Origin of the sequence: Micromonospora arida, from assembly GCF_042873195.1 — a bacterium.
GTDB classification, from domain to species: domain Bacteria; phylum Actinomycetota; class Actinomycetes; order Mycobacteriales; family Micromonosporaceae; genus Micromonospora; species Micromonospora arida.
On the sequence record NZ_JBIALC010000007.1, the window covers coordinates 55,222 to 111,250 of the forward strand.

A 56,029-nucleotide genomic window follows, 5' to 3' on the forward strand; every position below is an offset into this window, starting at 1 on the left:
GTGATCGAGACGGTCGGCGCGGCCACTTTCGACCACTCGCTGAAGTCGGCCGCGCCGATGGCCCGGATCGTGGTCTCCGGCGCGACCGCCGGGCACGAGCCGTCGGTCAACCTGCGCCGGGTCTTCGCCATGCAGCTGGAGATCCTGGGCACCTCGATGGGCACGCCCGGCGAGCTGTACGAACTGCTGGCATTCTGCTCCGACAACGAGGTGCGCCCGGTGGTGGACAGCGTCATCCCGTTCAGCCGGGTCGAGGACGCCTTCGCCCGACTGCACTCCGGCGACGCCTTCGGCAAGGTCGTCATCGACCACACCGCCTGACGCGCACCGCGCGGTGCATCGCCGCGCCGCGCGCTGCATCGCCGCGCCGCCCGGCGCGGCCTGGTTCCGCCGCAAGATCGCGCAACATCATGGAAATAGTGGCCTCCGCGTCGTCGGAGGCCACTATTTCCTGGTTACTGCACGATCTTGCGCGGCCGGCGCGGCCGGCGCGGCCGGCGCGGCCGGCGCGGCCGGCGCGGCCGGCGCGGCCGGCGCGGCCGGCGCGGGTGGGCCTCAGAGGTGGTCGTCGAAGGTGGCGATGTCGCCGCGCGTCGCGTCGGTGGGGATGCGCTTCTTGGCGTCCGCGTCGCCGTAGAGCGACCAGCGCAGGAACTCGACAGACGTGTCCGAGACGACCCGCAGCGTCGCGCCGTCGCTGAGCAGTGCCCGCCCGTGGTCGCCCTTGGGTAGGCTCAGCATCGCCTTCGGCCAGGGCACCTTGTCGTACGCGGCCCTGCCCGCCGCGTACTCGACCACCTCGTCCAACTCGCCGTGTACGAACAGTTGCGGTGCGGCCGCACCGGCGAACGCGGTGCCCACGCCGAGCGCCGTGCCGGCGAACACCACGCCCGCGTCCAGCCGTTCGTCCCGGCTGGCGGTGAACAGGCCGATGGTGGTCACCCCGCCCGCGGAGTGCCCGGCTGCGGCCACCCGCTCGCCGTCCAACCGGCCGCGCAACGCGTCGCCGGCCCTGCCGTCCAACGCCAGCACCTGGTCCAACGCGTACGAGACGTCGGCGGGCTGGTTGAGCACGTCGAGGACGTTGTTGTCCGCGCCCCGCGAGGTGTGCGGGAACGTCGGCGCGGCCACCACGAAACCCGCCGCCGCCCAGCGGGTCAGCAACGTGGCGTAGTCGTCCGGTCGCCCACCCAGGCCGTGACTGAACATCACCACCGGGAACCGGCCCTCCGCCACCGTCGCCGACCGCTTGGCCGCGCCGCCGGACTGCCCGGCCGCCGGGTACCAGAGCGTCGTCGGGAGCGCGCGGCCGTCCCGGTCCAGCTTGAGTTGGCGTACGCCGACCGCGAAGGCGCGCTCCGGGGCCTTGCCGGCGGGGACCTGCGGTGTCGGCGTGGCGGCGAGCGGTGGTTCGACGGGCGACTGCTGGCCCTCGGTCTTCCTGGCGTCCGCCGAGCAGCCGACCAGACCGGCCATGAGCACGGCACTGGCCAGCAGGGCGGGGGTGACGCGACGTGGCATGAAATCAATTGTGCCTTGCCCCACTGACGTGCCCGGTGGACTTCGACGCGGTGTGCCCGTCGACTCACCTAGCGCTGCGCGGCCGGTATCAGGCCGCAGCACGTTCGGCGAGCGGGCGTCGCCGTCGTGCGGTGTCGGTCAACGCAGGCACAGGGAAGGCGGCGTTGGGGTTGTACCGGTTCGTTCCGGGCGGAACGATCTCGTCGATCCGGTCGAGGGTCGCGTCGTCCAGGGTGAGCGAGGCGCCCTTGAGCAGGTCCTCCAGGTGCGGCATGGTTCGCGGTCCGATGATCGCCGAGCTGACGGCCGGATGGGCCACGGTGAAGGCGATGGCGAGCTGCGGGAGCGTGCAACCGATGCTCGCCGCGAGGTCGACGAGCTGTTCCACGATGTCGAGCTTGGCGGCGTTCTCGGCGATCGTGGGGTCGAACTGCGCAGGCCGGAGCACGGCCCGCCCGGTCGACAGGTCGATGGGCTGATCCCTGCGGTACCTGCCGCTGAGGAACCCGAAGGCGAGCGGGCTCCAGACCAGCACCCCCATGCCGTAGCGCTGGCAGACCGGGAGGGTCGACGCCTCGACGCCGCGGGCCAGGATCGAGTACGGCGGCTGCTCGGTGCGCAGGCGCCCGAGGCCACGACGCTCGGACACCTGGTGCGCCTCGACGATCTCCTCGGCCGGGAAGGTCGAGCAGCCGAAGGTGCGGATCTTCCCGTCGCGGACGAGGTCGGTGAGCACCGAGAGGGTCTCCTCGATGTCGGTCGAGGGGTCGGGACGGTGGATCTGGTAGAGGTCGATCCAGTCGGTGTTCAACCGCCGCAGGCTGCCCTCGACGGCCTTGAGGATCCACCGCCGCGAGTTGCCACCCTGGTTGGGGCCCTCGCCCATCGGAAAGTGCACCTTGGTGGCCAGCACGACGTCGTCCCGGCGCCCCCGCAGCGCCTTGCCCACGATCTCCTCGGACTCACCCCGGCCGTACATGTCGGCGGTGTCGACGATGTTGATGCCCTGGTCGAGGGCGGTGTGGATGATGCGGACGCAGTCGTCGTGGTCGGGGTTGCCGACGGCACCGAACATCATGGTCCCGAGGCAGTGGGTGCTGACCTCGATGCCGGTGCCGCCGAGCGTGCGATAGCGCATGCCGATGCTCCCTTGGGTGATTCAACAGTGATCAACTGGCACGCACCCTAGGAGCTTGAGTCGGCTCTAGGTCAACCCCTCGTTACCCTGCTCGGCATGGCTGAGGTCACCGCGAGTCTGAGCATCGGGCAGATCGCCGAACGGACCGGCTTGAGCGTGCACACCCTCCGCTTCTATGAGCAGGAGGGCCTCTTCGTCAGTCCCGTACGCCGGGGGCCGGGCGGGCGTCGCAGCTACACCCAGGACGACGTGGACTGGCTGACCGTCTGCATCATCCTCCGCGCCTCCGGCATGCCCCTGCCCGCGCTCCGCCGGTACACCGACCTTGTCCGGGAAGGCGCCGGCAACGAGGAGGAACGGCTCGCGCTCCTGCGCGAGCACCACGGTCGCGTCACCTCCCAGATCGACAGGCTCACCCAGAGCCTGGATCTGATCACCTTCAAGGTCGGGGTTTACGAGGATCTGCTTGAGCAGGACCGGCGCGCAGCCGGGCCAGGTCGTCGGCGTCCTTCGGGCGGCGGGGACGTTCCGGCATCCAGACCGGGTACATCTGCTTGAACTCGATCTGGGCCGCCACCGAGATGGTCGGCGCGGTGAGCGGGCCGATCCGGCCGGGTGGAGCGGCCAGCATCCCGGCCGGCAGCGGGGTGCCGGCCCAGGATCCGGCACCGACCGTCGGTCGGCCGGCGGCATCGCGACCCAGGTACGCGAAGCTGACCTCCACGTCGGCCGCGAACAGGTCGAGCTGCGACTCCACCGGCATCCGCGGGTCGGGAAGCCAACCCCGGGCCAGCAGCAGGTCGGCCAGCCGGTCGGCGTCGTCGCGCCAGCAGTACCAGTCGACGTCAACGTGCGGGCGGGTCACCGCGCCGAGCTGGAAGTCCATCGCCCAGCCGCCGCGCAGCCACACCGGGATGCCGCCCGCCCCGGTCACCGCGATGACCTCGGCGATGCTCGCCAACTGTCGGCGCGCAAGCTCGTCCACCGGGAGACCGTACCGGTGTCGGCCGGGTCAGTGGGCCGGGCGGGACTCGTAACGGGTCAGGGTGGGGGAGTGGGCGTCGGCGGGGAGGCGGGCACCGGCGGCCCGGTCGCCGTAGAGGGTCCAGCGCAGGAAGTCGGTGGTGGTGGCGAGGACCGGGGCGAAGCCCGGGTGGCCCGGCGTGAGGTACGCGCCGTGGTCCTGGCCGAGCAGGCTGAGGAACGCGGCCGGCCCTGGGGTGCGCGCGTACGCGGCCCGGCCGACAGTCACCGGCACCACCGGGTCGGCCGTGCCGTGCACGAAGAGCACCGGCGCGGCCGGCCCGGCGAAGCTGCCCGGCAGCCCACCGCCGGCGATCACGACACCGGCGCGTAGCCGGGCCGGGTGGCCCTCGCTGAACATGCCGGAGGTGGTGAAGCCGCCCGCCGAGTGCCCGGCGGCGGCGACCGAGGTCAGGTCGAGGTGTCCGGCGAGGGGATCGACCCGGCTCCGGTCGAGGTCGCCCAGATACCGGACCAGTCGCCAGGCGTCGGCCGGCTGGTTGCGTACGTCGGCCCGGGTGAAGTTCGCGGCACCCTGTCGGGTGTGCGGGTACGCGGGTGCGGCCACCACGAAACCGGCCGCCGCCCAGCGGGTGGTCAGGCCGGCGTGCAGCTCGGGGAGGCTGCCCAGCCCGTGGCTGTAGATCACCACCGGGAACCGCCCGGCCGCCACCTGATCGGTCGACGCCGGGTACCAGACAGTCACCGGCAGGGGGCGCGCCGAGCGCGGATCGAGGGTGAGCGTACGCACGCCGACGGCGTACGACCCCTCGGGCGCCCGACGCGCCGACACCGGCCCGGTGGCCCCGCCGGCCACGGCGCTGACCGGCGCACAACCGGCCAGCAGTGCTGTCACCAGTACGGCCATCAGCCGGCCCGCCCCCATCGTTCCACGGTAGGTGCCCGGGCGGGCGTAGCGGCCCCACCGTCCGGCTGGGGCACACCCGCCACCCGGTCGGGTCATCTCCGCCGGCCGGGTCCACCCATGGGACGCCGCCGGCCGGGGACGGTGCAGCGTGACCAGCTTCGCTAGGGTCACCGGCATGCCTGAGAACTACACGGACCCCAGCGGCAACACCGAGGCGTTCCGCGCCTTCAACCAGACGCCGGAGACTGCGGCGTCGACGGAGGCCCCGTCCCGCCTGCCGCTCATCATCGGTGCGGCAGTGGTCGTCGTGGTGCTGGTGGCACTCGTCGCCTGGCTGGCGACCGGCTGACCGAGTCGCCTGTGACCAAGTCGCCTGGCTGGCACCGGCACTGAACGGGTTTTACCGACTCGCGCGCACCCTCGGGCCTCCCGGGGGTGCGCGCCTCGAGTGGCGTCAGGCCGCCCCGACCACGTCCAGGGTCTGCCGGGCGATTTCCCGTTCCTCGTCGGTGCGGATCACGCAGACGCTCACCTCGGCGCCGTCGGGCGAGATCAACCGGTCACCTTCGCCGTCGTTGCGGGCGTCGTCCACGGTGATGCCGAGCCGGCCCAGCCCGGCCAGCGCGGCGGCCCGCACCGGCGCGGCGTGCTCGCCGACCCCGGCGGTGAAGGTGATCGCGTCGACCCGGCCGAGCAGCGCGTAGTACGCCCCGACGTAGCCGGTGATGCGCCGGCAGTACACGTCGAAGGCCAGCGCCGCCGCCCGGTCACCGGCGGCCCGGCGTTCGAGCACCTCGCGCATGTCGTTGACCCCGGTCAGCCCGAGCAGGCCGCTGCGGTGGTTGAGCAGGTCGTCGATGTCGTCCACCGACAGCCCGCCCTCGCGGCGCAGGTGGAAGATCACCGTCGGGTCCACATCGCCGCTGCGGGTGCCCATCACCAGCCCCTGCAACGGGGACATGCCCATCGAGGTGGCGACGCTGCGACCGTTCGCCACCGCGCAGGCGCTGGCTCCGTTGCCCAGGTGCAGGGTGATCGTGTTGACCTGCTCGTACGGGCGGCCGAGCAGCTCGGCCGTGCGCCGGGACACGTACGCGTGTGAGGTGCCGTGGAAGCCGTACCGGCGGATGTCGTACCGCTCGGCGGTGTCCCGGTCGATCGCGTACGTCGCGGCTGCCTCGGGCAGTGTGTGGTGGAACGCGGTGTCGAAGACGGCGACCTGCGGGACGTCCGGCAGCGCCGCGCGGGCCACCTCGATGCCGGCCAGGTTGGCCGGGTTGTGCAGAGGGGCGAGCGGCACCAGATCCTTGATCGCGGCCAGCACCGCGTCGTCGACCAGTACCGGTGCGCTGAACGTCCGGCCACCGTGCACCACCCGGTGTCCGACCGCCGCCAGCCCGGTCAGGTCCAGCCCGTCCAGGATCTGCCGGACCGCCTCGGTGTGGTCCGCCGGGCCGCCACCGGGCTCGCCGATCCGCTCGACGGTGCCGTGGTCGAGTGCCTGGTCACCGTCGTAGCGGCGCCACTTCACCGACGACGACCCGCAGTTGAGCACCAGCACCTGACTCACGACGCCTCCTCAGTGGCCGCCTGGATGGCGGTGATCGCCACCGTGTTGACGATGTCCGGCACCGTGGCGCCCCGCGACAGGTCGTTCACCGGCCGCCGCAGGCCCTGCATGACCGGGCCGACGGCGACCGCCCCGGCGGAGCGCTGCACCGCCTTGTACGTGTTGTTGCCGGTGTTCAGGTCCGGGAAGATGAAGACCGTGGCGTGCCCGGCGACGGTGCTGTCGGGCAGCTTCGTGGCCGCCACCGCCGGGTCGATCGCCGCGTCGTACTGGATGGGCCCCTCGACCAGCAGGTCGGGCCGGCGCTCCCGGACCAGCGCGGTGGCCGCGGCGACCTTTTCCACGTCGGCACCCGCGCCGGAGCTGCCGGTCGAGTACGACAGCATGGCCACCCGGGGTTCGATGCCGAACCGGGCGGCGGTGTCGGCCGACGAGATCGCGATGTCGGCGAGCTGGGCCGCGTCCGGGTCGCGGTTGACCGCGCAGTCGCCGTAGACCAGCACCCGGTCGGCGAGCAGCATGAAGAAGACGCTGGAGGCCACCGAGACGTCCGGCAGCGTACGGATGATCTCGAACGCCGGCCGGATGGTCGCGGCGGTGGTGTGCGTGGCGCCGGAGACCATGCCGTCGGCTCGGCCGGTGGCCACCATCAGTGTGCCGAAGTAGTTGGGCTGCGCCACGATGTCGTGCGCCAACTCGGCGGTGACGCCCCGGTGGGCGCGCAGCCGGGCGTACTCGGCGGCGAAGTCGTCGCGCCACTCGCTGGTGCCCGGGTCGACCACCTGCACGTCGCCGAGGTCGATGCCCAGCTCCCGGGTGCGCCGGGTGATGTCGTCCGGCCGGCCGAGCACCGTCAGCTCGGCCACCCCACGCCGTAGCAGGATCTCCGCCGCGCGCAGGATCCGCTCGTCGGTGCCCTCCGGCAACACCAGGTGCCGGGGCTTCGCGCGGGCACGGTCGATCAGCTCGTTCTCGAACATCAGTGGGGTGACCCGCGCCGACCGACTGACCCGCAGCCGACGGGCCAGGTCGTCGGTGTCCACACAGCGCTCGAACGCGCCGAGCGCGGCCTCCACCTTGCGGGGATTGGACGCGCTGGGCCGGCCCTCGATGTGACTGGACGCGGCCACCGTGTCGTAGCTGTCGAGACGCACGGAGAGCACCGCCAACCCGGTGTTGAGCCCCTCCACCAGCCGCATCACCCTGGGGTCGGGCTGCTCGCCGAGGGTGAGCACCAGCCCGGCCACCGACACCTGCCCGGCCACGTGCGCGGCGCTCGCGGCGACGAGCAGGTCGGCCCGGTCCCCAGGGGTGATCACCAGGGCGCCCTCGGTGAGGTGGCCCAGCAGCGTCGGCACGTGTGCCGCGCCGACCACGAAGTCCAGCACGTCGCGACCGAGCGCGGCGTCGTCCCCGGCCAGCAGGGTGGCGCCGAGCGCCGCCGCCACCTCGGCCACCGTCGGCGCGGACACGCTCGGCACCTCCGGGATGGCGTACGCGGGGACCGGCAGGTCGGGCAGCTTCATCGGCTCGGTCACCCGGTTGGCGATCACCGCGAGCACCGTCGCGCCGAGGTCGGCCAGATCGTGGTACGCCCCCCGCATCGCCGACGCGACCGCCGCCGGCTCCTGCCCGAAGCCGTCCACCACCGGCACCACCACGCTGCCGAACTCGGTGGCCAGCCGGGCGTTGAAGGCCAGTTCCCGGGGGTGGGCCGGGTCGCCCGGCTCGTCGAAGTCACTGCCCACCACGACCACCGCCGGGCACTGCCGCTCCACCGCCCGGTAGCGCTCGACGATGGCGGAGATGAGTTGCTCCCGTCGGCCGTCGGCGACCAGCGCCGAAGCCTCGGCGTAGCTCGCCCCGGCCAGTTCGGACAGCGGCACCTCGACCCGGTAGCGCTCGCTCAGCAGGGCGAGGATCGGGTCCTGGCCGGTGTCGGCCACCAACGGCCGGAACACGCCGATCTGTCCGACCTGGCGGGACAGCAACTCCGCCAACCCGAGGGCAATCGTCGACTTGCCCCCGCCGGACCCCACGCTCGTCAAATACACACTTCGGGCCACAGCCCCACCCTAGAAGATCGCGAGGCACCCCACCCGGGCCGTCCGACCCTGCCGGCCCGACCCCTCCCCGCAGGCCCGACCCCTCGCCCCGGTGATCATGGAGTTAGCGCCCGACACGCCGACGACACGCGCGGGTGACCTCATGATCAACGCGCTGGGGGTTAGGCGTCTTCGTCGTCGGGGTCGTCCAGGCGGGCCAGGTAGGTGGCCAGGCGCTCGATGGGGGTTTCGAAGTCGGGGTTGAGGTCGACGAAGTCGCGCAGGCGCTCGCCGAGCCACTCCAGGGTCACCTGCTCTTCGCCCCGGCGCTCGACCAGTTCCTCGATGCCACGGTCGGTGAAGTACATCGCGTACGTCCTCGTGCTCGGCCCGGCGCGGGCCGGGCGGGTGGTGGGTGGATGGTCAACCGGCCGGCGGGACCTACGGGAGCCGGGGCAGGACCGTGGTGAAACGGCCCTGCCCCGGTTTCCGTACTCAGGTCAGGTCACGGGCGAGGAAGAGCCGCCTCGATCAGCGCGTTCTGCTCGACCTCGTGGGTCTTGGCCGAGCCGACCGCCGGGGCCGCCGCGGCCGGGCGGGAGATCCGCCGCAGCCGAACGTCCGTGAGGTGCTCCAGCAGGTTGAGCGCGACGAACGACCAGCCACCCTGGTTGGCCGGCTCCTCCTGCACCCAGGCGAAGTCCTCGGCGTTCGGGAACTGCGCGAGAGCGGCCCGGATCTCCTCCACCGGCAGCGGGTACAGCTGCTCCAGCCGGAGGATCGCGGTGTCGGTGACGCCGCGCTCCTGCCGGGCCTGGAACAGGTCGTAGTAGACCTTGCCGGAGCAGAGCAGCACCCGCTTCACCGCCTCCGGCGCCGGGGCTGCCGTGTCGCGCAGCACCGGCTGGAAGGTGCCGGTGGTGAAGTCCTCCACCGACGAGACGCAGAGCTTGTGCCGCAGCAGCGACTTCGGCGTGAACACCACCAGCGGCTTGCGCTTGGGCGACAGGGCCTGGCGGCGCAGCAGGTGGAAGTAGTTCGCCGGGGTGGTCGGGATGGACACCCGCATGTTGTCCTCGGCGCACATCTGCAGGAACCGCTCAGGCCGGCCTGAGGTGTGGTCCGGGCCCTGACCCTCGTGGCCGTGCGGCAGCAGCAGGGTGATGGCGGAGCGCTGGCCCCACTTCACCTCACCGGACGAGATGAACTCGTCGATCACCGACTGGGCGCCGTTGACGAAGTCGCCGAACTGGGCCTCCCAGGCGACGAGGGCGTTGATGTTCTCCACCGAGTAGCCGTACTCGAAGCCCATCGCCGCGTACTCGCTGAGCAGCGAGTCGTGCACGAAGAACCGGGAGCGGTCGCCGTCGCCGGTGAGCGACTTCAGCGGCAGGTAGTCGTCGCCGGTGCGGGAGTCGACCACCGAGGCGTGCCGCTGGACGAACGTGCCGCGACGAGAGTCCTGCCCGGCGAGCCGGACGGTGACCCCGTCGTGCAGCAGCGCCCCGAGCGCGATGATCTCGCCGAAGCCCCAGTCGATGTTGCCCTCGACGGACATCTTGGCCCGCCGGTCCAGCAGCTGCTGGATCCGCTTGTGCGGGGTGAAGCCCTCCGGCAGGTTGATGTGCGCCTCGCCGATGGCCTTGACCACTGACGCATCGGTGGCGGTGTCGACCTGCGGCTCCGGCTCCTCCTCGCGGCGCGGCCGGTTGAGCTGGCGCGGTGCCGAGGCGGCGTCCCGGGTGGCCTTGAAGACCTTCTCCAGCTGCGCCTGGTAGTCGCGCAGCAACTCCTCCGCGTCCTCCACGGTGATGTCGCCGCGACCGATCAGCTCCTCGGTGTAGAGCTTGCGGACCGAGCGCTTCGAGTCAATGATCTTGTACATCTGGGGGTTGGACATCGACGGGTCGTCGCCCTCGTTGTGCCCGCGCCGGCGGTAGCAGACCATGTCGATCACGACGTCCTTGTTGAACGTCTGCCGGTATTCAAAGGCCAGCCGGGCCACCCGGACCACGGCCTCCGGGTCGTCGCCGTTGACGTGGAAGATCGGCGCCTGGATCATCCGGGCCACGTCGGTGCTGTAGAGGCTGGACCGGCTGTACTCCGGGGCGGTGGTGAAGCCGACCTGGTTGTTCACCACCACGTGCACGGTGCCGCCGGTGCGGTAGCCGCGCAGCTGCGACAGGTTGAGCGTCTCGGCGACCACGCCCTGCCCGGCGAAGGCGGCGTCACCGTGCACCGCCAGCGGCAGCACGGTGTAGCCCTCCAGCTTGAGGTCGATCCGGTCCTGCTTGGCCCGGACGATGCCCTCCAGCACCGGGTCGACGGCCTCCAGGTGCGACGGGTTGGCCACCACCGACACCTTGACCGCGTGCTCGCCGTCGGGGGTGGTGAACTTGCCGTTCTGACCCAGGTGGTACTTCACGTCGCCGGAGCCCTGCGTCGAGCGCGGGTCCAGGTGACCCTCGAACTCCGAGAAGATCTTCTCGTACGGCTTGCCGACGATGTTGGCCAGCACGTTGAGCCGACCCCGGTGGGCCATGCCGATGACGACCTCGTCCAGCCCGTTCTCGGCGGAGGACTCCAGCACCTCGCCGAGCAGCGGGATCAGCGACTCGCCGCCCTCCAGCGAGAAGCGCTTCTGGCCGACGTACTTCGTCTGCAGGAAGGTCTCGAACGCCTCGGCGGCGTTGAGCCGGTTGAGCACGTGCTTCTGCTCGTCGGCGGACGGCTTCTCGTACTTGCGCTCGATCCGTTCCTGGACCCAGCGCCGCTCCTCCGGGTCCTGGATGTGCATGTACTCGATGCCGACGCGGCGGCAGTACGAGTCGCGCAGCACGCCGAGGATCTCGCGCAGCTTCATCCGCTGCCGGCCGGCGAAGCCGTTGACCGGGAACTCGCGGTCCAGGTCCCACAGGGTGAGCCCGTGCTGGAGGACGTCCAGGTCGGGGTGCTTGCGGATCTTGAATTCCAGCGGGTCGGTGTCGGCCATCAGGTGACCGCGCACCCGGTACGCGTGGATCAGCTCGTGCACCCGGGCGGTTTTGTTGATCTGACCCTCGGAGTTGACCGCGACATCGCGCATCCAGCGCACCGGCTCGTACGGGATGCGCAGCGCGGTGAAGATCTCGTCGTAGAAGCCGTGCTCGCCCAGGATCAGCTCGTGCATCACCTTGAGGAACTCGCCGGACTGCGCGCCCTGGATGATCCGGTGGTCGTACGTGCTGGTCAGCGTGATGATCTTGCTGACCGCCAGCTCGGCCAGGGTGGCCTCGGACATCCCCTGGTAGGGGGCCGGGTATTCCATCGCGCCGACGCCGATGATCGCGCTCTGCCCCTGCATGAGCCGCGGCATCGAGTGCACCGTGCCGATGCCGCCCGGGTTGGTCAGCGAGATCGTGGTGCCGGAGTAGTCCTCCATGGTCAGCTCGTTGCGCCGCGCCCGTCGGACCACGTCCTCGTACGCCTGCCAGAACTGCCGGAAGTCCATCTCCTCGCAGCCCTTGATGGAGGGGACCACCAGGTTGCGGCTGCCGTCCGGCTTGGCGAGGTCGATCGCGATGCCGAGGTTGACGTGTGCCGGGCGGAGCACCGCCGGCTTGCCGTTGGCCTCGGTGAAGGAGTTGTTCATCTCGGGGTGCTGGACCAGCGCGCGCACCATGGCGTAGCCGACCAGGTGGGTGAAGCTGACCTTGCCGCCCCGCCCACGGGCGAGGTGGTTGTTGATCACGATGCGGTTGTCCACCAGCAGCTTCGCCGGGACCGCGCGGACGCTGGTCGCGGTGGGCACGCTCAGCGAGGCGTCCATGTTCTGGACGATCTTCGCCGCGACGCCCCGCAACGGCGTGGTCTGCGGGCCGTCGGCACTCGGCGCGGCGGCCTTGGCGGCTGGCTTTGCCGGAGCGGCCTTCTCCGGAGCGGCCTTCTCCGGCGCGCTCTTCCCCGGAGCGGCCTTCGGTGTGGCCGAAGCGGCGGGCTTGGCCGGCGCCGCCTGGGCGGCGGCCGGCTTGCTCGCGGTCGCCGGCTTGGCCGGGGCGCTCGGCTGGGCGACCGTGGCGGCTGCCTCCGGCTGACCGTCCGGCTCCGGGGCGGCAGCCGGCTTGTCCGACGATTCGGCGCCGCGCGGGGTGCCCGCGCCAGGTGCCGGTCGGTAGTCGGCGAAGAAGTCGTGCCAGGCCGAATCGACGCTCGATGGGTCGGCGAGGTAACGCTGGTACATCTCCTCGACGATCCACTCATTCGGGCCGAAACCCGCCAGTGGGTTCTCCTGCGAAGTCTGCTGGGTCGACACGGCCGGTAATCGCCTCTTTCACGCGGGTTTGTGTGGCACGCGGTGGGTCCGTCGCGCCCGATCAAGAGCACGGACTAGACGCCTCCCAGGCTACGCCGTACCGATCCCGCAGGCATTTCCGCCTCGGTCCCGTGGCCGGTTTCACAGAAGATGCCAGAAGTTCAGCAACGCCTGCGCGCACCGTGTCGAGCTGGTAACACCGGGGGCCGGACGCCGAGCGGCCGCCCGACCCCGGAACGGCAAGCTCGTCGCCGCCCCGGGGTCGCGGACGCCATCAGGCGATGTCGCGCCGCCGGGTGAGCAGAACTCCGGCAATTCCGCTGACCAGCGCGTAGCCGATCAGCACCAGAGCACCGACCCACCAGGACGGGGTGAACTCCGAGGTGCCCTCAGTGATCATGACCTGGGATGCCACAGCCGGCCAGATCACCTGCCACTTGAGCACCGCCTGGCTGTCGAGGAGGTTCGACAGGAGCAGGAAGAGCAGGCCCACCACCTGGGTGCCGATCAGATAGAGCACCGCCGCCGTGATCACCGCACCGAGCTGGTTGGTGATCAGCGTGCCGATGCCCACCCCGAGGATCGTCCAGATGGCGTAGGCCAGCAGATTGAACAGCAGCGCCCGCTGCACCGGCCACTCACCGAGCTGAGTGCCGTAGTCGTTCGCGGACAGGAAGATCGCGCCGGCGGCCAGGTCGATGAGCGTGGTCGCCAGCCAGAACATGAAGCCGAGCAGGCTGGCGGCGACGAGCTTGCTGACGATGACCGACGTCCGCCGGGGCGTCGTCAGGAACGTCGTGGTCGCGGTCTGGTGGAAGAACTCGTTGGTGACCATCAGGATGCCGATGAGCATCACGAACATCAGCCCGAGGTACTGGCCCGAGGTGTAGAGGTTCGCCGCCTGCGCCGGCGCGGTCGCCTGCTCGGGGCTGACACCGATGTTCTCGGCGTCACCGCCGAGCGCCGTGACGGCCAACCACGCGTTGATCGCGAACGCCAGGGCGATGGAGAGGAGCGCGCCGATAGCCAGCCACCACCAGGTGCTGGTGGTACGGATCTTGAGTAGCTCGGATCGGACCAGGTTCATCGGATGCCCGCCTTTCCGGCCGTCAGCTCCAGGAAGACCCGTTCCAGATCGGGCCGTTCGGTGGTCAGTTCGTGCAGCTCGACCCCGGCCGCGAGAGCGGACCGGCCGATCGTCGGGGCGTCCACCCCGCCGACCAGCAGCACACCCTGCTCGTCGGTCTCGACGGTCGCCGACTGCGCCTTCAGGGCGGCGGTCAACACCTCGGCCTGCGGGGTGCGGACCCGGACGCGGGCGCCCTGGGCCATCGACCCGAGCACCTGGTCGACCGGACCCTGCCGGACCAACTGGCCAGCCGCGATGATCACCACGTCGTCGGCGAGCAACTGCATCTCCGACAGCAGGTGGCTGGAGACCAGCACCGTACGACCCTCGTGGGCGAGGTTCTTGAGGAACCCACGCATCCAGCGGATGCCCTCCGGGTCCAGCCCGTTGGCCGGCTCGTCGAGGATCAGCACGCGGGGGTCACCGAGCATCGCGGCGGCGATGCCGAGCCGCTGTTTCATGCCCAGCGAGTAACCCTTGAACTTGCGCTTCGCCGCCGGGGTCAGCCCGACCAGGGCCAACGCCTCGTCGGCCCGCTGCTTGGGCAGCCCGGCCGCGGCGCAGATGACCCGCAGGTGGTTGATGCCGGTGCGGCCCTTGTGCGCGCTGGAAGCCTCCAGCACCGCCCCGACCTGCCGCAGCGGGGTGGCGAGGTCGGTGTACCGCTGGCCGCTGATGGTGGCCGTGCCGGCGGTCGGCGTGACCAGGTTGAGCAGCATGCGCAGAGTGGTGGTCTTGCCTGCGCCGTTCGGGCCGAGGAAGCCGGTCACCCGTCCCGGCGCCACTGTGAAGGACAGGTTGTTCACCGCCCGGACGTTCTTGTACTGCTTCGTCAGACCGGACACCACGATCTGACCGTCGCTGGTGGGGCTTCGCTGCCCGTCAGTCATCGTTCTCCTCCCGTGTGTGGCGTAGAGGTACGCCGTGGCACAGCGTGACGGCCCGTGGCAACAAGGTCAATCAGGCGCGGTCGGTACGTTTGCCTCCGTCGCGGGGTGGACGCGACTCATCCCTGCGGACTACGGCCCGGGTTCAGCGGGCGATCCAGGTTGCCCGAGCCGCGCCGAGCAACGACCCGTCCGGGCCGTACAGGCTTGTGTGCACGAGCGCCTTGCGCCCATCGACGCGCAGCAACGCCCCGGTCACCACACACTCGTCGCCCGGCCCGGGCAGCGCCGCGACCACGGCGGCGATCCGGCCCAGCAGGTACGGGCGACCCGGCGCGAGCACCGCCCAGCCACCGGGGCAGTCCAGCGCAGCCCAGACCGTGGCCGTGCTGACCTGTGCGGGCGCGCGGAAGGGCGCGGCGGTCCGGCCATCGGGCAGCCGGCCTGGGAAGATCCGCAGCCCGTCGGCCCGCAGCGGCCCGCAGACGTAACAGCTGGGGAACGGATGCTCGACCAGGCCGGGGTAGCGGGCCGCGGCGGCCACCGCCGTCTCCAGGTCGACCGGGGGTACGACGGCGTCGATCACCCCGGCCGGGCGCACCTCGGCCACCAGCTCGCCGGCCGGGTCCCGGACCTCGCCGTCGACCAGGGTCAGCTCGGTCTCCAGCGGTGGTGGCCGGCGCAGCGTCACCTCGACCGGCCCGCTCCCGCCCGCCTCGGCGGCGAAGATCCCCGCGCTCCAGCCGCCGTTGCCGGAACCGGCGGGCCCGTTGTAGCGGGTTTCGATGCGCATCGTCGACCTCCGGTGGTGCGTGCCAGCGTCGTCGCCGGTCTGTTCCGCAGCCTCGCATGACCGAGGTGGGAGCCATCTGCCGGCCGGCGTTCATCCGATCGACACCAGTGGTCCCCGTGGATGGCAACCCGGGCACCTAGACAGATCCCATGGCCGTTCTGCATGCCGCTGGCGCACCCCTGAAGACCAGCGGATACACCCTGCTGATCGCCGACGACCCCACCCAGGTCGCGGCCGCGCAACGCCTGCGCCACGAGGTGTTCGCCACCGAGCTCGGCGCCACCCTCCCCGGCGAGGCCGGGTTGGACGTCGACCCCTTCGACGCGTACTGCGACCACCTGATCGTCCGCGAGGACAGCACCGGCGAGGTGGTCGGCACGTACCGGCTGCTGCCGCCCGGGCGCACCACCCGGCGCTACGCCGAGGACGAGTTCGACCTGAGCCCGCTCGACCCGCTCCGCGACGACCTGGTCGAGGCGGGTCGGTCCTGCGTGCACCCGGGCCACCGCTCCGGCGCGGTGATCAACCTGATGTGGGCCGGCATCATCCGGTACCTGCACCTGCGCGGCTCCCGCTGGCTCGGCGGTTGCGCGTCGGTGCCGGTGGCTGACGGCGGGCGGACGGTGGCCGAGGTGTGGACCCAGGCCCGGGCCCGGCACCTGTCGCCGCCGCCGCTGCGGGTCCGCCCGTTGCGGCCCTGGTTCACAGAGGCGGCTGCCGCCGGCCCGGTCGCCGTCGCCCCGGCCGGGCGGGTGGCGGTTCCGCCGCTGCTGCGCGGCTACCTCCGGCTCGGCGCGTGGATCTGCGGCGAGCCGTCCTACGACAGCGACTTCGGGTGCGCGGACTTCTACGTCCTCTTCTCCCTGGACCGGATGAACCCGCGCTACCTGCGGCACTTCCTCGGCGGGGAGCAGCGGTGACCGCCGTGGCGCGCGACCTGTGGCGCCCCGCCTCGGGTTGCGACGACGACTGTCTGCCGACGGCCGGCGAGGTGCCCACGGTGCCGGTGGCCCGCCGGGTGCTCCGACTGGTCGCCGCGCTCGGCATGCTGCTGGCCGGGATCCCGGTGGTGGCGCTGCTGCCCGTGCTCCCCACTCGGGAACGGCAGGCGCTGGTCAGCGGCTGGGCACGGGCCACCGCGGGCGCCTTCGGCGTCCGCCTCGTGATTCGGGGTCGGTTGCCCCGGCGGCGCGCGCTGCTGGTCGCGAACCATGCCTCCTGGCTGGACATCCTCGCGGTGCTGGCGGTCGCGCCCACCCGGATGGTGGCGAAACGGGAGATCCGCTCCTGGCCGGTGGTCGGTCTGCTGGCCGCGGCGGCGGGCACGGTCTTCGTGGACCGCGCACGGCCGCTGGCGCTGCCGGGGACCGTCGCCCGGGTCGCCGACGCGCTGCGCGCCGGGCGGTCGGTGGCGGTCTTTCCGGAGGGTACGACGTGGTGTGCCGGCAACGGTGCCACCGACTGCCGCCCCGGGGGTGGTTTTCGGCCCGCGACGTTCCAGGCGGCCATCGACACGGGCAGCCCGGTGGTGCCGCTGCGGCTCACCTATCGCTGTGCGGCCACCGGGTCGACCACCACGGCGGCCGCCTTCCTCGGTGCGGACACCCTGCTGCGCTCGGTGGCACGGGTGGTCGCGGCGCGGGAGCTGGTGGTCTCGGTGACGATCGCCGCCGCGCTGCACCCGGCTCGTGACGCCGATCGGCGTTTGCTGGCCCGGGCCGCCGAGTCGGCCGTACACCTGGTGCCGACGGCGGGTGCCGTGGCGCGGGCCCGGCTGCGGCCGGTGCCGACGGTGACCCCGGCCGTTCCCGTGTCACCGCCCGCGACGGGCAGCGACCTGGATCTGGCTGCCTAGGGGAGGTACGCCCGCGCTCCTACGGTCCCCGCCGCCCGCCGCCCGCCGCCCCCGCCCGCCGCCCGCCGCCGCGCCCCAAGATCGTGCTCGATCCAGGTAGTAGTGGCCTCGGCGGCGCGGGATGCCACTACATCCAGGATCGAGGGCGATCTTGGGGCGCGGATGCGCGATACATCGCGACAGTCTTGTGGTGTCGCGATGTATCGCGTTACATTCTCCTTCTGTTCGGCGTGCCTCCCGCGCGTCGTCGAGAGGGGGACGCCATGGCCGGATGGACGGTCGAGAGCCCGCAACGGCTCACCCTGGACGCTCCGGTCGTCCGGCTGGACGTTCGACTGATCAGTGGGCGGCTCAACGTGGTCGCCACCGACGGGCCGACCCGGATCGACGTGACCCAGGTCGGCCGTCGGCCGGTCCTGATCGACCACACCGACGGTCGACTCAGCATCCGCCAGGAGCGCGGTCGGGGCTGGTCGGAGGTCCTGCGCTGGTTCCGGATGATCCACCGCTATCCCCGGGTGGACGTCTCCATCGCCGTGCCCGCCGACGTCCTCGCCGATCTGGGCCTGGTCGCGGGCTCGCTGGTCGCCTCCGGCCTGCGCCGGCAGACCACCGCCAACGTCGTCGCCGGCCAGATCACCCTGATGGGGCTGCGCGGCAGCACCTCCGCGAAGCTCACCTCGGGGCCGGTCGAGGCGCTCGGCGTCCGCGGCGACCTCACCCTGGAGACGGTCTCCGGGGAGGTGATCCTCGCCGACAGCGCCGCCGACCGGGTACGGGCACAGACCGTCTCCGGCGCCATCACCTGCGACCTGGACAACCCCCGGGGCAGCGAGATCCGGTTGACCACCATCTCGGGCAGCATCACCGTCCGGGTCCGCGCGGACAGCGACCTCGCCGTCCAGCTCAACACCGCTTCCGGCCGGATCACCAGCGGCTTTCCGCAGCTGCGCACCTCGACGTTCCCGCTGCCCAGCAGCGAGGGGGTGCTCGGCGCCGGCGAAGGTAAGCTCTGGGCTTCCGCGACCTCGGGGAGCATCGCCCTGCTCGCCCGGGCCGTCGACGACAATGCAGAGGAGCTGCCGTGACCGCCGTGTTCAGCCACGGGCGGCTCCGGCTCTACCTGCTCAAGCTCCTCGATGACGGCCCGAAGCACGGCTACGAGCTGATCCGCCTGCTGGAGGACCGCTTCCTCGGGCTGTACGCGCCCAGCGCCGGCACCATCTACCCCCGCCTGCAACGGCTGGAGGTCGAGGGACTGGTCAGCCACACCGCGGCCGGCGGCCGCAAGACGTACGACATCACCGACGCGGGCCGGGCGGAGCTGCGCCAGCGGGCCGGTGAGTTGACCGCGCTGGAAACGGACATCGCGGCCTCCGTGGCGGACCTCTCCAGCCTGGCCGGCGAGATCCGCAGCGAGGTACGCGGCTCGGCACGCGACCTCAAGCGGGAGCTGAGCGAGGCCACCCGGCAGACCCGGCGGGCCCGGTGGGAGGCGCCCGCGCCGCCGCCCCGCCCGGCGTCGACCGGAGGGCCGCAGACCGAGCTGCTCGACGAGTTGGACCAGCGGCTGGCCGCGTTCACCGCCGAGGTGGGCCGGCTGATGCGCGCCCGGCAGTTCAGCGACACCCAGTTGCGCACCGCGATCCGGCTGCTCGACGGTGCCCTCGACGGGCTGCGTCGCCTGCTGCGCTGACCGGCGTCGTCGGACGGCCGGCGACTCACAGCCTTTTTGCAGGAAGCGTCCAGCGCTGGCGCAGTGAAGTCACCGATGATGGGGGCATGCCCGCTACCCAGACCGAGGCGCGACTGCTCGTCGTCGAGGACGACCCCAACATCCTCGAACTGCTCTCCGCGAGCCTGCGGTTCGCGGGCTTCGACGTGGCCACCGCGACAAGTGGGAGCGCCGCGCTCAACGCCGCCAAGGACCACCGGCCCGACCTGGTGGTGCTCGACGTGATGCTCCCCGACCTCGACGGCTTCGAGGTCATCCGGATGCTCCGCGAGGGCGGCACGCGTACCCCGGTGGTGTTCCTGACCGCCCGCGACGCCACCGACGACAAGATCCGTGGGCTGACCCTGGGCGGCGACGACTACGTCACGAAGCCGTTCAGCCTGGAGGAGCTGACCGCCCGGATCCGCGCCGTGCTGCGCCGCACCACGACCGGCGAGCAGGCCCCGTCCCGGCTCACCTTCGCCGACCTGGAATTGGACGAGGAGACCCACGAGGTGCACCGTGCCGGCCAGCGGGTGCAGCTCTCGCCGACCGAGTTCAAGCTGCTGCGGTACCTGATGCTCAACGCCAACCGGGTGCTCTCCAAGGCGCAGATCCTCGACCACGTCTGGAACTACGACTTCCGGGGCGACGACAACATCGTCGAGTCCTACATCTCGTACCTGCGGCGCAAGGTCGACACCACCCAACCCCGGCTGATCCACACCCTGCGCGGCGTCGGCTACGTGCTGCGCAAGCCGGCGGCGTGAACGCGGTCCAGCAGGCGAAAGGGCGGGTCCGCAGCGTTCCGCTGCGGGTGAAGCTGGTCACCTCGGTGCTCGCGCTGGTCGCCGTCGCGCTTCTGGTGATCAGCTCGCTGACCGCGTACTTCCTCCGCAACTACCTGGAGGGCCAGGTCGACGGGCAGGTCCGGTCGACAGCCCAGGGCCTCGGCCAGCTGCTTCCGAAGCTGCGCAGCGGTGAGGTCGGCGCGATGCTGCCCAGCGACTACGTCGTCATCGTGGCCGACGAGCAGCAGGTGTACCCGCCCAAATACGACGACCTCAGCTACGACCCCGACCAACTGCCCGCGGTCCCCACCAGCCGCGCGGGTTTCGAGGCGGAGGAGGGCGAGCCGCGGACCGTCCTGTCCCACAACGGCTACACCCGCTGGCGGGTGTACTACGCCCCCCAGCCGGACGGCTCGGTGCTGGCCGTGGGTCAGCCGCTGACCGACGTGGACCGGGCGGTGAAGCAGCTCGTCTGGATAGACCTCCTGGTCGGTGGCGCAGTGCTGATCATGCTGGCCTCGGTCGGCGCGGCGATCGTGCGGACCAGCCTCAAGCCCCTCGTCGAGATCGAACAGACCGCCGCCGCGATCGCCGGCGGTGACCTGACCCGCCGGGTCCCCGACCCGGAGGAGGGCCAGGCCGAGCCGACCTCGGAGCTGGGCCGGCTCTCCCGTGCGCTGAACGCGATGCTCACCCAGATCGAGGCGGCGTTCACCGCCCGAGCCGCGTCGGAGACCTCGGCCCGGTGGGCGGAGAGCGCCGCCCGGGATGCCGCCGCCGCCGCTCAGGCGTCCGAGGCGCGGGCCATCCGCTCCGAGGAACGGATGCGGCAGTTCGTCGCCGACGCCTCCCACGAGCTGCGGACTCCGCTCACCACCATTCGTGGCTTCGCCGAGCTGTACCGGCAGGGTGCCGCCCGTGCGCCGGAGCAGACCTCCGGCCTGTTGCGCCGGATCGAGGACGAGGCGTCCCGGATGGGGCTGCTGGTGGAGGACCTGCTGCTGCTCGCCCGGTTGGACATGGAACGGCCGCTCTCGCTGACCCCGGTGGAGCTGCCGGTGCTCGCCTCCGACGCGGTGCAGGCCGCCCGGGCGATGGCACCGGAGCGGCGGATCGAGCTGGAGATCGCTCCCGAATCGGGACCGCTCGTCGTCTCCGCCGACGACGCGCGGCTGCGGCAGGTGATCGGCAACCTGGTCACCAACGCGCTCACCCACACCCCACCGGAGGCCGAGATCCGGGTACGGCTGCGCGCCGAACCAGGTGGCTTCGCCGTCGTGGAGGTGGCCGACACCGGCCCCGGCCTCTCAGCCGAGCAGGCGGAACGTGTCTTCGAGCGGTTCTACCGGGCCGACGCGGCCCGTACCCGGCGGGCCGGCGGCAACACCGGCACCGGCCTCGGCCTGGCCATCGTGGCGGCGCTGGTCGCCGCCCACCACGGCTCGGTCGAGGTGGCCGAGACGCCCGGCGGCGGGGCCACCTTCCGGGTTCGGCTGCCGCTGCTGCCGCAGGTCGACGGAGCGGGCGAGTGACTTTCAGCCAACTTCCAGGACGGTTCCAGGTTGATTGCAGTGCCGGGGGAGAAGGTAGTGCCATGACCGAGTTCGAGTCCGACCCGCAGCGCCGGCCGGCCCCCACCGACGCCGAGCCGTCGCACCCCACCGCCGAGCTGCCGCGCGACGAGCACGTGCAGTCCGACTCCCCGACCACTCCCGTACCGGTCGTCTCGACCGGCGGCGACCCGACGGTCGCCGCCACCACCGGTGACGCGGAGACCACCGCCGTCACCCCGCCCGGGTACACCGGCTCCTCCGCGCCCGACGGCCAGCCGGCCGCCGCTCAGCCGACCGGTTACGAGCCGTCGACCGGCTACGAGCGCCCGGCCGCCGCCGCGTCCGCACCGCCGTACCCGGTCTCCGGTCACCCGGCGCCCGGCCAGCCCGGCTACCCACAGCCGGCCGCCGGTCACTACCCCGGTGCTCTGTGGTACCAGGGCCAGCAGTCCGGCTGGGCCGGCGGGGGCCAGCCGGGCATGCCGTACGCCCAGCACCAACAGCACCCCGGGCAGCACGCCCAGCACCCCGGACAGCACCCGCACCACCCGGGCCAGCCGGTCCCGCCGTGGGGCCCGCAGGTCGCGCCGCCCGGCAGCGGCCCCCGGCCGGGTCGGATCGCCAAGTTCGCCGGTGCCGGTGTCGCGGTGTTCGCCCTGATGCTCGGTTCCGGTGTCGCCGGTGGGGCACTCGCGCTCGCCCTCGACGGCGACGGCGGTGGCATCACCCGCACCTACTCCGCGGCTCCCGTGATCAACGGCGCCGACCTGCCGAAGATCGCCGCGTCGGTGCAGGACAGCGTCGTCTCGATCACCACCGACAGTGGTGAGGGCTCCGGGGTGGTGCTCAGCGCCGACGGGTACGTGCTGACCAACAACCACGTGGTCGCATCCGCCGCGGGCGACGCCGTGCGGGTGGTCTTCGCCGACGGCAAGACCGCCGACGCGAAGATCATCGGCACCGACCCGAAGACCGACCTGGCCGTGGTGAAGGCCAACGGGGTGAACGACCTCAAGCCGGCCAAGTTCGGCGACAGCGACGCCATGCAGGTCGGCGACCAGGTGCTCGCCCTGGGCAGCCCGCTCGGTCTGCAGGGTTCGGTGACCTCGGGCATCCTCAGCGCCCGGGACCGCACCATCCGGGCCGGTGAGGGGCAGCCGCAGGACCCGACCCAGCAGCAGAGCCAGCCGGTCAGCTCGATCTCCGGCCTGCTCCAGACGGACGCTCCGATCAACCCCGGCAACTCCGGTGGCGCCCTGGTCAACACCCGGGGTGAGGTGATCGGCGTCAACACCGCCATCGCGACCTCCGGGCAGAGCACCGGCAACATCGGTGTCGGGTTCGCCATCCCCAGCAACAAGGCCAAGGACGTCGCGGGCAAGCTCCAGCGGGGCGAGAAGGTCAGCCACCCGTCGCTCGGAGTCGGCGTCAACCAGGCCGAGGGCGGCGGCGCCCTCGTCGCGTCGGTCACCCCGGGCAGCCCGGCGGAGAAGGCCGGCCTCCAGCGCGGCGATGTCGTCACCCGGTTCGGCGACAAGCCCGTCAACGACTCGGACGACCTGGTCGGCGCGGTGCAGGCCGGCAAGGTCGGCGACCGGGTCGAGGTGCAGTTCAAGCGCAACGGTGTCGAGAAGTCGGTAACCGTGACGCTCGCCGAGACGTCCTAACCAGCTATCTTTTCCTGCTTCCTCCCTCCGGCGGCGGGTGGCGGCGCCGAGGGGGTCGGCTCCGTCACCCGCCGCTTCTTTCCGCCCGGACGGCGGTTCACCCGGATCGGGTGAACCGCCGTCACCCGTCCGCCCGGCAGGTTAGAAAGGGCGACGACCGGAACCGGGGGTGGGGTGCCATGACGGACATGGTGGGTGTCCGCGACGACCAGCGGATCCAACGCGACGTTCTGGCCGAGCTGGCCTGGGACGCCCGGCTGCAACCGAACGAGATCGGGGTGACAGTCGACCAGGGCGTGGTCACCCTGACCGGATTCGTGGACGGTGCCGCCCGCGGCTGGGCCGCGACGCGTTGCGCACAGCGGGTTCGCGGCGTACGGGCGGTGGCCGACGAGATGGAGGTGCGGCTGCCCGGCACTCCGGGGCGTACCGACGCCGAGGTCGCCGACGCCGCCAGCCGCGCCCTGGAGTGGGACAGCTTCGTGCCCGCCGAACGCCTGGACGTGACAGTGGCCAACGGCTGGCTGATGCTGCGCGGTGAGGTCGAGTTCGGGTGGCAGCGGCGGGCCGCCGAGGGCGAGGTGCGCCGGCTCGACGGCGTACGGGGGATCACCAACCTGATCGAGGTGCGACCCGCGGCGCCACCGGCTGCCGAGCGGCTGCGGCGGGACGTCCAGCGGGCACTGCTGCGCACGCTCGGCGGCGAGCGGGTGACCGTCGAGGTGGACGGCGACACGCTGGTCCTCGCCGGGGTGGTCCGTTCCTGGTGGGAACGCGATCAGGTCGAGCGGGTGGCGTGGTCCGCGCCCGGGGTGCGGGTGGTCCACGACCAACTCCTGGTGGGCGGGTGATCGTCCGCCATGTCCGGTTTACCCGGGACGCCACTGGGAAACCGCCGCCGACCGGCGGTGCCGCCGCACCGGAGGAGCAATGGGGAGGACTCGTGGCCGTGAACCACCCGCCTGCGGGCCGCCCCGAGGAGCGGTCGCTGCGCATCGCGATGGTGGTTCCGCCGTGGTTGTCCGTACCGCCGCCCGGTTACGGCGGCCTCGAACAGGTCGTCGCCGCCCTGGTGGACGCGCTCTGCGGGCAGGGGCACTCGGTGACCCTGTTCGGCGCTGGAGGTGACCACGGCACGGCGGCCGACGGCTTCGTCTCCACGGTGGCCGAGGTCCAGTACGAGCGGCTCGGCGAGTCACTGCCCGAGCTGGCACACCTGGCCCGGGTGAATCGGCTGATCAGCCCGGCCGACTTCGACGTGATCCACGACCACACCACGATCGGTCCGCTGGTCGCCGGCCGCCGGGCCGTGCCGACGGTCGCGACCGTGCACGGCAACCCGGTGGGGGAGTACGGCGACGTACTGAGCGACATCGACGCGGGCGTCGCACTGGTGGCCATCTCGCACGCCCAGCGCCGGCTGAACCCGAACCTGCCCTGGGCCGGCACGGTGCACAACGCGCTCGACATCCGCGGCTTCCCGCGCAAGCACACGCCCGGCGCGGGGCCGGTGCTGTGGCTGGCCCGGTTCAGCCCGGACAAGGGCCCGGACACCGCCATCCGGGCGTGCCGGGCGGCCGGATTGCCCCTGCTGTTGGCCGGCAAGTGCAACGAGCCGGCCGAGCGCCGCTACTACGAGCAGGTCGTCGCGCCGATGGTCGACGAGGACGTGACCGTCGTGCTCAACGCGGACCGCGAGACGACGCTGCGGATGCTTGTCGACGCGCGCTGCCTGATCATGCCGATCCAGTGGGACGAGCCGTTCGGCATGGTGATGCTGGAGGCGATGGCCACCGGCACGCCGGTCGTGGCGCTCAACCGGGGTGCGGTGCCGGAGCTGGTGCGGCCGGGGCTGACCGGGCTCGTCGTCGAGCGGTCGGAGGAGCTACCCGCGGCGTTGCTCGCGGCCGAGCGACTCGACCCGGAGGACTGCGTGGCGCACGTCGCGCAGAACTTCTCGGTCGAGCGGATGGCGAGCGGCTACGCGGAGATCTATCAGCGCTTCGCCCTCGGCCGGCACGACGTCCGCGAACCGACCCGGGTGCCGGTGCGCTGACCCACCGGTCTTCGCCGGGTCAGGCTCCGGTCGCGCCCAGCTCGGCGATGGCGGCGTCGAGCCGAGAGGCGTACGCCGGGCTGATGCCGCCCTCACCGAGACGGACGGCGACCTTCGCGCGCAGTCGGGCCACCGGCGGCGCCAGCTCCTCGCGGCCGGAGCTGACCGCCACGGTCAGGTTGCGCAGCTCGTTACGCAGGTCGAGGGCCACGTCGTCGCGGATCTCACCGGCGTTCAGGCCGGCGCCGATCAACCCGTCGACCCGGTTCGCGACCTCGGTCAGGGTGCCCGGGTTCGAGGTGGGCGCCTCGGTGGTCGGCTTCGTCGACGGTGCCGCGGTCGGCGGGGTCGACGTGATCGGCGCGGACGACCCGGGGGCCGGCGGGTCGGTCGACGGGGTCGTCACCGGCCCGGCGGAGGGCTGCGCGCGGCGGGCCGGCTGCTGTTCGGGCAGCAGGGCCACCCCGGCCAGTGTCACTCCGACGGCCAGCACCAGCAGCAACACCAGCCGCCGTCGCGACCAGCCGGACCCGGTAGCCGGCTCGCCCGCGCCGGAGGAGGTCTCGCCGTCCGAGGTGTCTCCGTCCAGTCGTGCCGCCGCCGGGACGCCGGCCGTCGCGACGGCGGGCGACTGCAGTGGCAGGGGCTGGGTGGGCACCCGGATGGTCGCCGTCGGGGGCTCGGCCGGCAGCGAGTGATCGCGGAGCGCGGTGGCGACCTGCCGGGCCGTCGGCCGATCGGCCGGGTTCCGGGCGAGGCTGCGCAGGCAGATCTGGGCCACCGGTGCGGGCAGGTCCGGTAGGTCGGCCAGCGACGGCGGCGGACCACTGGCCAGCGCGGCGCTGAGCTGCTCCCAGGTGTCCGCCGGATACGGGACCCGGCCGGTGAGCGCCTCGTGCAGCAGTACGCCGAGCGAGTAGACGTCGGTGGACGGTTGGGCTGGCGCGCCGTCAAGCCGTTCCGGGGCGACGTACGCCGGGGTGCCGAAGGTCTCGCCGTCCTCGTCCTCGTCGGGCGCGCCGATCCGGGTGGCGATGCCGAAGTCGAGCACCTTGACGCCCGTCCCGGTCATCATCACGTTGGCCGGGGTGATGTCCCGGTGCACGATGCCGAGCCGGTGCGCGGCGGCCAGCGCGTCCGCGACCTGCGCGCCCACCTGGACCGCCTCGGTCCACGGCAGCGGCCCCTCGGTGAGCCGCAGCTTCAACTCCTCGCCGGTGAGCAGCTCCATCACCACGAACGAGGTGATCGAGCCGTCCGGGTCGACCGTCTCGCCGTAGTCGTGCACGGAGGTCAGGTGTGGGTGCACCAACTGGGCGGCGGCCCGTGCCTCTTCGCGCACCATGCCCCGGAACCGCGCGTCAGCGGCGAGCGACGGGGCGAGCACCTTCAGCGCGACCACCCGGTCCAGTACCTCGTCCCGGGCACGCCAGATGACCGACATGCCGCCGGCGCCGATCTGGTCCAGAAGTCGGTATCTGCGAGCCAGCAATCGGCCCGGATGCAGTGCTGCCTTCACGGATCGCACCTGCCTCAGGGGTGGGAGCGGTATCAGGTTGCGCGAATGCGTCCTGCCTGTCAACGCCGTCGCCACCAGCCGTCGACGGACGGTGCCTGCCGTGCGCTCACCGCCGGTCGACGGCGGCCCACCGGTCGGCGGCGCGCCCGTGCCAGGATGAGAGGCATGGCGGGGGGACCGGTGGCATTCGTGCTCGGTGGCGGGGGAGTGCTCGGCGCGGTCGAGGTCGGCATGTTGCGCGCCCTGTTCCGGGCCGGCATCCAACCCGACATGGTCCTCGGCACCTCGATCGGCGCGGTCAACGGCGCGCTGGTCGCCGCCGACCCGTCCGAGGCGGTGACCGACCGGCTGGTCCGGCTCTGGGCCTCACCGGAGGCGAGCGAGGTGTACGGCGACTCGGTCTCCCGGCAACTGCGCCGCTTCGCCGCCCGCACCCACCTGCACTCACCCCGGCCGCTGCGCCGCCTGTTGGAGAACGAGCTGGGGGTGGACACCACCTTCGCCGACCTGCGGGTGCCGTTCCGCTGCTGCGCCGCCCACATCGAGCGGGCCGCCGAGCACTGGTTCGACAGCGGCCCGGTGGTGCCGGCGGTGATGGCGTCGGCCTCGGTGCCGGGTCTGCTCCCGCCGATGCAGATCGACGGCGCGCACTACGTGGACGGCGGCATCGTCAACTCCATCCCGATCGGCGAGGCGGTGGCCGTCGGCGCCCGCCGGATCTACGTCCTCCAGGTGGGTCGGATCGAACGGGAGCTGACCCCGCCCCGTCGGCCGTGGGAGATCGCGCAGGTCGCGTTCGAGATCTCCCGCCGGCACCGTTTCTTCCGGGAGATGGCGGCGCTACCGGAGGGGGTGGAGGTGCACGTCCTGCCGACCGGTGGGCTCAACCCACGCGACGACACGCCGTGGGCGTACCGGGACATGGCGGCGGTGGGACGGCGGATCAGCCGCGCGTACACCGCCTCCCGGCGCTACCTCGCTACCCACCTGGAGCGTTGATGCCGCTGCCTCCCCGGTGGCTGCGGCGGCTGCTGATCGCCCCCGCCGTCGTGCTGCTCGCCTTCCTCGTGGTCACCACGTTGCCGATCTGGGCGCTGCTCGCCGCGGCCGCGTCCCCGCTGGTCCCGGGCCGGTTGCGCCCGCTGCGACTGCTCTGGATCGGCTGCTTCTACCTGGTCTGGGACGCTGCCGCACTGCTCGCGCTCTTCCTGCTCTGGGTCGTCTCCGGCTTCGGCTGGCGGACCCGGTCGCCGGCCTTCCAACGCGCGCACTACGTGCTGGCCGGCTGGTTCCTGCGGGTGCTGTTCTGGCAGGCACATTGGACACTGCGGTTGCGCATCGACGTCGTGGGCACCGACCCGGACACCGCGCTGCCCGGCCGGCCCGAGCTGGTGCTCTGTCGACACGCCGGGCCGGGCGACTCGTTCATCCTGATCCACGGCCTGGTCAACTGGTTCCAACGGGAGCCCCGGATCGTCCTCAAGGACAGCCTCCAGTGGGATCCGGCGATCGACGTGCTGCTCAACCGGCTGCCCAACCGGTTCATCGCGCCGACCCCCGAGCGCGGCGAGGAGACGGTACGCCAGGTCGGGCACCTCGCCACCGGCCTGGACGACAACGACGCGTTCGTGATCTTCCCCGAGGGCGGCAACTTCACCCCCAGGCGTCGGCTGCGCGCCATCGCCCGGCTGCGCTCCCTCGGCCTGGAAAAGATGGCCCTGCGCGCCGAGCGGATGCGCCACGTGCTCGCCCCGCAGCCTGGTGGGATGCTCGCCGCGCTGGACGCCGCACCGGACGCCGGGGTCATCTTCGTCGCCCACACCGGGCTGGACCGGATGCTCACCGTCGCCGACGTGTGGCGGGAACTGCCGATGGACAAGCGGATCGTCATGCGGTTCTGGTCCGTGCCGCCGGAGGACGTACCGACCGGACGGCAGCAACGCATCGACTGGCTCTTCGATTGGTGGGCGCAGATTGATGCCTGGATCGCCGCTAATCGGTAGATGTCCGCGTAGGGTGCGGGCGTGGACGAGATCTGCGTGGTGACAACGGTGGTGGATGCGCGTTCGGTCGCCGACGTGCTGGCGGCTGCGGCCGTCGCCGGCAGGCTCGCCGCCTGCGCCCAGGTGGGTGGTCAGGTGGACAGCACCTACTGGTGGCGGTCCGGGATGGAGACGAGCACCGAGTGGTCGGTGCAGTTCAAGACCGCGCCGGATCGGCTCACCGCGTTGCTGGACCAGATCCGCGTCAGCCATCCGTACGAGGTGCCGGAGATCCTGGTGTCCAGGGTGGAGAGCGGCAACCCCGACTACGCCACCTGGGTGTACGAACACACCCGCTCCTGAGTACGCGCACTCTGGGTCGCACCCCGGTCGGCTGTCGATGATGACCGGGTGAACGACACCCGTTACCCCTGCCCCGCCTGCGGTGCGCCGGCCGATCTGAGCGCCGGTTGCTCCGGCTGCCGGCGGGCGCCCGACCCGATCGCCGCTGAGGTGGTTCGGCTGAGCCGGGAGGTCGCCGAGCTTGAGCCGCAGGTGGAGCGGGCTCGTCGCGCGTACACCGAGCTGGCTGGGCGGCTGTCGACCGTGTCCGGGCGGCGGGCCGAACTGGCCGCGGTCGTCCGCGCCGGGTTGGCGGCCTCGGCCGTGGCGCGCCCGGCGCCTCTCGTCGGACCGCCGCCGTCCATCGGCCCTGGCCCTGGGGTGGCGGCGGATTCGCGGCCGGGTGCGGCGGAGACCTCGACCCGGACGGTCCAAGGTCTGCTCTTCGTCCTCGGTGGACTCCTGCTGGGCACCGCGGCGGTGGTGTTCACAGCGGTCGCCTGGGCGGCGGTGGGGGTCGCCGGGCGGGCGTTGATCCTGGCGGCGTTCACCGCGCTCGCCCTGGGCGTACCCCTGCTGGCGGTCCGCCGGGGGCTGCGCGGTACGGCGGAGACGTTCGCCGCGGTGGGGTTGCTGCTGGTGGTGCTGGACGGTTACGCGGCCTGGTCGGTGGACCTGGCCGGCGTGGCCGACTGGCCGGGCAGCCGGTACGCCGCGCTGGTCGGGGGGGCCAGCGCGGCGGTCGCCGTGGCGTACGGCCGGTGGAGCGGCTTGACGGGGCCCTGGTTCGCCGCTCTGGTGGCCGCCCAGCCGGCGTTGCCGCTGCTCGCCGCTGAGGCCGGGCTGGGTGCGGCGGGGTGGGCGTTGGTCCTGCTCGGGGTGGCGTCGCTGAACCTGGCCGTGCTGGCCGCGCTGCGCGGCCGGGGAGGGGCGGCACAGCTCGTCGGCCGGGTCCTGGCCGGCGCCGGTCACGTCGCCGCGCTGGTGGGCGCCTCGGCGTGCGCGGTGGTGCCGCTGGTCAGTGGGCGGGCGGGGGGCTCGCCACTGCTGGCCGGGGTGCCGCTGTTGCTGGTCGCGCTGACCGGGTTCGGTGCGGCCTGGCTCGTCGGGGGGCGGGCGCTGCGGGCGGTGGCGGCCGGGCTGCTGGTGCCGGTGCTCGCCGCCGCCCTGCTGCGTCCGGTGGCGGAGCTGCGGCCGTCAGTGCTGCTGCTCGCGGCGGCGACTGTGGCGCTGGGGATGGCCGCCGCCGTGCGGCTCCTGCCGGCGGTGGCGGCGGTGGATGGTGGCGGCGGTTGGCGGACCGGTCCGCGGGCGGGTGCGCTGTTCGTCGCGGCGGGCACGGCGCAGGTCACCGTGTTGATCACCATCGGGCTGGCGCTCGCCGCCGTCGGCCGGTCGCTGCCGCCCTGGGGCGGGGCTGGGACGGGGCCGGACCTGCGCTGGGGTTGGCAGCTGGCACCCGCGGTGGCGCTGGCGATCGGCGCGACGGTGCTCCTGCTGCCCCGTGGCGCGCGGGCGGTGCTCGCCACGGCCGGCGCAGTGGCGGTGCTGTTCGCCGTACCCGCCGGCTGGTCGGCTTCCTGGCCTCAGGTGGTGGCCGTCGACCTGGTCGGCGGGGTCGCGCTGCTGCTCGCCGTGCTGGCCCGCCCGAGCACCCCACCGGTCGCCCTGCGCACCCGTGCGCTCGGCGGTGCCGTCCTGCTCGGGCACGGGCTGCTGGTCGCCCTGACCTCCCCGACCGGTGCCCTGGTGGCGCTCGTCGTGCTCGCCGTGGTCGGGCTGGCACTGGCCGTCCGACGGGGGGTCGGCGCGTACCGGGAGGTGGCCGGCACGGGGCTGGTGGTCGGGCAGATCGCGCTGCCCGGGATCGCTGCGGTGGCGATGTTCGCCGCGGGCGGGCCGCCCTGGTGGCAGGCCCGGCTCGCGCTGGCCGCCGCCGGGCTGTCGCTGGTCGCGGCGCTCGCGGCCCGCCGCCACCGTGCGGAGCTGATCGGGTACGCGGTGACGGGCGCCGTCGCCGCGGTGACCGTGCCCGGCCTCGCGCCGCTGGTCGGGGCGGGTGACGAGCCGCTCGTGCTGTACGCGGCGCTGGCCGCGCTGGGTGTCGCGTTCGTCGTCCACCTGCTGCCGTCGGCGAGCGTCTCCGACCAGGCGGCCCTCGGGGCCCGGCCGGCGGCCGACGGGCGCGAGTCGGCCCGGTCGGCGCTGTTGCTGGTGGCCGGCGGAACGCTGGCGGTGGTCGCCGTCCTGGCAGCCCTGCCGACGGTGCTGACCGCGCTCGGGTCGCCCTACGGCGGCTGGAACCGGCTGTGGTCGGGGGTGCCCACGGTCGTCGCAGACCTGTCGGTGCTTCCGGTCGGGTTTGCGCTGGTCGTGCTGGCGGTGGCCGGCGCGCTGGCCGGTCGGCGGGTCGGCCTGCCGGTGCCGCCCGCGCTGCCGTTCGTCGCGGCGGCGCTGCCGGTGCTGCTCGTCGCGATCGGCGCGCCGTGGCCGGTGCTGCCGGCCGCCGTTCTGCTCGCCGGCCTGGCCGCGCTGCTGTTCACCGCGCTGACGGAGGCCCGCCCGGCGCTCACACCGGTCGCCGTGCCGGTGGGCGTGGTGCTGGTGGCCTCCGGTGTGCTCGGTCTGCTGGCCACCCGGGCGGGGACGCTCGCGGCCGAGGGGGCGCTGCTGGTGGCGGCGGTCGCGGTCGCCGCCGGGGCGCGCCGGTTCGAGGTACGGGTCGCCGGTTGTCTCGCCGCCGTGGGCGCGGCGTCCGCGTTGGCGGTGACCGCCCCGCTCGCCGCCGGGCTGCCGGTGCGGGCTGCCGCGTACCCGCTGCTGGCGGTGGCCGGGTTGGTGCTTGCCGCTGCGGCGCTCACCCCGGCGCGGGTCCGGCTCGGACGGGTGCTGGACGCCACCGCGCAGGCCGTCGCGCTGGTGGCGGCGGTGCTCGCCGTCGAGGTGGCGCGGCACCTCGCCACCGTCTGCGTGCTCTGGGGTGTCGCCGTGGCGCTGCGACTGCTGCGCCGGGGCGAACCAGCCGGTCGGCGGTGGGCGTTCGCCGGGATCGCCGCCGGCAGCGAGTTGCTCGGGGCCTGGGTGCTGCTCGCCGCCGGTGGGGTGACCGTGCTGGAGGCGTACACCCTGCCCGCAGCGGCGCTCGCCGTCGGAGCGGGTCTGTTGGCGCTGCGCACCCGGCCGGGGCTGACCAGCTGGCCGGCCCTCGGCCCGGGGCTGGTCGCTGCGTTGCTGCCCAGCCTCGTGTCGGTGCTGGTCGGGGCGGACCCGCAGCCGTGGCGGCGACTGCTCCTCGGCGCCGCGGCGACCGGGGCGGTGCTGGCCGGCGCGACCCGCCGGTGGCAGGCGCCGGTGCTGCTCGGTGGCGGGGTGCTGACGCTGTTGGCGCTGCACGAGATGGCCCGGGGGTGGGATCTGCTGCCCCGGTGGATCTACCTGGGAGTCGGCGGGCTGGCGCTGGTCGGGCTCGCCGCAACCTACGAGCGGCGGCGACGTGACCTGGCTCGACTGCGCGCCGCGGTGGGCCGACTGAGCTGAGTCGAACCAGTAGGGGTAGGGCCTGCCCTACCCCCCATTCGGGGGTTGTCGGGGTTACTTACCGCTACCGCGATCGAGACACTTGACATTAAGCCCGAACTACCCCGGTACGGGCGCAAGCGGAACGGGAGCAGCGATGGCGCTCGGAGCGGTGGCGGAACCGCCGGTACGACGGCGAGGCAGTGACTACGCACAGTTGTCCCGACGGATCAGCCAGGCAGGCCTGCTGGAGCGGCGTCCCGGCTGGTACGTCACCCGCATCGTGCTCACCCTCGGCGCCTTCGTGGCCGGCTGGGTGGCCGTGTTCCTGCTCGGCGACTCCTGGTGGCAGCTCCCGCTCGCGGCGCTGATGGCGGTGGCCACCACCCAGGTCGCGTTCCTCGGTCACGACGCCGGGCACCGGCAGATGTTCCGTCGGCGTGGCCCCAGCGAGGTGGTGGGGCTGTTCGCCGGCAACGCGGCGGTCGGGCTCAGCTACGGCTGGTGGGTCGACAAGCACAACCGGCACCACGCCAACCCGAACCACGAGGACGAGGACCCGGACGTCGGCGCGGGTGCCCTGGTGTGGACGCCCGAGCAGGCGTTGGAGACCCGGGGGATCGGTCGCTGGATGGCCAAGCGGCAGGCGTACCTCTTCTTCCCGATGCTCCTGCTGGAGGGGCTGAACCTGCACGTGGCGAGCATCCGGGCGATCATCGGCCGGGAGCCGAACGGCGGGTACACCGTCCCGATGCGACACCGGGCGGTCGAGGCGGCGCTGCTCGTCGCGCACACCGCCGCGTACGTGGCGCTGCTGTTGGCGGTCATGTCTCCGGTCAAGGCGCTGCTCTTCGCCGTCGTGCACCAGGCGCTGTGGGGTCTCTACATGGGCTGCGCGTTCGCGCCGAACCACAAGGGCATGCCGATGCCGACCGCCGAGGACGAGTTGGACTTCCTGCGTAAGCAGGTGCTGACCTCCCGCAACGTGCGGGGCAGCCGACTGGTGGACACGGCGTTGGGTGGTCTCAACTACCAGATCGAGCACCACCTGTTCCCGAACATGCCGCGTGCCAACCTGCGCCGGGCCCAGCCGATCGTCCGGGCCTACTGCGTCGAGCAGGGCATCCCGTACGCGGAGACCGGGCTGGTCGAGTCGTACCGGCAGGCACTCGCTCACCTGCACGAGGTGGGGCGGCCAGTGCGCGGCTGAACGGCAATGGCCGCTGCGCGGCCGTTACGAGGACTGAGTGGTGGGGCGGGCATCTGATGATGCCCGCCCCATCGCCGTATTCCTGGACCGCGACGACCCAGATCGTCAAGGATCAGGCGAACCGATTGATGAAGTGAGACCGAGGACGGTTCGGTCAGGGACTGATCCGGACCGGTGGCGCGTCCGGCTCGCCAGACGCGCCACCGGTAGGGTCTGGTCATGGCAGACCTGCTCACCGCGGACGCGGTGCGAGAAGAGCTGGGCCGATTGCCCGACTGGTCGGGTGACCCGACCGGCATCGGTCGTACCGCTCAGCTCGGCAGTTTCCCGGCGGCCATCGCGGTGGTGGACCGGGTGGCGACGGTGGCCGAGGAACTCGACCACCATCCCGACATCGACATCCGATGGCGGACCCTGACCTTCCGCTGTGTCACGCACTCGGCCGGTGGGGTCACCCACCGGGACATCGAGCTGGCCCGGCAAATTGACGACATCGTCCGGAGTGCGGCATGAGATTCGAGATCAGCAAGGTTCTGGATGCCATCGAGGGTCGGGTCTGCACGGACCCGTCACTGGCCCGAGCCGTGGTCGACCTGGCCGAGGTGATTCGCTACCAGGACATCGACGGTGGTCGGCCGGCCAGCCTGCTACGCCTCGGCATGGTCATCGACGCGCTCTCCCGTGAGCTGGAGGAGGACAGCGTCCAGGTCTACGCGGTGGTGCACCGGGCGTTGCTCTCCGACGCCGACCTCACCTCGAACGAGCGGATGGTGGTCCGGCGCTGGGCCGACGACGGGCTCGTCGAGGTGCTCGACAACCCGGGCGACCGGATGCTGGAGGTCGCCGACCTGCTCGGTCTGCCGGTGCTCAGCCGGGTCCGCTTCGACGGGCTGCGCGGGCGTTTCCCGTGGCTGGTCGAGCAGCCTGGCCGGGTCGTCGCGCCGGTGCCGGGCGCCGGTGGGCCGGTGTTCATCGCGCACGTCGGTGGTGGGCACTCGCCGGTGGCCGGCAAGCGTTCGCCGACCGGCGTCAAGCTGCTGGCTCGCCAGTGGCGCTGCCCGGAGTCGGGCTGCGCGCTGTTCGGCGGCGGTGGTGGGGGTGGCGCGTTCGCCGACCTGGCCGGTGGTGCCGACCGCAGCCCCGCCGCGCAGCCGCCGCCCGCGTTGCGCAACGGCGTGCCGACCTGCCCCCGACACGGCGTACGGCTCGGTGACGGCGGCCCGCGTCCGCGTACGGAGGTGCTCGCGGTGCGCGTCGGCGGCCTGGTCCGGCGGCGGTTCGTGCTCAGCGAGGAGCAGCCGGTCGTGGCTGGTCGGGCTCCCGAGCAGGACGGCGGGATCATGCTCGGGCAGTGGCTCAACGATGAGGCCCGACGCTGGATCAGCCGTGGTCACGTCCGCTTCGAGCTGCGGGTCGGCGAGGTCATCGTGACCGACGTCAGCACCAACGGCTCCGGCATCCGCCCGGCTGGTTCGATGACCGAGTCGGACCGGATCCCGCTGGCACCTCAGCAGTCCCGGGTGCTGGGCGAGAACGACATGGTGGAGCTGTACCCGGGGGTGCAGATCGGTCGGGCCGAGGAGTTGCCCACCGGTGCCCCGTTCACCCCCACCTCGGTGATGGCCGAGGCACCGACGATGGCGATGCGCCTGCCCCGCCCCTGACGCGAAAGGCGGGCGTCGGAACTCCGACGCCCGCCTTTCACCACGTTCCTGGGTCAGCCGGCCAGTACCTCGGCCAGCTGGGCCACCGCCAGGTCGATCTCCTCCTCGGTGATGACCAGGGGTGGGGCGAGCCGGATGGTGGAGCCGTGGGTGTCCTTGGCGAGGACTCCGCGCGCGGCCAGCCGTTCACACGCCTCCCGACCAGTCATCAGCGCCGGGTCGATGTCCAGACCGGCCCACAGGCCACGGACGCGCACCCCGACCAGGCCCTTGCCGAGCAGCCCTTCCAGGCCGGCCCGCAGCCGATCACCCAGCTCGGCCGAGCGGCGCTGGAACTCGCCGGTGGCCAGCAGCCGGACCACCTCGATCGCCACCGCGCAGGCGAGCGGGTTGCCGCCAAAGGTGGAGCCGTGCTGGCCGGGCTTGAGGACGCCGAGCACGTCGGCGTTCGCGGCCACCGCGGACACCGGCACGATGCCGCCGCCGAGCGCCTTGCCGAGCAGGTACATGTCCGGCACGACGCCCTCGTGGTCACAGGCGAAGGTCGCGCCGGTACGCCCCAGGCCCGACTGGATCTCGTCGGCGATGAACAGCACGTTGCGCTCGGTGCAGACCTGGCGTACGCCCGGGAGGTAGCCCTCCGGCGGCACCACCACACCCTGCTCACCCTGGATCGGCTCCAGCAGCACGGCCACGGTGTTCTCGTTGATCGCGGCGGTCAGCGCGTCCAGGTCGCCGTACGGCACGACAGTGAACCCCGGGGTGTACGGCCCGAAGTCGGCGCGGGCGTCCTCGTCGGTGGAGAAGCTCACGATGGTGGTGGTCCGCCCGTGGAAGTTGCCCTCGGCGACCACGATGTTGGCCTGCCCGGCGGCCACGCCCTTGACCTGGTAACCCCACTTGCGGGCCACCTTGATCCCGGTCTCCACCGCCTCGGCGCCGGTGTTCATCGGCAGCACGAGGTCCTTGCCGCACAGCTCGGCCAGCTCCCGGCAGAAGTCGGCGAACTGGTCGTGGATGAACGCACGGCTGGTCAGCGTCAGCCGGTCCAGTTGGGCGTGCGCGGCGGCGATCAGCTGCGGATGCCGGTGACCGAAGTTCAGCGCCGAGTAGCCGGCCAGGCAGTCCAGGTAGCGGCGGCCGTCCACATCGGTGAGCCAGGCGCCCTCGGCGGACGAGATCACCACCGGCAGCGGGTGGTAGTTGTGCGCGGTCCAGCGCTCGGCGTCCCGGACCGCTCCCGGCGTACGCAGCTTGTCATCCACGATCACTTGCTTGCCTTTCCCTGACGGAGTCGCAGCGTGCAGCACTTCGGTCCGCCGCCGGCCTTACGTAGCTCGGACAGGTCGACCCCGATGGTTTCGTAGCCCCGGTCGCGCAGCTTGGCGGCCAGGTCGGTGGCCTGCGCGGGCAGCACAACGTGCCGCCCGTCGCTGACCGCGTTCAGCCCCAGCACCTCGGCGTCGGCCATGGTGGCGTGCACCGCGTCGGGGAAGAGCCGGCGCAGCACAGCCTGGCTGCCCGGGGAGAACGCCTCCGGCAGGTACGCCACGGTCCGCTCGTCGAGCACGGTCAACGCGGTGTCCAGGTGGTAGAAGCGCGGGTCGACCAGTTGCATGGTGACCACCGGGTAGCCGAAGACCTCCTGCAACTGGGCGTGTGCGGCGTGCGCTGTGCGGAAGCCGGTGCCGGCCAGCAGGTGGTCACCGGCCAGCAGGACGTCGCCCTCGCCCTCGTTGACGTGCTTCGGGTCGTACATCTCGAAGCCCGCGGCCTCGAACCAGGCTCGGTACGCCGGCGCCTCGTCGGCGCGCTGCGGGTCGCGGAACTGCACGGCCATCGCCTTGCCGTCGATCACGGTGCCGCCGTTGGCGGCGAAGACCATGTCGGGCAGGCCGGGCACCGGAGTGATCTCCTCGACGGTGTGGCCCAGGCCAAGGTATGTCTGGCGCAGCTGCTCCCACTGCCGGACGGCCAGCGCGGCGTCGACCGGCGCGCTCGGGTCCATCCAGGGGTTGATCGCGTAATCGACGGCGAAGTACGTCGGCCGGCACATCAACAGGCGCTGGCTGGTGGCGTCCATCGTCATTGTCCTGCTCCCAGGGGTCGGGCGCGCCCGGCCACCGTGGCCCACGGGCTGGCGCCGTTGCTCAACGGTATGCGGCGTCAGCGGCAGGATCCACCACCGAGAGTTGCGCAGACCGAAGATTCGTTGCGTCTGGGCGGCATGTAGCTACCAATCGTTGCGCGGCGGCGGCGCGGGTTGGAGTTTCGTGTTTCCGGCCACCTGCCGCAGGGCCTTCGCGGGGCCTTTGCTCTGCTGCCTCAGGTGCGCCACCCGCGGGCCGGATGCCGGCCCTGCGAGTGGCGCATTGGGGGCAGCAGAGCAAAGGCGGCAGGCAGGGGTGGGCGGCCCGTCGCTGTCCGTAGGGCTTCCGGTCGGCCGGCGAGCCATCCCCAGGAAACGAACTGCCGGGCCCCGGACACACTTCAGGGGCGGCGAACCGCCGCCCCTGAAAGGGTGTCTCCCGGCCGGTGAACCACCGGACTGATCGGGCTGCCGGCGAACCGCCGGCTTTCGCCGGTGGATCACCGGCGAGCGGAACAGTGCCCGCTAGAAACGATCCACAAACTGTGAGTCGAGCCACTCCCGGAAGCGCGGCACCCAGTCGCCGTCGGTGGTCGGCCAGTCGAACTGGCCGGTCATCGCGAGCACCCCGATCACGACCGCGGCCAGCCCGATCAGCACACCGAAGAGCGCGTCGGTCTTGCCGGCGACGTGCCGGCGACGGGTGGCCATCAGGCCGAGCACCGCGAGCACCGCACCGAACGCGCCGAGCCCGATGCCGTACCCGGCCAGGGTTCCGGTCAGCACGAACATCGCGCCGGCGACCGAGACGATCAGGCCGAGGGTGGCGAGCAGGCTGGCCCGCGGCTTCGGGCCACGCGTCACCGGCGGCTCGGGCGTGCTCACGCCCGGGGTCGGGTCGACCGGGCGGTCGGTGGTAACCCGGTCGGTGGTGTCGGGCCGACGGGTGGTGCTGTCGAGGTCCGCGTCCCGCTCGGCGGCACGCGCCGTGGTCGGGACGACGGTGGGCCGGGACTCGGTCTCCACCTTGTTGGCGGTGCCGGTGCGGGGCTCGGGTGTGACCGGGCTGGTCGTGCCGTTCACCGGCTCGGGTGCGACCGGGCGGGCCGTGCCGCCGTTCACGGGTTCGGGTGCGACCGGGCGGGAAGCGGTGCCCCGGGACTCGGTCTCCACCGGTCGCGCGGTGGCGGCTCGGGCCACGGCCGCCCGCTCATTGGCCCGCCGCTCGGCCTCGCTGGTCTGGCCGCCGGTCGCTTCGGCGCTGCGGTACGTCGTCTGGTCGGCGTCCCGGTCGGTGACCACCGGGCGGCCGACGCTGTCGTCGGACTGACCGGTCTCGGTGACCGGGGTGTCGCGGCCGTCCACGCGGCCGTCGAGGTTCTCGTCCCGCGTCGGTGCCGGCTCGGACCGGCGGGACAGCGAAGGAATCCTGACCACTACACACCTCCTGATGAATGCGTGGTGGCCGACGGAAAGGGTGGCACCCACGCGGTGTCGGCCCTCAAATACCCACCTGGGCGTTTCCTGACACCAATCCTGGGTACGCCCGCCGAAGCCGGCCCGGTCCGGTCTTGATCGGCTCGGCATTCTGGAAGTCGCGGTGTCCCGCCTACCTGGACACCCCGGTTTCCTTGAACCCGAGTCGATCAGCGGCGGATCGCGGTGGACCTGCCCGGTGGGGCGTGAGCACGGAAGCGGCGCGCAGCAGCCGCACGCCGGCCTGCTGCACGAACACCTCCCGCTTGTCGACGGCACGGCCCTTGTCGTTCAGTACGTAACCCGTCAGCCACACCCAACCGTGGTAGGTCGGGCGCGCATCCACGCTCACCAGCCGAAGGCGCAGCGCCCGGTCGCCGGCGAACTGCACGGAGCACGCCTCGCCGATCTGCAGCAGGTCGCCGGGCTTCAGGTCGGTCACGTCGGCCAGTGCCCGCGGCTGATCGGGATGCGGTGCCGCGCCCGGCAGGGCAGGTCCGCGCCGCAGCGGCACACCGTGCGCCAGCGCGTCCAACTCCAGACCGGACGGTGGCGGCGGGCGAGGGTCAGCGCGGTGACCAACAGATATTCATTGTACGAGACGCGCATTGTGGCGCCCTCCCCGAGGAATGGCCCCGCACCGGCCCGTGTATCAATTCGTGGGATGAGGCGAAGGGCTATTGTCGACGCAATTTATGGGATCCCTGACGCGTGACAGCATGTTTCATGCTGGCCACCTTGTGCAACGCCCCGACCCGCTTTAACCTCAGGCCATATTGACGCACGAGGAATGGTAAGAAAATGCGCTCGGGGCGAAACAATCGGTGTTGCAGGAGGAGAGCGGTGATGTTGCATGGTGGATGAAACAGGCGGGTCCACGGTTCCTCGGCGGCAGCTCGGGCGGCTGCTCACGCAGCTTCGGGAGGACGCCTCGGTGACACTGGACGCTGTGGCGAAAGCACTGGACTGCTCCCGGCAGAAGGTGTGGCGCATCGAGAAGGGGTTGGTCCCGGTGCGCGTGGTGGACGCCCGCGGGATGTGCGTCCTCTACCGGGTGACCGACGCCATGGGGGAGATCGTCGCCAGCCTCGCGAAGGAGACTCGCGCCAGGGGTTGGTGGCATTCGTACGGTGATGTCGTTCCGTCGTGGTTCTCGCTGTACGTCGGCCTGGAATCGTCGGCTGCCGCGCTACGCCAATATGACGCCGAGTTGATCCCCGGCCTTCTGCAGACCCGGGAGTACGCCAGCGAGCTGTTCCGCCGGAAGAATCCGACGATGCGCGATGAGGATCGGGAGAAGTTGGTGGAGGTGCGGCTGCAACGGCAGGGCATCCTTGTGCGCCGTCTGCCCACCGCGCCCACCCTGCGGGTCGTGCTGAGCGAGGCAGTGTTGCGGCGCACGATCCCCGACCGGCGGGCGATGGTTCAGCAGTTGCGGCACCTGCTCGACGTTGCCGCGCTGCCGAACGTGAGTCTGCGGGTGTTGCCGCTCGCCGCCGGGCCGCCGCTGGCCAGCGAGACCGGCACCTTCGTCCTGCTGGACTTCCCGCAGGCCTTCGGAAGGGCGTCGACCGAGCCGACCACCGTCTATCTGGAGAACATCACCGGGGCGCTCTATCTGGACAAGCCAGCCGAGGTCGCCGCCTTCGAACATGTCTGGTCGGACCTGGAAGCGCTCGCCTCGGGTGAGGCAGAATCGGAGAAAATGATCACTTCGATCATCGAGGAGCATCATGACTGATCTTGCCGGTGCCACCTGGCGTAAGAGCACCCGCAGCGGCGGGAGTGGAGGCAACTGCGTCGAGGTGGCCGACAACCTCCCCGGCGTCGTGGGCGTACGCGACAGCAAGGACCCGACCGGCCCCGCGCTGACCTTCGCCCCAGCGACCTGGGCCGCGTTCGTCAGCGGCGTCACGGTGCAGCGCCAGGGCTGACCCGCCCGGAACCGCGCCAGCCCACCTCGATCGACTCGCCTTCCTGGAAACCGGGGTGTCCCGCCCATCGCAACACCCCGGTTTCCTGAAACCCGAGTCGATCAACAGCGGTGGCCCCGAGTCGATCGGAGTGCCGGGTCGGTCAGCGTGCGGCCCGGTCGGGCGGGGTCGGTCAGCGTGCGGCCCGGTCGGGCGGGGCTGGCTATCCTTGGCACCTGTGCCAGAGGGACACACGATCCATCGCCTGGCGGCCCGGCACGCCGAGTTGTTCGCCGGGGACAAGCTGCACGCCGCCAGCCCGCAGGGCCGCTTCGCCGAGGGCGCAGCCCAGCTCTCCGGGACCGTGCTGGAAGGCACCGAGGCGTACGGGAAGCACCTGCTGCACCACTACGCCGGCGAGCTGACGTTGCACGTACACCTCGGGTTGTACGGCAAGTTCACCGACGGGCCGGGGGAGCCGCCGGAGCCGGTCGGGCAGGTGCGACTACGGCTGGCCAGCGACCGACACTGGCTCGACCTGCGCGGGCCCACGGCCTGTGAGCTGCTCACCCCACCCGAGGTGGCCGCGCTGCGGGACCGCCTCGGGCCGGATCCGTTGCGCGCCGAAGCCGACCCGGAGAGGGCGTACGCCCGGATCGCCCGCAGCCCCACCCCTCTCGCCGCGCTGCTGCTGGACCAGTCGGTGGTGGCCGGCACCGGTTTGATCTTCGTTACCGAGGCGCTGTTCCGGGCCGGGCTGCCGCCGACGATGCCCGGCCGGCAGTTGACCAGGACCGGCTGGGACGCGCTCTGGGGCGACCTGGTCGGCTTGATGCGGCTCGCGGTCGAGCACGGCCGGATCGACACGGTCCGCGACGCGCACCTGCCGGAGGCGATGGGCCGGCCGGCGCGAGTGGACCGGCACGGCGGCGAGGTGTACGTCTACCGCCGCCCGGGAGCACCGTGCCACGTCTGCGGCACCGAGGTCAGCCGCGGCGAGTTGGCCGGCCGCAACCTGTACTGGTGCCGTACCTGCCAGGCCGGCTGAACAGCCCTGCCCGCCCCCCGCCCCGCCCCGCCCCCCGCCCCCCGCCCGTCGCGCCGATCTTGCAGTTTCTGTTGTCGAAGTGGGTTGATATGCACCATAGGTCGGGACAGGAAGTGCAAGATCGCGGAGCTGGGTCGGGCACCACCACCCCGTGATCGCCGAGCCGGAGCTCAATCGGTGTCGAGCAGCCAGCGGACCACCTCGATCTTCTCGGGGAAGACTGTGTCGTCGGCGAGGCTCCAGGCCAGCGTGTGGCCGATCGTCCAACCTCGGACCCGTTCCCGGTCCAGCCCCAGTTCGGTGCTGAGCCGGTCCAGCCGGTGCCGGACGGCAGCTGGTGAGTGGCCCAACTCCGGGCCGCGCACCATCGGTACGACCGAGAACGCCCGTTCCCCGGTCAGCGGCTTCGGGTCGATCGCCAGCCACGGTCCTCGGTCGGCGGCGAGGGCGTCGGCGGCGAGGGCGTCGGCGGCGAGGGCGTCGGCGGCGAGGGCGTCGGCGGTGAGGGCGTCGGCGGCGAGGATGTTGCCGGCGTGCAGGTCCTGGTTGACCAGCACCTGCTCGCCCTGGCTCGACGCCAGGCCGGTGAGCAGGTCGAGCGCCGCGTCCAGCAGCCGCCGCTCGTACGGCCGGCCGGCCCGTTCCCAGGCCCGGGGCATCCGGTCGATCCAACCTGCGGCCTCCTGTGCCAGCGGCGTGAACGGCGCGCCGGCCGGTCGCCAGAGTCGGGGGAGCAGTCCGACCACCACGTCCAGCGCTCGGTCCGGCGGAAGGTCGTGCAGGGGAGTGCCGGGCTGACAGCGTTCGAGCAGCAGGGCACGCCGCCCGGGGTCGTGGGCGAGCAGGCGGATCGCCGCGTCACCGTCCCAGTGGGTCAGGGCGTCGGCCTCGTGCCGGCTCTCCTCGTCGGGGTACTGGAGCTTCAGAACTGCCGCCGTGCCGTCGGGCAGGTGGGCGGGGAGCGCCAGTGAGGCGTACGCCTGCCGGAAGGGCGGGCCGACCCGCAGCGACCACCGTTCGGCGCACTCCGTCAGCCACGTCGGGAGCGCGGCCAGCCAGGCGCGACCGGCGGGTGATGCGCGTACCCAGTCGAGTCCCTCGGGCAGATCCATCCGGCGCTCCTGAGTCGTGCGGCAATTCGTGCCGAACTGCCAGCTGATTCAGCCGGGCCACGGCGTTCACACACCGGTCCACAGTGGCTAGCGTGGACGGGTGCAGATTGGTGTGAACGTACCGAACTTCGCCCCGGGCACCGACCCCGACGTCCTGCGTCGGTGGGCGCAGACGGTGGAGGGTCTCGGCTTCGACCTGTTGATGGTCTCCGATCACATCGCGGTGACCCCGGACGTGGCCGAGCAGTATCCGGCGCCGTTCTACGAGCCGTTCACCACGCTGTCCTGGCTGGCCGGGGTGACCAGCCGGGTTCGGCTGGGCACCACGGTGCTCATCGTCCCGTACCGGCACCCGCTGCTCACCGCCCGGATGGCGGCGAACCTCAACCGGCTCAGCGGCGGCCGGCTCGTTCTCGGTGTCGGCGTCGGTTGGGCCCGGCAGGAGTTCGAGGCGCTCGGCGTGCCGTTCCGGCAGCGCGGCGCGCTGACCGACGAGTACCTGCACACCATGCGCGAGGCCTGGAAGGACACCGAGGACTACGACACGGCGCCGATCCCGATCTGGGTCGGTGGCAACAGCGAGGCCGGCATGCGGCGCGCGGTACTGCTCGGTGACGCCTGGCACCCGCTGCGGGTCACGCCGGCACGGCTGGCCGAGGCGGTCGGACGGCTGACGGACATCGCTGACGAGCTGGGTCGCACGGTGCCCGCGTTGGTGCCGCGGATCGCGCTCCAGGAGACCCGAGAACCGATCACCGACCCGGACCGGCTGGCCGGTGTCGGCACCATTGATCAGATCGTCGCCGACCTGGACCAGCTTCGTGGGTTCGGCGCGGAGACGGTGGTGCTGGACCCGTTCAACGGCGACCTGACCGAGATCCGCCAGCCCGAACGCGCCTGGCGGACCCTTGCGGCCGTGGCCGCACATCACGCAACCCAGGAGGACCGATGACCCCCGACGACGAGAAGTTTCTCCGCCACGCCGTGGAAATCGCCAGGCGGGCGGGGGCTTCCGGCGAACGGCCGTTCGGCTCGTTGCTGGTCGACGCGTCCGGCGTCGTCCTGATCGAGGACCACAACACAGTGGTCTCCGACGCGGACATCAGCGCCCATCCGGAGTTGAAGCTGGCCCGCTGGGCGGCTCGGGAACTCTCCCCCGAGGTGGCCGCCGGCACCACCATGTTCACCAGTTGTCAGCCCTGCGCGATGTGCGCGACGGCGATCGACCGGTCCGGCCTCGGGCGGGTGGTGTACGCGCTGTCCACCGAGCAGTTCGAGGAGGTCAAGCCGGCCACCCCACCGCTGCCTCCGGTCCGCTACGAGGGGCCGGCGCTGTTCGACGAGGCACGCCGGCCGATCGACGACTACTACTGACCGAAGCTGCCCTGGGGCGGTGTGACGCAGCCGGAATTGACAGTCGGCCGGCTGCCGGAGCAGGGTTGAGCGGTGACAACGATGTCAACGGGCAAATGGGAGGAAAGCCTCCCGCCCCGTGCCGACCCTGGCCAGTCGATTCGTGGCGTACCGTTGGCGATTTTGCGGCGCGGACCCGGTCCGTCCGCCGATCCTGGCCGTATGTCCCTTTCCTACCCGACGGTGACCAGCTGAAATGACCGACGTGCCCCGATCCGACGCCGCAACGACCCCTGCTCCGGCGGGGTCACCAGACCTGCCCGATCTGGACGAGTTCCTCGTCGACCAGACCCGGACGCTGCTCGACACCGCCCGCCGCTCGGTCCGGCCCGAGGGCGGCTTCTGTTGGCTCACCGACGACCGCACCCCGGATCGCGGCGAACCGATCCACACCTGGATCACCTGCCGGATGACCCACGTGGCCGCCCTCGCCCACCGCAACGGCGATCCGGACGCCGCCGCCCTGGTCGACCACGGGATCGCCGCGCTCAGCACGCTGCTGCGCGACGACCGGTACGGCGGCTGGTTCGGCGCGGTGGACCAGCAGGGAGTGCCCGTCAACGACCGCAAGGCCGGCTACGACCACGCATTCGTGCTGCTCGCCGCCTCCAGCGCCGCGCGCGCCGGACGGCCCGGAGCGGACCGGCTGCTCGCCGACGTGCTGACCGTCGTGCGGGACCGGTTCTGGGACGACGACGCCGGCGCGGTCCGCGAATCGTGGAACCGGGACTGGACGGTCACCGAGGACTACCGGGGCGCCAACAGCAGCATGCACATGGTCGAGGCTTTTCTCGCCGCTGCCGCCGCCACCGGTGACGCGAGCTGGGCCGACCGTGCCCTGCGGATCGCCACCCACCTCGTGCACGGTGAGGCGGCCCGACACGACTGGCGGCTGCCCGAGCACTTCACCACCGACTGGACGCCGCTGCCCGACTACAACCGGGACCAGCCCGCCGACCCGTTCCGGCCGTACGGCTCCACGATCGGGCACTGGCTGGAGTGGGCCCGGCTGCTGCTGGAGTTGGAGGCGGTGCTGCCGCAGCCACCCCGCTGGCTGCTCGCCGACGCCCGCGCCCTGTTCGCCGCCGCCGTGCGTCGCGGCTGGGCGGTCGACGGCGCGGACGGCTTCGTCTACACCATCGACTGGGACGACCGGCCGGTGGTGCGAGCCCGGATGCACTGGGTTCTCGCCGAGGCCATCGGCGCGGCGATCACCCTGCACCGCCGTACCGGGGACACGGTCTACCTCGACTGGTACCGGGTCTTCTGGGCGTATGCCCGCCGCAGTCTCATCGACCAGACCGGATGGCGGCACGAGTTGGACGCGGAGAACCTGCCCGCCGACACGGTCTGGCACGGCCGACCGGACGTCTACCACGCCTACCAGGCGGTACTGCTGTCCCGCGCGGCCGACGGGCTCGGCGGCCCCGGCCCGCTCGCACCGGGGGAGGTGACCGCGTGATCGTCGTCGCGGGTGAGGCGCTGATCGACCTGGTCGTCACCGCCGAGGGGCAGCGGCCCGTGCCCGGTGGCTCCCCGGCGAACGTCGCGGTCACCCTGGCCCGGCTCGACCAGCCGGTACGGCTGCTGGCCCGGCTCGCCAACGACGAGTACGGCCGGCAACTCGTCGAGCATCTGAGCGCCAACCGGGTGGACCTGGAGTGGGCGGTACGCGCCGAGGAGCCCACGTCGGTGGCGGTGGCCACCCTGAACGCCGCCGGGCAGGCCAGCTACGAGTTCCGGCTGGCCGGTGCGGCCGACTGGCAGTGGACGCCGCAGGAGCTGCCCGAGCTGGCCGGGTCACCGGCGATCGCGCTGCACACCGGGTCCCTCGCGCTCGCGTTGGCACCCGGCGCGGAGGCGCTGGAGGGCCTGCTCGCCCGGGAACGCCAGCGCGACGGGCTCACCGTCTCCATCGACCTCAACCTGCGCCCGAGCATCGTCACCGACCGGGCGGCGGAGCAGGAACGGGTACGCCGGCAGATTCGCCTCGCACACCTGGTCAAGGCCAGCGACGAGGACCTCGCCTGGCTCTACCCGGACCGTTCGGTGGCCGACGTGATGACCGAATGGCGTACGGCCGGTGTGTCCTGCGCCGTGGTGACCCGGGGCGGCGACGGCGCCTGGCTGCTCGCGCCGGACGGCTCGCTGCACGAGGAGCCAGCGGTCCGCACCACGGTGGTCGACACCGTCGGTGCCGGCGACTCGTTCACCGGTGGCCTGCTGGCCGCACTGGCCGGCTTCGACGCGCTCGGTGACCGGCCGGCCGACCGGCTCGCCGCGGTGACTCCGCAGCAGTGGGCGGAGGTGCTCCGACAGGCCGCCACGGTGGCCGCGCTGACCTGCGCCCGCCGAGGCGCCAACCCCCCGACAAAAGCAGAGCTCGAAGCCCTCCTACATCCCGCAAACTAACCCCACCCCACCCCACCCCCGCCCCACCCCGCACCCGCGATCTTGCACTTTCTGTCCCGACAAAATGGGCCATCTGCCGCGAGTGGGCAACAGAAAGTGCAAGATCGCGAGGGCGAGGGCGAGGGCGAGGGCGACGGCGGGGGCGGGGGCGGGGGCGATGGGTTAGGGCAGGCCTCGGGGTAGCAGTCTGGTGGGGAGGACCGTCGTGTTGGGTGGGGTGTCCTCTCCGGCGATTCTCTGGAAGAGGCGTTCGGTGGCTACCTTGGCCAGCTCTCTCGTGTCGTAGGCGACGACGGTCAGCGGTCGGGGCATCAGGTGGGCCAGCTCGAAGTCGTCGAAACCGACCAGCGCGGCGTCACTGCCCCTCCGGTGCAGTTCCTGGAGCGCGCCGACGGTGAGCCGGTTGTTGGCGCAGAAGAACGCGGTGGGCGGCTCCGGAAGGTCGAGCAGCGCGGCGACCGCCCGGCCGGCCTCCTCGGGAGCGATGAGCCGCTCACGGATCAGCGACTCGTCCGGCTCGACCCCGGCAGCGTCCAGCGCCGCCCGTGCCCCGGCGAGGCGCTCCCGCATCGTGGGCACGCTCGGCGCGCCGAGCAGCAGCCCCACCCGTCGGTGCCCCTCGTCGAGCAGCGCGCTGACCCCGGCGTGGCTGCCACCCCGGTTGTCCAACAGCACCGCGTCGGCCTGGAGCCCCTGCGGCGGCCGGTCCAGGAACACCACAGGCATGCCCAGCTCGACCTCGCGACGCAGGAACGAGTGGTCGAGCCCCGCCGGCACCACCAGCAGGCCGTCGACCCGGCGCTGGGTGAAGTCCTGGAGCAGGGCGCGTTCCCGCTCCGGGTCCTCCTCCGACGACGCGGTGATCAGCATGGTGCCGTGGGCGGCGGCGATCTCGGCGGCGACGCTGGCGATGGTCGCGTAGAACGGGTTGGCGATCTCCTCGATCAGCAACCCGACGGTGGCGTTGAGCTGCCGGGAGCGCAGGTTACGAGCGATGTCGTTCCGCCGGAAGCCCAGCTCGGCGATGGCGGCCAGCACCCGGCTGACCAACTCCTGCCCCACCGGCTCGTCGTTCACGACCCGGGAGACCGTCTTCAGGCTGACGTCGGCACGCCGGGCCACGTCGACCATCGTGGGACGCCGACGTACGGTCGGCCGGGTCGGGGTCTGGGTCACGGGGTGGTCCTCCACGGCGGGCGCGGGTCAGCGGTCGAGGGCGGCGAGCGCGTCGACCGCTTTTCGGGCGGCGATGAGCACCGGATCCCAGACCGGCGCGTACGGCGGAGCGTAGCCCAGGTCCAGTGCCGTCATATCGTCCACCGTCATGCCGTTCCACAGCGCCACGGCCAGCGTGTCGATCCGTTTGGCCGCCTCGGACCAACCGACGATCTGCGCGCCGAGCAATCGGCCGCTGGGGCGTTCGGCGATCAGCTTGACCGTCATCGGCCGGGCACCGGGGTAGTAACCGGCCCGGTTGGTCGACTCGGCGATCACCGAGACGAACTCGAAGCCGGCAGCTGCGGCTTCCCGCTCACGTAGACCCGTCCGACCCACCTCCAGGTCGCAGACCTTGGTCACCGCCGTGCCTATCACGCCCGCGAAGGTGGCGTACCCGCCGCCGATGTTGATCCCGGCGACCCGGCCCTGCTTGTTGGCGTGCGTGCCGAGCGGCACGTGCACCGGCAACCCGCTGACCCGGTGCAGGGTCTCCACGCAGTCACCGGCCGCCCAGACCCCGGGGAGCCCGGGCACCCGCATCCGGCGGTCGACCCGGATCGCGCCGGTCGGCCCGAGGGGCAGCCCGGCCGCCTCCGCGAGGGCGGTGTTGGGGCGTACGCCGAGACCCATGACCACGACGTCGGTCGGGATCGGCCCCTCGGCGGTGACCACGGCGGACACCCGGCCGTCCTGTTGCTCCAGGCCGCTCACCGGAAGGCTGGTGCGGATCGTGACACCGAGACCGCGCATGGCGTCGGCGACCAGTTCGGCCATCTCGGCGTCGACGGTGGCCATGGGCTGCTCGCCGGCTTCCACCAGGGTCACCGAGAGGCCGCGTTGGATCAGCGCCTCGGCGATCTCGACGCCGATGTACCCGCCGCCGACCACCACGGCCCGGCGCGGCTGCGGGTCGGCGTCCAGCCAGTCGCGCAGCGCCGCACCGTCGTCGAGGGTCTGCATGCCGAACACGCCGCCCGCGTCGGTGACCGCCCATGGCGGCTTCACCGGCACCGCACCGGTGGCGTACACCAGGTCGTCGAAGCGCTCGCGGACCTCGCCGCCGCCCTCCAGGTCCTGGGCCACCACCTCGCGGCGTTCCAGGTCGATGGCCGTGACCTCGTGGCGCATCCGTACGTCCATCGCGTACTCGGTGCGGAACGTCTCCGGGGACCGGGCGATCAACGCTTCGGGGCCGGGCACCAGGCCGCTGATCCAGTACGGGATGCCGCACGCCGAGTAGGAGGTGAAGTTTCCCCGCTCGAAGACCACGATCTCCAGGTCGCCACGGTCACGGCGGCGTCGGGCCTGGGACGCCGCCGACATTCCGGCGGCGTCCCCGCCGATGACGATCAGCCGTTGCGCCACGGGTCCCATCCTGTCACGCGGTAATCAGCCGCGGGTCTGCCGCGCGACGTCCTGCACCACGTCGGTGAGGCTGCCGGTGCGCTCGAACACCGCGCGCTGGCGTGCCGCGCCGCTACCGTGTCGACGCAAGCCACCCAGCAGGTCGGTCACCTCGGCCCAGTCGCCGTGCTGCTCCAGCGCCGGCCGCATCCGCTCCACGAACCGGTCCAACAGCTCCCAGGCCGGGCGCAGCTCGCCGTTGGTGACGTCGACGGCCTCACCTTCCAGACCGTCGTGGGCGGCTCGCCAGTGTGCCCCGACCAGCAGGTGGTGGTCGGTCTGCAACGCCGGCCGATCGGCCTCGACATCTGCCATGGCGGTGGCCACCAGCGCCCGGACCAGCGCGGCGACCAGCACCGCGTCGTCCACCGACGGGCAGACGTCGCCGATCCGCAGCTCCACCGTCGGGTACTTCGCCGACAGGCGGGCGTACCAGTAGAGCATCCCCTCGTCGAGCATCACCCCGCTGGAGATCAACTGGCGGATCAGCCGCTGGTAGTGCTCGTGCGACTCCAGGAACGGCGTCGGCGCCACCGACGGCCAGCGCTCCCACTCCACCGAGCGCCAACTGGCGTAGCCGGTGTCCTCGCCCCGGGAGAACGGCGAGTTGGTGGTCACCGCGTGCAGCATCGGCAGCCACGGCCGTACGTGGTTGAGCACCTGCACGCCGGTGTCCGGGTCGGGCACCCCGACGTGTACGTGCATGCCGTTGTTGCCGGGGCCGGGGACGAGCAGCCGGAAGCGCTCGATCATCCGGTCGAAGCGGGGCTTGTCCACCACCGGCGGCACCGGGCCGTCCACCGGGCCGGTGCCGATGGCGAGCAGGCGTACGCCGGCCCGCTCGGCGGCGTCGGAGAGTGCCCGACGCAGGACGCCGAGGGAGTGCCGGATCGACGAGAGTTCAAGGCCGGGCGGGCTGCCGATCTCGATCTGACTGGTCTGGAACTCTCGCTCCACCTGCCCGCGAAGTTCGGCTGGCACCTGCTCCATGACCAGGTCCACGGCCGGAACCGCGGCCCCGGTGTGCGGGTCGACGAGCAGGAACTCCTCCTCGACACCCACGGTGAGCAACCCGGTCGCCGCAGCCATGTCGCCGGGCGCCTCCGCCACCTGACCGGTCATCGACATCACCCGTCCGTTCCTACCGTTCGCGGTCCGTCCGCGTTGGTCCGTCGTTGGTTACCCAACGTGGCGATGCCGGGAAACGTGGCGGCGGCGCGTCGTACTCGGGGCGGGCCGCCGGATTCGGCTGGGTGACGTGACAGCGGGTCCTAAGCTGAGCCCGTGCCGGTGCTGCTGGGCTATGTCGGGGCCGCGTGGATGTCCGCGTTCGCCCAGCTCACCCTGCTCGCGGGCCGACCGGCCGACCTGCTGGCGGGCGCCGCGTTGACCGCCCTGGTGCTGCTCGCGGTGGTGCTGGCGGCCCGGGTGCACGACCGGGCGGGCGCGCCCGGTGCCGGGCCGCGGTGGGCCGGGCTGAGGGCCCGCTCCCGAAGTCGCCGAATGCCTCGCCAGATCGACCCGGATGCGGCCGGTCGTCCTCGCCCCCGTGCTCCGGGGCACCCCTCGGCCGTGTAGCGCCTCGCCGCCACGCGGCCGATCCCGCCGTCACCGGCCCCCCTTGCTGAGCGGATACCGCCCGGGGGAGGGCCTCACCGGAATCGGACCGAGGGGTTTCCCATGCTCGCCTTCGCACCACTGCACGACGCTGTCGCCGCTGCCGGCAGCGCGCTGTCCTGGCTCACCGAGCTGCTCGAACCACTGGCCGGCGGCGGAGCGACCGCCGCCGCCATCGTGCTCTTCACCATCGCCGTCCGCCTGCTGATCTCGCCGCTGACCGTCGCGCAGGTCCGCGGCGAGCGGCGCCGCGCGGCGCTCGCCCCACAGGTGCGTGACCTCCAGCAGCGGTACGCGGACGACCCGGCGACGCTTCAGCGCGAGGTGTTCGGTTTGTACCGCGAGGCCGGCGCGAACCCGATCGCCGGCTGCCTGCCGCTGCTCATCCAGGCACCGTTCCTGCTGGTGCTGTACCGGTTGTTCAGCACCAGTGAGGGCGGCACCGGGTTGCTGGACGAGCGGTTGGCCGGCGTGCCGCTGGGTCACCATCTCAGCGACGGGCTGGCCGGTGCGGCAGGCCCGCTGTTCGGCGTACTGCTGGTGGTGTTGCTGGTGGTGGCCTGGTGGTCGTCGCGGCGGGCCCGCCGCGCGTCGGCGGCGGTGGGCACGGTGGCGGGTACGCCGACCGAGGGGCCGGGGGCGGCCACGCTCGGCCGGCTGCTGCCCCTGCTGCCGTTCACGACCGTGCTGGTGGCGCTGGTGCTGCCGCTCGCCGCGGTGATCTACCTGGTGGCCACGAGCGTGTGGTCGGCCCTCGAGCAGGCGGTGCTCCGCCGCCCGCAGGCAACTCCGACGGGCAACGTAGATCGACGTTGACAACTGTGTCGACGGGACGTACAACTCTGAGAGAGTGCTCTCTCGATCCGTCCCCGCAGAGAGGCACGTCCATGCCACCTCCCCTGGCGGTCACCGCCGCCGCACCCGTCCGACGCCGCCTGCTGGCGTCCGTCCTGCTCGTCTCCACCACCATCGCCCTGGCCGGTGTCACGATGACCGCGCAGGCCGCCGTTCCGGCACCGCCCGCCGGCTGGAGCACGGTCTGGAGCGACGACTTCACCGGCGCGGCCGGCACCCTGCCGTCGGCCGCCAACTGGATCATCGACACGGGGCACAACTACCCGGGCGGCCCGGCCAACTGGGGCACCGGCGAGATCCAGAACTACACCGCCAGCACCGCCAACGTGAGCCACGACGGCGGCGGCAACCTGCGGATCACGCCGCTGCGCGACGGCGGGGGCGGCTGGACCTCCGCCCGGATCGAGACCGTGCGCAGCGACTTCAAGGCCCCGGCCGGCGGCGTCCTGGCGATCGAGGGTCGGATCCAGATGCCGAACGTCACCGGTGCGGCGGCGGCCGGCTACTGGCCGGCGTTCTGGGCCCTGGGCGCGCCCTACCGGGGCAACTACCAGAACTGGCCGGGCATCGGCGAGTTCGACGTGATGGAGAACGTCAACGGCATCAACTCCGTCTGGGGTGTGCTGCACTGCGGCGTCGCCCCGGGCGGGCCCTGCAACGAGTCGAACGGCCTTGGCGCGTCCCGGGCCTGCCCGGGCGCCAGCTGCCAGTCGGCGTTCCACACGTACCGGTTCGAGTGGGACGCCTCGATCAGTCCCCAACAACTGCGCTGGTACGTCGACGGGCAGCTCTACCACACCGTCACGCAGAGTCAGGTCGGCGCGTCCGCCTGGTCGCAGATGACCTCGCACGCCGGCTACTTCCTGCTGCTCAACGTGGCGATTGGCGGTGCCTTCCCGAACGGGGTGGCCGGCAGCGGCACGCCGACCGCGGCGACCATCCCGGGTCGACCGATGCTGGTCGACTATGTGGCCGTGTACCGCCGAGGTGGCGGGACCACCCCGCCGCCGACCACCCCGCCGCCGGGCGGCACGAGGGACGCGTACGCGCAGATCGAGGCCGAGTCGTTCAACGGGCAGAACGGTGTGTTCGTCGAGGCGTGCTCGGAGGGCGGGCAGAACATCGGCGCGCTGCGAAACGGCGACTGGGCGCGCTACAACAATGTCGATTTCGGCTCCGCCGGGCCCCGGGACTTCGTGGCCCGGGTCGCCTCCGGCGCGGGTAGCGGTGCGAGTGGCCTCGTCGAGGTGCGGGTGGACAGCCCGACCGCGGCACCGATCGGCAGTTTCGCGATCGGCAACACCGGCGGCTGGCAGAGTTGGCGCTCGGTGCCCGGCAACGTGGGCGCGGTGACCGGCCGGCACTCCGTCTATCTCACCTTCACCAGCGGCCAACCGAACGACTTCGTCAACGTCAACTGGTTCACGTTCCGCCGCTGAGGCGGACGCTCTGCGGCCTCCCGTCGCGCCGCCCACGCGACGGGAGGTCCGCTCATCCGGGCAACCTCTGGACAGAAACAGTTAACTGTCCTAATAATTAGCCACGACGTTGACGTCCGTGGATGCCCGTTGCCGGGCGTGGAGGGTCGCATGAAGCCTGCCAGATCCCTTGTCCTGTCCCTCGTCGCCGCCCTCGCGGCGACACTCGGCGCGGCCTGGGTGGCGCTGCCCGCGTACGCCGCCGGGGCCACCGCCAGCTTCGTCAAGACCGCCGACTGGGGCTCCGGTTGGGAGGGGAAGTACACCATCACCAACGGCGGCAGCTCGACCATCAACGGCTGGAGCCTCGCCTTCGACCTGCCGTCCGGCACCACGCTCGGCAGCTACTGGGACGCGTTGCTCAGCTCATCCGGCCAGCGGCACACCTTCACCAACCGGTCCTGGAACGGCACGATCGCCCCCGGCGCGTCGGTCTCCTTCGGCTTCCTGGGCAGCGGCTCCGGCTCACCGGGCGGCTGCCAGCTCAACGGCGCGTCCTGCGGCGGCGGCACCCCACCCACCACGCCGCCGCCCACCACGCCGCCACCCACCACGCCCCCGCCGACGACCCCGCCGCCGACCGACCCGCCCACCGGTGGGCTGCCGAAACACCTGCTCACCGGGTACTGGCACAACTTCGACAACCCCGCCGTCGAGCTGCGGCTACGCGACGTCCCCGCCGAGTACGACCTGGTGGCGGTCGCCTTCGCCGAGGCCACCGCGACCCCCGGCGCGCTCACGTTCGGCGTCGACCCCGGGCTGGCCGCCGCGCTCGGCGGCTACACCGACGCGGACTTCACCGCCGACGTCCGCACCCTGCACAGCCGGGGCAAGCGGGTGATCCTCTCCGTCGGCGGTGAGACCGGCCGGGTCACCGTGAACAACGCCGCATCGGCCACCGCGTTCGCCGACACTGCGGCCGCGTTGATCGCCCGCTACGGCTTCGACGGGATCGACATCGACCTGGAGAACGGGCTCAACCCCACGTACATGGCGCAGGCGCTGCGCGCGCTGCGGGCCAAGGTCGGTTCGGGGCTGATCATCGCGATGGCGCCGCAGACCATCGACATGCAGAACCCGGCCGGCGGCTACTTCAAGCTGGCGCTCGACATCAAGGACATCCTCACCGTCGTCAACACCCAGTACTACAACTCGGGCGCGATGCTCGGCTGCGACCAGAACGCCGCGTACGGCCAGGGCACAGTGAACTTCATCGTCGCGTTGGCCTGCATCCAGTTGGAGGCCGGGCTCCGCCCCGACCAGGTCGGCCTCGGCCTGCCCGCCGGAGCAGGGGCGGCCGGCGGCGGCATCGTCGCGCCCAGCGTGGTCAACGCCGCCCTGGACTGCCTGGCCCGGGGCGCCAACTGCGGCAGCTTCCGCCCGCCGCGCACCTACCCCGGCATCCGGGGCGCGATGACCTGGTCGGTGAACTGGGACGTCAGCAACGGCAACGGCTTCGCCAACACGGTGGGCCCGCACCTGGACACCCTGCCCTGACCGTGCTCGCCGGCGTCCGGTCCGGACGCCGGCGGTGAGCGGAGAAGCGGATCAGCGACCGGCGGTCACCGACCGCCGGTCGTCGCGCGCCCGACGCTTGCGAACCTTGCGGATCACCCAACTGGCCGCCATCACGACGAAGATCGCGACGATCGCGTAGTTGAACCAGTCGCTGTAGCGGGCGACGTCCTGCCACTGGCTGCCGAGCGCGTAGCCCGCCCCGATGATGAGACCGTTCCACACCCCGCTGCCGATGGTGGTGAGCAGGATGAACTCGCCCAGCGGCATCCGGTTGGCTCCGGCCGGCACGGAGACCAGGCTCCGGACCACCGGCACCACCCGGCCGATCAGCACCGCCCACCGACCGTGCCGCTCGAACCAGCGGTCGGCCTTCTCCAGGTCGTCGCGGTCCACCAAGGGGATGTGGTCCAGCCAGCGCTTGAGCCGTTCCTCGCCGAGCGCCGCGCCCAGCCAGTAGAGCACCAACGCGCCGACCAGCGAGCCGACCGTCGCGGCCAGCGCCACGACCACAACGTTGAACTTGCCCTCATGAGCCAGGAAACCGGCCATCGCCAGCACGATCTCACTGGGAATCGGCGGGACGATGCTCTCCAGCGCCACCAGCAGCGCCACGCCGACCGGGCCCATCGCCTCGATCACCGCCGCCACCCAACCGGTCAGCCCGGTGAACTCGGACGGGTCGCCAGCCTGGGCGTACGCCATGGTCGTCCTTCCGGTCGGCGGTGGGGGATCGGACTGTCATACCCACTGCCGAGTCGTCCACACCTGCCGCTCAGTGCTCCGGGTGCAGCGCGGTGTCCGCCGGTCCCTGCCGCCAGCCGGTGAAGACCACGGTAAGACCGGCGCGGGACGGCGCGCAGCAGAACGGGCCGGCAACGGCCTCGGCCGTCGGGTCCAGCGGGACGAGCCGGACCAGTCGCCACGGCTCGTCGTCGACCCGGGCGCGGACGGTCAGCGCGTCGCCGGCCCGGCTGACCCGGACCGTCACCTCCCGGCCCGCCCACTCCGGCACCGGCCCCACCGACCAGTCGGAGAACTCCCGGGTCACCACCGCGCCGAGCTGCACCTCGCCGTCGCTGATCTCCACACCGGCCTTGGTCCAGGTCCGTTCGTCTACCCGGACGAACGCACCGGCCTGGTCGAACTGCGCCGAGAAGTCGAGCTGGAAGCTGACCTCCATGGCGGTGCCCACCGGCAGCGGCGCCAGCAGGGCCGGGCCGTTGTCGTGGACGAAGCCGTAGCTGGTCCGCCGCCAGAAGTCGCTGTCCGCAGCCGGCTCGACGACGAGCTCGCCGGCCGGACCCTCCTCGACGCGTACCGGCGGGTGCAGCCAGCTGCCCCG

At 72.2% G+C, this 56,029-nt stretch carries 53 protein-coding genes (2 of these 53 running past the window's edge); 30 read left to right on the plus strand and 23 right to left on the minus strand.

The features are described 5' to 3' along the window. Positions 1-321, plus strand: the 3' end of a protein-coding gene (locus tag ACFYP0_RS21120) for a zinc-binding dehydrogenase (RefSeq protein ID WP_386997263.1). Its footprint begins 642 nt before the window's first position; the window shows 321 of its 963 coding nt (coding positions 643-963); its start codon lies beyond the left edge, outside the window; it ends in the stop codon at positions 319-321. A gap of 234 nt (positions 322-555) precedes the next feature. Here the strand turns inward: ACFYP0_RS21120 and ACFYP0_RS21125 are convergent, their stop codons facing one another. Together ACFYP0_RS21125 and ACFYP0_RS21130 are read right to left on the minus strand one after the other, a co-directional pair. After that, a complete protein-coding gene (locus tag ACFYP0_RS21125) occupies positions 556-1,521 on the minus strand; it encodes an alpha/beta hydrolase family protein (RefSeq protein WP_355494514.1) in 966 nt (321 codons plus the stop codon). A gap of 88 nt (positions 1,522-1,609) precedes the next feature. Beyond that, positions 1,610-2,659, minus strand: a complete 1,050-nt coding sequence (locus ACFYP0_RS21130) for an aldo/keto reductase (protein ID WP_356976724.1) — start codon at positions 2,657-2,659, stop codon at positions 1,610-1,612. 96 nt (positions 2,660-2,755) lie between these two features. On the opposite strand from ACFYP0_RS21130, the gene ACFYP0_RS21135 reads away from it, so the two are divergent. Further along, positions 2,756-3,217 carry a MerR family transcriptional regulator gene (locus ACFYP0_RS21135; protein ID WP_356976722.1) on the plus strand — a complete coding sequence of 154 codons (462 nt, stop codon included), beginning with the start codon at positions 2,756-2,758 and terminating at the stop codon, positions 3,215-3,217. Here ACFYP0_RS21135 and ACFYP0_RS21140 read toward each other — a convergent pair. After that, entirely contained in the window at positions 3,099-3,644 is a 546-nt protein-coding gene (locus ACFYP0_RS21140; protein ID WP_356976720.1) for a nucleotidyltransferase domain-containing protein, read from the minus strand. The genes ACFYP0_RS21135 and ACFYP0_RS21140 overlap by 119 nt on opposite strands. Before the next feature lie 27 nt (positions 3,645-3,671). Then, positions 3,672-4,568 (minus strand): alpha/beta hydrolase family protein, encoded by an 897-nt coding sequence (locus ACFYP0_RS21145; RefSeq protein WP_356976718.1) that lies wholly within the window; start codon positions 4,566-4,568, stop codon positions 3,672-3,674. A 157-nt stretch (positions 4,569-4,725) separates the two neighbouring features. Here ACFYP0_RS21145 and ACFYP0_RS21150 point away from each other — a divergent pair, with 157 nt between their 5' ends. Further along, complete coding sequence (locus tag ACFYP0_RS21150) at positions 4,726-4,899, plus strand: hypothetical protein (protein ID WP_210784597.1); 174 nt, start codon at positions 4,726-4,728, stop codon at positions 4,897-4,899. Positions 4,900-5,004: 105 nt separating this feature from the next. Here the strand turns inward: ACFYP0_RS21150 and ACFYP0_RS21155 are convergent, their stop codons facing one another. From ACFYP0_RS21155 to ACFYP0_RS21185, 7 genes are all read right to left on the minus strand, one after another. Beyond that, complete coding sequence (locus ACFYP0_RS21155) at positions 5,005-6,120, minus strand: acetate/propionate family kinase (RefSeq protein WP_356976716.1); 1,116 nt, start codon at positions 6,118-6,120, stop codon at positions 5,005-5,007. Next, the gene (gene pta, locus ACFYP0_RS21160) at positions 6,117-8,186 is read right to left on the minus strand and encodes a phosphate acetyltransferase (RefSeq protein WP_356976714.1); all 2,070 of its coding nucleotides are present in this window, start codon (positions 8,184-8,186) and stop codon (positions 6,117-6,119) included. Before pta ends, ACFYP0_RS21155 begins: the two co-directional genes overlap by 4 nt. Positions 8,187-8,347: 161 nt before the next feature. Beyond that, positions 8,348-8,533 (minus strand): DUF6104 family protein, encoded by a 186-nt coding sequence (locus tag ACFYP0_RS21165; RefSeq protein WP_030490374.1) that lies wholly within the window; start codon positions 8,531-8,533, stop codon positions 8,348-8,350. 137 nt (positions 8,534-8,670) lie between these two features. Further along, entirely contained in the window at positions 8,671-12,456 is a 3,786-nt protein-coding gene (locus ACFYP0_RS21170) for a multifunctional oxoglutarate decarboxylase/oxoglutarate dehydrogenase thiamine pyrophosphate-binding subunit/dihydrolipoyllysine-residue succinyltransferase subunit (protein WP_355494510.1), read from the minus strand. Between the two features lie 274 nt (positions 12,457-12,730). Next, positions 12,731-13,543 (minus strand): ABC transporter permease, encoded by an 813-nt coding sequence (locus ACFYP0_RS21175; protein ID WP_355494509.1) that lies wholly within the window; start codon positions 13,541-13,543, stop codon positions 12,731-12,733. After that, complete coding sequence (locus ACFYP0_RS21180) at positions 13,540-14,475, minus strand: ABC transporter ATP-binding protein (protein ID WP_355494508.1); 936 nt, start codon at positions 14,473-14,475, stop codon at positions 13,540-13,542. Before ACFYP0_RS21180 ends, ACFYP0_RS21175 begins: the two co-directional genes overlap by 4 nt. Before the next feature lie 142 nt (positions 14,476-14,617). Then, positions 14,618-15,265 (minus strand): hypothetical protein, encoded by a 648-nt coding sequence (locus tag ACFYP0_RS21185; RefSeq protein ID WP_355494507.1) that lies wholly within the window; start codon positions 15,263-15,265, stop codon positions 14,618-14,620. A gap of 149 nt (positions 15,266-15,414) precedes the next feature. On the opposite strand from ACFYP0_RS21185, the gene ACFYP0_RS21190 reads away from it, so the two are divergent. From ACFYP0_RS21190 to ACFYP0_RS21230, 9 genes are all read left to right on the plus strand, one after another. After that, positions 15,415-16,185 (plus strand): GNAT family N-acetyltransferase, encoded by a 771-nt coding sequence (locus ACFYP0_RS21190; RefSeq protein WP_355494506.1) that lies wholly within the window; start codon positions 15,415-15,417, stop codon positions 16,183-16,185. Next, complete coding sequence (locus tag ACFYP0_RS21195; RefSeq protein ID WP_386997269.1) at positions 16,182-17,120, plus strand: lysophospholipid acyltransferase family protein; 939 nt, start codon at positions 16,182-16,184, stop codon at positions 17,118-17,120. The genes ACFYP0_RS21190 and ACFYP0_RS21195 overlap by 4 nt, the downstream gene beginning before the upstream one ends. Positions 17,121-17,383: 263 nt before the next feature. Beyond that, positions 17,384-18,208, plus strand: a complete 825-nt coding sequence (locus ACFYP0_RS21200) for a DUF4097 family beta strand repeat-containing protein (RefSeq protein ID WP_355494504.1) — start codon at positions 17,384-17,386, stop codon at positions 18,206-18,208. Beyond that, positions 18,205-18,816, plus strand: a complete 612-nt coding sequence (locus ACFYP0_RS21205; RefSeq protein ID WP_355494503.1) for a PadR family transcriptional regulator — start codon at positions 18,205-18,207, stop codon at positions 18,814-18,816. The genes ACFYP0_RS21200 and ACFYP0_RS21205 overlap by 4 nt, the downstream gene beginning before the upstream one ends. Positions 18,817-18,902: 86 nt before the next feature. Continuing rightward, positions 18,903-19,604, plus strand: a complete 702-nt coding sequence (locus tag ACFYP0_RS21210; RefSeq protein WP_030336721.1) for a response regulator transcription factor — start codon at positions 18,903-18,905, stop codon at positions 19,602-19,604. Further along, entirely contained in the window at positions 19,601-21,157 is a 1,557-nt protein-coding gene (locus ACFYP0_RS21215; RefSeq protein ID WP_355494502.1) for a sensor histidine kinase, read from the plus strand. Before ACFYP0_RS21210 ends, ACFYP0_RS21215 begins: the two co-directional genes overlap by 4 nt. A 62-nt stretch (positions 21,158-21,219) precedes the next feature. Further along, entirely contained in the window at positions 21,220-22,845 is a 1,626-nt protein-coding gene (locus ACFYP0_RS21220) for a trypsin-like peptidase domain-containing protein (RefSeq protein WP_355494501.1), read from the plus strand. Positions 22,846-23,024: 179 nt separating this feature from the next. Then, positions 23,025-23,696 carry a BON domain-containing protein gene (locus tag ACFYP0_RS21225; RefSeq protein ID WP_355494500.1) on the plus strand — a complete coding sequence of 224 codons (672 nt, stop codon included), beginning with the start codon at positions 23,025-23,027 and terminating at the stop codon, positions 23,694-23,696. Between the two features lie 149 nt (positions 23,697-23,845). Then, positions 23,846-24,901 (plus strand): glycosyltransferase family 4 protein, encoded by a 1,056-nt coding sequence (locus ACFYP0_RS21230; protein ID WP_356976886.1) that lies wholly within the window; start codon positions 23,846-23,848, stop codon positions 24,899-24,901. 19 nt (positions 24,902-24,920) lie between these two features. Here the strand turns inward: ACFYP0_RS21230 and ACFYP0_RS21235 are convergent, their stop codons facing one another. Then, a complete protein-coding gene (locus tag ACFYP0_RS21235; RefSeq protein WP_386997273.1) occupies positions 24,921-26,420 on the minus strand; it encodes a serine/threonine-protein kinase in 1,500 nt (499 codons plus the stop codon). 165 nt (positions 26,421-26,585) lie between these two features. Here ACFYP0_RS21235 and ACFYP0_RS21240 point away from each other — a divergent pair, with 165 nt between their 5' ends. From ACFYP0_RS21240 to ACFYP0_RS21270, 7 genes are all read left to right on the plus strand, one after another. Then, a complete protein-coding gene (locus ACFYP0_RS21240) occupies positions 26,586-27,419 on the plus strand; it encodes a patatin-like phospholipase family protein (protein WP_357008750.1) in 834 nt (277 codons plus the stop codon). Beyond that, positions 27,419-28,423: a 1-acyl-sn-glycerol-3-phosphate acyltransferase gene (locus ACFYP0_RS21245; RefSeq protein WP_124853550.1), complete on the plus strand. Its 1,005-nt coding sequence runs from the start codon at positions 27,419-27,421 to the stop codon at positions 28,421-28,423. Before ACFYP0_RS21240 ends, ACFYP0_RS21245 begins: the two co-directional genes overlap by 1 nt. A 21-nt stretch (positions 28,424-28,444) precedes the next feature. Next, entirely contained in the window at positions 28,445-28,765 is a 321-nt protein-coding gene (gene cutA / locus ACFYP0_RS21250) for a divalent-cation tolerance protein CutA (protein ID WP_091406014.1), read from the plus strand. A 48-nt stretch (positions 28,766-28,813) separates the two neighbouring features. Further along, a complete protein-coding gene (locus tag ACFYP0_RS21255; protein WP_386997277.1) occupies positions 28,814-32,281 on the plus strand; it encodes an SCO7613 C-terminal domain-containing membrane protein in 3,468 nt (1,155 codons plus the stop codon). 136 nt (positions 32,282-32,417) lie between these two features. Beyond that, positions 32,418-33,470 (plus strand): fatty acid desaturase family protein, encoded by a 1,053-nt coding sequence (locus ACFYP0_RS21260; protein ID WP_386997279.1) that lies wholly within the window; start codon positions 32,418-32,420, stop codon positions 33,468-33,470. Between the two features lie 219 nt (positions 33,471-33,689). Then, a complete protein-coding gene (locus tag ACFYP0_RS21265; RefSeq protein WP_355494496.1) occupies positions 33,690-33,983 on the plus strand; it encodes a 4a-hydroxytetrahydrobiopterin dehydratase in 294 nt (97 codons plus the stop codon). Then, positions 33,980-35,134: an FHA domain-containing protein gene (locus tag ACFYP0_RS21270; protein WP_355494495.1), complete on the plus strand. Its 1,155-nt coding sequence runs from the start codon at positions 33,980-33,982 to the stop codon at positions 35,132-35,134. The genes ACFYP0_RS21265 and ACFYP0_RS21270 overlap by 4 nt, the downstream gene beginning before the upstream one ends. A 53-nt stretch (positions 35,135-35,187) precedes the next feature. On the opposite strand, the gene rocD is transcribed toward ACFYP0_RS21270, so the two are convergent. The 5 genes from rocD to ACFYP0_RS21295 form a co-directional block, all read right to left on the minus strand. Continuing rightward, on the minus strand, positions 35,188-36,402 hold the full coding sequence (gene rocD / locus ACFYP0_RS21275; protein ID WP_355494638.1) for an ornithine--oxo-acid transaminase: 1,215 nt from the start codon (positions 36,400-36,402) through the stop codon (positions 35,188-35,190). Next, positions 36,402-37,217, minus strand: a complete 816-nt coding sequence (gene ddaH, locus ACFYP0_RS21280) for a dimethylargininase (protein WP_355494637.1) — start codon at positions 37,215-37,217, stop codon at positions 36,402-36,404. Before ddaH ends, rocD begins: the two co-directional genes overlap by 1 nt. Positions 37,218-37,748: 531 nt before the next feature. After that, the gene (locus tag ACFYP0_RS21285; protein ID WP_356976700.1) at positions 37,749-38,660 is read right to left on the minus strand and encodes a thrombospondin; all 912 of its coding nucleotides are present in this window, start codon (positions 38,658-38,660) and stop codon (positions 37,749-37,751) included. A 172-nt stretch (positions 38,661-38,832) separates the two neighbouring features. Continuing rightward, entirely contained in the window at positions 38,833-39,141 is a 309-nt protein-coding gene (locus tag ACFYP0_RS21290) for a hypothetical protein (RefSeq protein WP_386997282.1), read from the minus strand. Beyond that, positions 39,138-39,308 (minus strand): hypothetical protein, encoded by a 171-nt coding sequence (locus tag ACFYP0_RS21295; RefSeq protein ID WP_386997284.1) that lies wholly within the window; start codon positions 39,306-39,308, stop codon positions 39,138-39,140. The genes ACFYP0_RS21290 and ACFYP0_RS21295 overlap by 4 nt, the downstream gene beginning before the upstream one ends. A 244-nt stretch (positions 39,309-39,552) precedes the next feature. Between ACFYP0_RS21295 and ACFYP0_RS21300 the strand changes: the two genes are divergently transcribed. The 3 genes from ACFYP0_RS21300 (at position 39,553) to ACFYP0_RS21310 (ending at position 41,660) form a co-directional block, all read left to right on the plus strand. Next, positions 39,553-40,440, plus strand: coding sequence for a helix-turn-helix domain-containing protein (locus ACFYP0_RS21300; protein ID WP_356976696.1), 888 nt, complete (start codon positions 39,553-39,555; stop codon positions 40,438-40,440). After that, positions 40,433-40,633, plus strand: coding sequence for a DUF397 domain-containing protein (locus ACFYP0_RS21305; RefSeq protein ID WP_356976694.1), 201 nt, complete (start codon positions 40,433-40,435; stop codon positions 40,631-40,633). Before ACFYP0_RS21300 ends, ACFYP0_RS21305 begins: the two co-directional genes overlap by 8 nt. A gap of 217 nt (positions 40,634-40,850) precedes the next feature. Beyond that, positions 40,851-41,660: an Fpg/Nei family DNA glycosylase gene (locus tag ACFYP0_RS21310; RefSeq protein ID WP_356976692.1), complete on the plus strand. Its 810-nt coding sequence runs from the start codon at positions 40,851-40,853 to the stop codon at positions 41,658-41,660. A gap of 170 nt (positions 41,661-41,830) precedes the next feature. Here the strand turns inward: ACFYP0_RS21310 and ACFYP0_RS21315 are convergent, their stop codons facing one another. Then, positions 41,831-42,772 carry an aminoglycoside phosphotransferase family protein gene (locus tag ACFYP0_RS21315; protein ID WP_386997287.1) on the minus strand — a complete coding sequence of 314 codons (942 nt, stop codon included), beginning with the start codon at positions 42,770-42,772 and terminating at the stop codon, positions 41,831-41,833. 100 nt (positions 42,773-42,872) lie between these two features. Here ACFYP0_RS21315 and ACFYP0_RS21320 point away from each other — a divergent pair, with 100 nt between their 5' ends. The 4 genes from ACFYP0_RS21320 (at position 42,873) to ACFYP0_RS21335 (ending at position 46,597) form a co-directional block, all read left to right on the plus strand. Then, on the plus strand, positions 42,873-43,724 hold the full coding sequence (locus ACFYP0_RS21320) for an LLM class flavin-dependent oxidoreductase (protein ID WP_386997289.1): 852 nt from the start codon (positions 42,873-42,875) through the stop codon (positions 43,722-43,724). Then, a complete protein-coding gene (locus tag ACFYP0_RS21325; protein ID WP_355494490.1) occupies positions 43,721-44,146 on the plus strand; it encodes a nucleoside deaminase in 426 nt (141 codons plus the stop codon). The genes ACFYP0_RS21320 and ACFYP0_RS21325 overlap by 4 nt, the downstream gene beginning before the upstream one ends. Positions 44,147-44,381: 235 nt before the next feature. Further along, a complete protein-coding gene (locus ACFYP0_RS21330) occupies positions 44,382-45,647 on the plus strand; it encodes an AGE family epimerase/isomerase (RefSeq protein ID WP_386997292.1) in 1,266 nt (421 codons plus the stop codon). Beyond that, positions 45,644-46,597, plus strand: a complete 954-nt coding sequence (locus ACFYP0_RS21335; RefSeq protein ID WP_356976685.1) for a carbohydrate kinase family protein — start codon at positions 45,644-45,646, stop codon at positions 46,595-46,597. The genes ACFYP0_RS21330 and ACFYP0_RS21335 overlap by 4 nt, the downstream gene beginning before the upstream one ends. Before the next feature lie 162 nt (positions 46,598-46,759). Here ACFYP0_RS21335 and ACFYP0_RS21340 read toward each other — a convergent pair whose 3' ends face one another. Genes ACFYP0_RS21340 through ACFYP0_RS21350 form a run of 3 tightly spaced genes read right to left on the minus strand, consistent with a single transcriptional unit; the run spans position 46,760 to position 50,347 of the window. Next, positions 46,760-47,773, minus strand: coding sequence for a LacI family DNA-binding transcriptional regulator (locus ACFYP0_RS21340; RefSeq protein WP_386997295.1), 1,014 nt, complete (start codon positions 47,771-47,773; stop codon positions 46,760-46,762). 27 nt (positions 47,774-47,800) lie between these two features. After that, on the minus strand, positions 47,801-49,180 hold the full coding sequence (locus ACFYP0_RS21345; protein WP_355494487.1) for an FAD-dependent oxidoreductase: 1,380 nt from the start codon (positions 49,178-49,180) through the stop codon (positions 47,801-47,803). 24 nt (positions 49,181-49,204) lie between these two features. Continuing rightward, the gene (locus tag ACFYP0_RS21350) at positions 49,205-50,347 is read right to left on the minus strand and encodes a carboxylate-amine ligase (RefSeq protein WP_386997297.1); all 1,143 of its coding nucleotides are present in this window, start codon (positions 50,345-50,347) and stop codon (positions 49,205-49,207) included. Positions 50,348-50,503: 156 nt separating this feature from the next. Between ACFYP0_RS21350 and ACFYP0_RS21355 the strand changes: the two genes are divergently transcribed. From ACFYP0_RS21355 to ACFYP0_RS21370, 4 genes are all read left to right on the plus strand, one after another. Further along, on the plus strand, positions 50,504-50,797 hold the full coding sequence (locus tag ACFYP0_RS21355; protein WP_244219234.1) for a DUF6412 domain-containing protein: 294 nt from the start codon (positions 50,504-50,506) through the stop codon (positions 50,795-50,797). 102 nt (positions 50,798-50,899) lie between these two features. Continuing rightward, positions 50,900-51,652, plus strand: a complete 753-nt coding sequence (locus tag ACFYP0_RS21360; protein ID WP_386997299.1) for a YidC/Oxa1 family membrane protein insertase — start codon at positions 50,900-50,902, stop codon at positions 51,650-51,652. A gap of 71 nt (positions 51,653-51,723) precedes the next feature. After that, a complete protein-coding gene (locus ACFYP0_RS21365) occupies positions 51,724-53,130 on the plus strand; it encodes a carbohydrate-binding protein (protein ID WP_386997301.1) in 1,407 nt (468 codons plus the stop codon). Positions 53,131-53,280: 150 nt separating this feature from the next. Further along, the gene (locus ACFYP0_RS21370) at positions 53,281-54,666 is read left to right on the plus strand and encodes a chitinase (protein ID WP_386997303.1); all 1,386 of its coding nucleotides are present in this window, start codon (positions 53,281-53,283) and stop codon (positions 54,664-54,666) included. Between the two features lie 51 nt (positions 54,667-54,717). Here ACFYP0_RS21370 and ACFYP0_RS21375 read toward each other — a convergent pair whose 3' ends face one another. Next, positions 54,718-55,389 (minus strand): DedA family protein, encoded by a 672-nt coding sequence (locus tag ACFYP0_RS21375; protein ID WP_357008782.1) that lies wholly within the window; start codon positions 55,387-55,389, stop codon positions 54,718-54,720. A gap of 70 nt (positions 55,390-55,459) precedes the next feature. Continuing rightward, a protein-coding gene (locus ACFYP0_RS21380) for a DUF1349 domain-containing protein (RefSeq protein WP_386997305.1) crosses the window boundary here: on the minus strand, positions 55,460-56,029 show its 3' portion. The gene runs 45 nt beyond the window's last position; 570 of the gene's 615 nt are visible here — the last part of the coding sequence; the start codon falls outside the window, past its right edge; the stop codon is at positions 55,460-55,462.

Coding starts and splice junctions, on each gene's coding strand:
- ACFYP0_RS21125 (WP_355494514.1), bottom strand. CDS start 1,521: ATGCCACGTCGCGTCACCCCCGCCCTGCTGGCCAGTGCCGTGCTCATG.
- ACFYP0_RS21130 (WP_356976724.1), bottom strand. CDS start 2,659: ATGCGCTATCGCACGCTCGGCGGCACCGGCATCGAGGTCAGCACCCAC.
- ACFYP0_RS21135 (WP_356976722.1), top strand. CDS start 2,756: ATGGCTGAGGTCACCGCGAGTCTGAGCATCGGGCAGATCGCCGAACGG.
- ACFYP0_RS21145 (WP_356976718.1), bottom strand. CDS start 4,568: ATGGGGGCGGGCCGGCTGATGGCCGTACTGGTGACAGCACTGCTGGCC.
- ACFYP0_RS21150 (WP_210784597.1), top strand. CDS start 4,726: ATGCCTGAGAACTACACGGACCCCAGCGGCAACACCGAGGCGTTCCGC.
- ACFYP0_RS21165 (WP_030490374.1), bottom strand. CDS start 8,533: ATGTACTTCACCGACCGTGGCATCGAGGAACTGGTCGAGCGCCGGGGC.
- ACFYP0_RS21175 (WP_355494509.1), bottom strand. CDS start 13,543: ATGAACCTGGTCCGATCCGAGCTACTCAAGATCCGTACCACCAGCACC.
- ACFYP0_RS21180 (WP_355494508.1), bottom strand. CDS start 14,475: ATGACTGACGGGCAGCGAAGCCCCACCAGCGACGGTCAGATCGTGGTG.
- ACFYP0_RS21185 (WP_355494507.1), bottom strand. CDS start 15,265: ATGCGCATCGAAACCCGCTACAACGGGCCCGCCGGTTCCGGCAACGGC.
- ACFYP0_RS21190 (WP_355494506.1), top strand. CDS start 15,415: ATGGCCGTTCTGCATGCCGCTGGCGCACCCCTGAAGACCAGCGGATAC.
- ACFYP0_RS21200 (WP_355494504.1), top strand. CDS start 17,384: ATGGCCGGATGGACGGTCGAGAGCCCGCAACGGCTCACCCTGGACGCT.
- ACFYP0_RS21210 (WP_030336721.1), top strand. CDS start 18,903: ATGCCCGCTACCCAGACCGAGGCGCGACTGCTCGTCGTCGAGGACGAC.
- ACFYP0_RS21220 (WP_355494501.1), top strand. CDS start 21,220: ATGACCGAGTTCGAGTCCGACCCGCAGCGCCGGCCGGCCCCCACCGAC.
- ACFYP0_RS21225 (WP_355494500.1), top strand. CDS start 23,025: ATGACGGACATGGTGGGTGTCCGCGACGACCAGCGGATCCAACGCGAC.
- ACFYP0_RS21230 (WP_356976886.1), top strand. CDS start 23,846: ATGGTGGTTCCGCCGTGGTTGTCCGTACCGCCGCCCGGTTACGGCGGC.
- ACFYP0_RS21240 (WP_357008750.1), top strand. CDS start 26,586: ATGGCGGGGGGACCGGTGGCATTCGTGCTCGGTGGCGGGGGAGTGCTC.
- ACFYP0_RS21245 (WP_124853550.1), top strand. CDS start 27,419: ATGCCGCTGCCTCCCCGGTGGCTGCGGCGGCTGCTGATCGCCCCCGCC.
- ACFYP0_RS21260 (WP_386997279.1), top strand. CDS start 32,418: ATGGCGCTCGGAGCGGTGGCGGAACCGCCGGTACGACGGCGAGGCAGT.
- ACFYP0_RS21265 (WP_355494496.1), top strand. CDS start 33,690: ATGGCAGACCTGCTCACCGCGGACGCGGTGCGAGAAGAGCTGGGCCGA.
- ACFYP0_RS21270 (WP_355494495.1), top strand. CDS start 33,980: ATGAGATTCGAGATCAGCAAGGTTCTGGATGCCATCGAGGGTCGGGTC.
- ddaH (WP_355494637.1), bottom strand. CDS start 37,217: ATGGACGCCACCAGCCAGCGCCTGTTGATGTGCCGGCCGACGTACTTC.
- ACFYP0_RS21295 (WP_386997284.1), bottom strand. CDS start 39,308: ATGCGCGTCTCGTACAATGAATATCTGTTGGTCACCGCGCTGACCCTC.
- ACFYP0_RS21300 (WP_356976696.1), top strand. CDS start 39,553: ATGGTGGATGAAACAGGCGGGTCCACGGTTCCTCGGCGGCAGCTCGGG.
- ACFYP0_RS21305 (WP_356976694.1), top strand. CDS start 40,433: ATGACTGATCTTGCCGGTGCCACCTGGCGTAAGAGCACCCGCAGCGGC.
- ACFYP0_RS21315 (WP_386997287.1), bottom strand. CDS start 42,772: ATGGATCTGCCCGAGGGACTCGACTGGGTACGCGCATCACCCGCCGGT.
- ACFYP0_RS21325 (WP_355494490.1), top strand. CDS start 43,721: ATGACCCCCGACGACGAGAAGTTTCTCCGCCACGCCGTGGAAATCGCC.
- ACFYP0_RS21330 (WP_386997292.1), top strand. CDS start 44,382: ATGACCGACGTGCCCCGATCCGACGCCGCAACGACCCCTGCTCCGGCG.
- ACFYP0_RS21350 (WP_386997297.1), bottom strand. CDS start 50,347: ATGTCGATGACCGGTCAGGTGGCGGAGGCGCCCGGCGACATGGCTGCG.
- ACFYP0_RS21360 (WP_386997299.1), top strand. CDS start 50,900: ATGCTCGCCTTCGCACCACTGCACGACGCTGTCGCCGCTGCCGGCAGC.
- ACFYP0_RS21365 (WP_386997301.1), top strand. CDS start 51,724: ATGCCACCTCCCCTGGCGGTCACCGCCGCCGCACCCGTCCGACGCCGC.
- ACFYP0_RS21370 (WP_386997303.1), top strand. CDS start 53,281: ATGAAGCCTGCCAGATCCCTTGTCCTGTCCCTCGTCGCCGCCCTCGCG.
- ACFYP0_RS21375 (WP_357008782.1), bottom strand. CDS start 55,389: ATGGCGTACGCCCAGGCTGGCGACCCGTCCGAGTTCACCGGGCTGACC.